This window comes from Streptomyces sp. GD-15H, from assembly GCF_045291515.1.
Taxonomy (GTDB): domain Bacteria; phylum Actinomycetota; class Actinomycetes; order Streptomycetales; family Streptomycetaceae; genus Streptomyces.
The window spans coordinates 687,741-744,073 of record NZ_CP149447.1; the positions used below are offsets into that span (position 1 = coordinate 687,741).

At 71.3% G+C, this 56,333-nt stretch carries 43 protein-coding genes and 17 pseudogenes (1 of these 60 only partly in view); 31 read left to right on the forward strand and 29 right to left on the reverse strand.

Translation table 11 applies throughout. The annotated features are described in order from the left end of the window. Positions 1–52: 52 nt before the first annotated feature. The 4 genes and pseudogenes from WJ438_RS03335 (at position 53) to WJ438_RS03350 (ending at position 4,231) form a co-directional block, all read left to right on the forward strand. Positions 53–514 carry an SHOCT domain-containing protein gene (locus WJ438_RS03335; RefSeq protein ID WP_406723884.1) on the forward strand — a complete coding sequence of 154 codons (462 nt, stop codon included), beginning with the start codon at positions 53–55 and terminating at the stop codon, positions 512–514. 30 nt (positions 515–544) lie between these two features. Then, positions 545–994: a hypothetical protein gene (locus WJ438_RS03340; RefSeq protein WP_406723885.1), complete on the forward strand. Its 450-nt coding sequence runs from the start codon at positions 545–547 to the stop codon at positions 992–994. Positions 995–1,129: 135 nt separating this feature from the next. Next, a pseudogene (locus tag WJ438_RS03345) lies at positions 1,130–2,413 on the forward strand (diacylglycerol/lipid kinase family protein); the annotation flags it as partial. After that, positions 2,387–4,231, forward strand: coding sequence for an alpha/beta hydrolase (locus WJ438_RS03350; protein ID WP_406729575.1), 1,845 nt, complete (start codon positions 2,387–2,389; stop codon positions 4,229–4,231). The pseudogene WJ438_RS03345 and the gene WJ438_RS03350, both read left to right, overlap by 27 nt. Positions 4,232–4,242: 11 nt before the next feature. Here the strand turns inward: WJ438_RS03350 and WJ438_RS03355 are convergent, their stop codons facing one another. After that, positions 4,243–4,902 (reverse strand): lysostaphin resistance A-like protein, encoded by a 660-nt coding sequence (locus tag WJ438_RS03355; protein ID WP_406723886.1) that lies wholly within the window; start codon positions 4,900–4,902, stop codon positions 4,243–4,245. Positions 4,903–5,444: 542 nt separating this feature from the next. Here WJ438_RS03355 and WJ438_RS03360 point away from each other — a divergent pair. Further along, a pseudogene (locus WJ438_RS03360) lies at positions 5,445–5,681 on the forward strand (ISAzo13 family transposase); the annotation flags it as partial. Between the two features lie 825 nt (positions 5,682–6,506). Here WJ438_RS03360 and WJ438_RS03365 read toward each other — a convergent pair. The 4 genes and pseudogenes from WJ438_RS03365 to WJ438_RS03380 form a co-directional block, all read right to left on the reverse strand. Further along, positions 6,507–6,671 (reverse strand): annotated as a pseudogene (locus tag WJ438_RS03365) (pirin family protein); the annotation flags it as partial. A gap of 524 nt (positions 6,672–7,195) precedes the next feature. Further along, positions 7,196–7,297, reverse strand: a pseudogene (locus WJ438_RS03370) (NADPH-dependent F420 reductase); the annotation flags it as partial. Between the two features lie 71 nt (positions 7,298–7,368). Next, positions 7,369–8,093, reverse strand: a pseudogene (locus tag WJ438_RS03375) (IS6 family transposase). A 311-nt stretch (positions 8,094–8,404) separates the two neighbouring features. Then, positions 8,405–8,977 carry a CGNR zinc finger domain-containing protein gene (locus WJ438_RS03380; protein WP_406723887.1) on the reverse strand — a complete coding sequence of 191 codons (573 nt, stop codon included), beginning with the start codon at positions 8,975–8,977 and terminating at the stop codon, positions 8,405–8,407. Positions 8,978–9,130: 153 nt separating this feature from the next. Here WJ438_RS03380 and WJ438_RS03385 point away from each other — a divergent pair, with 153 nt between their 5' ends. From WJ438_RS03385 to WJ438_RS03415, 7 genes and pseudogenes are all read left to right on the forward strand, one after another. Beyond that, positions 9,131–9,586 (forward strand): VOC family protein, encoded by a 456-nt coding sequence (locus tag WJ438_RS03385; RefSeq protein WP_406723888.1) that lies wholly within the window; start codon positions 9,131–9,133, stop codon positions 9,584–9,586. Between the two features lie 92 nt (positions 9,587–9,678). Then, the gene (locus tag WJ438_RS03390; RefSeq protein WP_406723889.1) at positions 9,679–10,590 is read left to right on the forward strand and encodes a pyridoxamine 5'-phosphate oxidase family protein; all 912 of its coding nucleotides are present in this window, start codon (positions 9,679–9,681) and stop codon (positions 10,588–10,590) included. A gap of 110 nt (positions 10,591–10,700) precedes the next feature. Beyond that, positions 10,701–10,898, forward strand: a complete 198-nt coding sequence (locus WJ438_RS03395) for a ferredoxin (RefSeq protein ID WP_406723890.1) — start codon at positions 10,701–10,703, stop codon at positions 10,896–10,898. Positions 10,899–10,927: 29 nt separating this feature from the next. Beyond that, complete coding sequence (locus WJ438_RS03400; protein ID WP_406723891.1) at positions 10,928–12,124, forward strand: NAD(P)/FAD-dependent oxidoreductase; 1,197 nt, start codon at positions 10,928–10,930, stop codon at positions 12,122–12,124. A gap of 239 nt (positions 12,125–12,363) precedes the next feature. Then, positions 12,364–12,703, forward strand: a pseudogene (locus WJ438_RS03405) (IS256 family transposase); the annotation flags it as partial. A gap of 453 nt (positions 12,704–13,156) precedes the next feature. After that, the gene (dacB, locus tag WJ438_RS03410) at positions 13,157–14,743 is read left to right on the forward strand and encodes a D-alanyl-D-alanine carboxypeptidase/D-alanyl-D-alanine-endopeptidase (RefSeq protein ID WP_406723892.1); all 1,587 of its coding nucleotides are present in this window, start codon (positions 13,157–13,159) and stop codon (positions 14,741–14,743) included. Between the two features lie 2,338 nt (positions 14,744–17,081). Beyond that, a complete protein-coding gene (locus WJ438_RS03415) occupies positions 17,082–18,368 on the forward strand; it encodes an ATP-binding protein (RefSeq protein ID WP_406723893.1) in 1,287 nt (428 codons plus the stop codon). 349 nt (positions 18,369–18,717) lie between these two features. Here the strand turns inward: WJ438_RS03415 and WJ438_RS03420 are convergent, their stop codons facing one another. Together WJ438_RS03420 and WJ438_RS03425 are read right to left on the reverse strand one after the other, a co-directional pair. Then, the gene (locus WJ438_RS03420; RefSeq protein WP_406723894.1) at positions 18,718–19,746 is read right to left on the reverse strand and encodes a zinc-binding alcohol dehydrogenase family protein; all 1,029 of its coding nucleotides are present in this window, start codon (positions 19,744–19,746) and stop codon (positions 18,718–18,720) included. Positions 19,747–19,999: 253 nt separating this feature from the next. Further along, positions 20,000–20,755 carry an IS6 family transposase gene (locus WJ438_RS03425; protein ID WP_406723895.1) on the reverse strand — a complete coding sequence of 252 codons (756 nt, stop codon included), beginning with the start codon at positions 20,753–20,755 and terminating at the stop codon, positions 20,000–20,002. 27 nt (positions 20,756–20,782) lie between these two features. Here WJ438_RS03425 and WJ438_RS03430 point away from each other — a divergent pair. Continuing rightward, positions 20,783–21,594: pseudogene (locus WJ438_RS03430) on the forward strand (transcriptional regulator); the annotation flags it as partial. A gap of 33 nt (positions 21,595–21,627) precedes the next feature. Here the strand turns inward: WJ438_RS03430 and WJ438_RS03435 are convergent. The 4 genes from WJ438_RS03435 to WJ438_RS03450 form a co-directional block, all read right to left on the reverse strand. Further along, complete coding sequence (locus WJ438_RS03435; RefSeq protein WP_406723896.1) at positions 21,628–22,407, reverse strand: hypothetical protein; 780 nt, start codon at positions 22,405–22,407, stop codon at positions 21,628–21,630. 122 nt (positions 22,408–22,529) lie between these two features. After that, positions 22,530–23,621, reverse strand: a complete 1,092-nt coding sequence (locus tag WJ438_RS03440) for an IS630 family transposase (protein WP_406723897.1) — start codon at positions 23,619–23,621, stop codon at positions 22,530–22,532. A gap of 665 nt (positions 23,622–24,286) precedes the next feature. Next, a complete protein-coding gene (ltrA, locus tag WJ438_RS03445) occupies positions 24,287–25,681 on the reverse strand; it encodes a group II intron reverse transcriptase/maturase (protein WP_406723898.1) in 1,395 nt (464 codons plus the stop codon). Between the two features lie 826 nt (positions 25,682–26,507). Next, positions 26,508–27,473: a pirin family protein gene (locus WJ438_RS03450; protein WP_406723899.1), complete on the reverse strand. Its 966-nt coding sequence runs from the start codon at positions 27,471–27,473 to the stop codon at positions 26,508–26,510. A gap of 123 nt (positions 27,474–27,596) precedes the next feature. Between WJ438_RS03450 and WJ438_RS03455 the strand changes: the two genes are divergently transcribed. From WJ438_RS03455 to WJ438_RS03465, 3 genes are read left to right on the forward strand one after another with little or no spacing between them, the layout of a single operon-like run. After that, on the forward strand, positions 27,597–28,103 hold the full coding sequence (locus tag WJ438_RS03455) for a MarR family winged helix-turn-helix transcriptional regulator (protein ID WP_406723900.1): 507 nt from the start codon (positions 27,597–27,599) through the stop codon (positions 28,101–28,103). Then, positions 28,100–28,567 (forward strand): MarR family transcriptional regulator, encoded by a 468-nt coding sequence (locus WJ438_RS03460; RefSeq protein ID WP_406723901.1) that lies wholly within the window; start codon positions 28,100–28,102, stop codon positions 28,565–28,567. The genes WJ438_RS03455 and WJ438_RS03460 overlap by 4 nt, the downstream gene beginning before the upstream one ends. A 50-nt stretch (positions 28,568–28,617) precedes the next feature. Beyond that, positions 28,618–28,980 (forward strand): tetratricopeptide repeat protein, encoded by a 363-nt coding sequence (locus WJ438_RS03465; RefSeq protein ID WP_406723902.1) that lies wholly within the window; start codon positions 28,618–28,620, stop codon positions 28,978–28,980. A 13-nt stretch (positions 28,981–28,993) separates the two neighbouring features. On the opposite strand, the pseudogene WJ438_RS03470 reads toward WJ438_RS03465, so the two are convergent. Then, positions 28,994–29,225, reverse strand: a pseudogene (locus tag WJ438_RS03470) (PepSY domain-containing protein); the annotation flags it as partial. On the opposite strand from WJ438_RS03470, the pseudogene WJ438_RS03475 reads away from it, so the two are divergent. Continuing rightward, positions 29,217–29,417, forward strand: a pseudogene (locus WJ438_RS03475) (peptide deformylase); the annotation flags it as partial. The pseudogenes WJ438_RS03470 and WJ438_RS03475 overlap by 9 nt on opposite strands. A 37-nt stretch (positions 29,418–29,454) precedes the next feature. Here WJ438_RS03475 and WJ438_RS03480 read toward each other — a convergent pair. Beyond that, positions 29,455–30,870 (reverse strand): dihydrolipoyl dehydrogenase family protein, encoded by a 1,416-nt coding sequence (locus WJ438_RS03480; protein ID WP_406723903.1) that lies wholly within the window; start codon positions 30,868–30,870, stop codon positions 29,455–29,457. 170 nt (positions 30,871–31,040) lie between these two features. Here WJ438_RS03480 and trxA point away from each other — a divergent pair, with 170 nt between their 5' ends. Further along, positions 31,041–31,445 (forward strand): thioredoxin, encoded by a 405-nt coding sequence (gene trxA, locus WJ438_RS03485; protein ID WP_406723904.1) that lies wholly within the window; start codon positions 31,041–31,043, stop codon positions 31,443–31,445. Between the two features lie 63 nt (positions 31,446–31,508). Here trxA and WJ438_RS03490 read toward each other — a convergent pair. The 5 genes and pseudogenes from WJ438_RS03490 to WJ438_RS03510 form a co-directional block, all read right to left on the reverse strand. Then, a pseudogene (locus WJ438_RS03490) lies at positions 31,509–32,511 on the reverse strand (IS5 family transposase). A 73-nt stretch (positions 32,512–32,584) separates the two neighbouring features. Further along, the gene (locus tag WJ438_RS03495; protein WP_406729576.1) at positions 32,585–33,292 is read right to left on the reverse strand and encodes an aldehyde dehydrogenase family protein; all 708 of its coding nucleotides are present in this window, start codon (positions 33,290–33,292) and stop codon (positions 32,585–32,587) included. Then, positions 33,265–34,088: pseudogene (locus WJ438_RS03500) on the reverse strand (aldehyde dehydrogenase family protein). The gene WJ438_RS03495 and the pseudogene WJ438_RS03500 overlap by 28 nt, the downstream one beginning before the upstream one ends. 118 nt (positions 34,089–34,206) lie before the next feature. Continuing rightward, the gene (locus tag WJ438_RS03505; RefSeq protein ID WP_406723905.1) at positions 34,207–35,244 is read right to left on the reverse strand and encodes a LacI family DNA-binding transcriptional regulator; all 1,038 of its coding nucleotides are present in this window, start codon (positions 35,242–35,244) and stop codon (positions 34,207–34,209) included. A gap of 138 nt (positions 35,245–35,382) precedes the next feature. Then, positions 35,383–36,048, reverse strand: a complete 666-nt coding sequence (locus WJ438_RS03510; protein WP_406723906.1) for a TetR/AcrR family transcriptional regulator — start codon at positions 36,046–36,048, stop codon at positions 35,383–35,385. A gap of 179 nt (positions 36,049–36,227) precedes the next feature. On the opposite strand from WJ438_RS03510, the gene WJ438_RS03515 reads away from it, so the two are divergent. Beyond that, positions 36,228–36,791, forward strand: a complete 564-nt coding sequence (locus tag WJ438_RS03515) for an NADPH-dependent FMN reductase (RefSeq protein WP_406723907.1) — start codon at positions 36,228–36,230, stop codon at positions 36,789–36,791. A 119-nt stretch (positions 36,792–36,910) separates the two neighbouring features. Next, positions 36,911–37,663, forward strand: a pseudogene (locus tag WJ438_RS03520) (catalase); the annotation flags it as partial. Positions 37,664–37,785: 122 nt separating this feature from the next. On the opposite strand, the gene WJ438_RS03525 reads toward WJ438_RS03520, so the two are convergent. Next, positions 37,786–38,691 (reverse strand): LysR family transcriptional regulator, encoded by a 906-nt coding sequence (locus WJ438_RS03525; protein WP_406729577.1) that lies wholly within the window; start codon positions 38,689–38,691, stop codon positions 37,786–37,788. Between the two features lie 165 nt (positions 38,692–38,856). Here WJ438_RS03525 and WJ438_RS03530 point away from each other — a divergent pair, with 165 nt between their 5' ends. Next, on the forward strand, positions 38,857–39,123 hold the full coding sequence (locus WJ438_RS03530) for a hypothetical protein (protein ID WP_406723908.1): 267 nt from the start codon (positions 38,857–38,859) through the stop codon (positions 39,121–39,123). Positions 39,124–39,254: 131 nt separating this feature from the next. Continuing rightward, positions 39,255–40,443, forward strand: a pseudogene (locus WJ438_RS03535) (CaiB/BaiF CoA transferase family protein). A gap of 25 nt (positions 40,444–40,468) precedes the next feature. Here WJ438_RS03535 and WJ438_RS03540 read toward each other — a convergent pair. Beyond that, positions 40,469–41,127: pseudogene (locus tag WJ438_RS03540) on the reverse strand (phosphoribosyltransferase). Positions 41,128–41,291: 164 nt separating this feature from the next. Here WJ438_RS03540 and WJ438_RS03545 point away from each other — a divergent pair. Further along, positions 41,292–41,744 carry a YbhB/YbcL family Raf kinase inhibitor-like protein gene (locus tag WJ438_RS03545; protein ID WP_406723909.1) on the forward strand — a complete coding sequence of 151 codons (453 nt, stop codon included), beginning with the start codon at positions 41,292–41,294 and terminating at the stop codon, positions 41,742–41,744. A gap of 82 nt (positions 41,745–41,826) precedes the next feature. Here the strand turns inward: WJ438_RS03545 and WJ438_RS03550 are convergent, their stop codons facing one another. After that, a complete protein-coding gene (locus WJ438_RS03550; protein WP_406723910.1) occupies positions 41,827–42,255 on the reverse strand; it encodes a VOC family protein in 429 nt (142 codons plus the stop codon). 133 nt (positions 42,256–42,388) lie between these two features. Next, a complete protein-coding gene (locus WJ438_RS03555; protein ID WP_406723911.1) occupies positions 42,389–43,201 on the reverse strand; it encodes an aminoglycoside adenylyltransferase domain-containing protein in 813 nt (270 codons plus the stop codon). Between the two features lie 172 nt (positions 43,202–43,373). Between WJ438_RS03555 and WJ438_RS03560 the strand changes: the two genes are divergently transcribed. Both WJ438_RS03560 and WJ438_RS03565 read left to right on the forward strand, forming a co-directional pair. Further along, the gene (locus WJ438_RS03560; protein ID WP_406723912.1) at positions 43,374–43,811 is read left to right on the forward strand and encodes a pyridoxamine 5'-phosphate oxidase family protein; all 438 of its coding nucleotides are present in this window, start codon (positions 43,374–43,376) and stop codon (positions 43,809–43,811) included. A gap of 72 nt (positions 43,812–43,883) precedes the next feature. Further along, a complete protein-coding gene (locus WJ438_RS03565) occupies positions 43,884–44,330 on the forward strand; it encodes a type II toxin-antitoxin system PemK/MazF family toxin (RefSeq protein WP_406723913.1) in 447 nt (148 codons plus the stop codon). On the opposite strand, the pseudogene WJ438_RS03570 reads toward WJ438_RS03565, so the two are convergent. After that, a pseudogene (locus WJ438_RS03570) lies at positions 44,284–45,257 on the reverse strand (TIGR02452 family protein). The gene WJ438_RS03565 and the pseudogene WJ438_RS03570 sit on opposite strands and share 47 nt — an antisense overlap. A gap of 334 nt (positions 45,258–45,591) precedes the next feature. On the opposite strand from WJ438_RS03570, the gene egtA reads away from it, so the two are divergent. The 4 genes from egtA to egtD are packed head-to-tail and all read left to right on the forward strand — an operon-like array spanning position 45,592 to position 50,055. Then, positions 45,592–46,959: an ergothioneine biosynthesis glutamate--cysteine ligase EgtA gene (gene egtA / locus WJ438_RS03575; RefSeq protein ID WP_406723914.1), complete on the forward strand. Its 1,368-nt coding sequence runs from the start codon at positions 45,592–45,594 to the stop codon at positions 46,957–46,959. Next, positions 46,956–48,284, forward strand: coding sequence for an ergothioneine biosynthesis protein EgtB (gene egtB / locus WJ438_RS03580; protein WP_406723915.1), 1,329 nt, complete (start codon positions 46,956–46,958; stop codon positions 48,282–48,284). The genes egtA and egtB overlap by 4 nt, the downstream gene beginning before the upstream one ends. Beyond that, positions 48,284–49,096 carry an ergothioneine biosynthesis protein EgtC gene (gene egtC, locus WJ438_RS03585; protein ID WP_406723916.1) on the forward strand — a complete coding sequence of 271 codons (813 nt, stop codon included), beginning with the start codon at positions 48,284–48,286 and terminating at the stop codon, positions 49,094–49,096. The genes egtB and egtC overlap by 1 nt, the downstream gene beginning before the upstream one ends. Continuing rightward, a complete protein-coding gene (gene egtD, locus WJ438_RS03590) occupies positions 49,093–50,055 on the forward strand; it encodes an L-histidine N(alpha)-methyltransferase (protein WP_406723917.1) in 963 nt (320 codons plus the stop codon). Before egtC ends, egtD begins: the two co-directional genes overlap by 4 nt. 9 nt (positions 50,056–50,064) lie before the next feature. Here the strand turns inward: egtD and WJ438_RS03595 are convergent. Continuing rightward, a pseudogene (locus tag WJ438_RS03595) lies at positions 50,065–50,332 on the reverse strand (sugar transporter); the annotation flags it as partial. A 424-nt stretch (positions 50,333–50,756) separates the two neighbouring features. Here WJ438_RS03595 and WJ438_RS03600 point away from each other — a divergent pair. After that, the gene (locus WJ438_RS03600; RefSeq protein WP_406723918.1) at positions 50,757–50,972 is read left to right on the forward strand and encodes a dodecin; all 216 of its coding nucleotides are present in this window, start codon (positions 50,757–50,759) and stop codon (positions 50,970–50,972) included. A 93-nt stretch (positions 50,973–51,065) separates the two neighbouring features. Here WJ438_RS03600 and WJ438_RS03605 read toward each other — a convergent pair whose 3' ends face one another. After that, a complete protein-coding gene (locus tag WJ438_RS03605) occupies positions 51,066–51,557 on the reverse strand; it encodes a hypothetical protein (RefSeq protein ID WP_406723919.1) in 492 nt (163 codons plus the stop codon). 54 nt (positions 51,558–51,611) lie between these two features. Here WJ438_RS03605 and WJ438_RS03610 point away from each other — a divergent pair, with 54 nt between their 5' ends. Further along, positions 51,612–52,640, forward strand: a complete 1,029-nt coding sequence (locus WJ438_RS03610; RefSeq protein WP_406723920.1) for an LLM class flavin-dependent oxidoreductase — start codon at positions 51,612–51,614, stop codon at positions 52,638–52,640. A gap of 34 nt (positions 52,641–52,674) precedes the next feature. On the opposite strand, the gene WJ438_RS03615 is transcribed toward WJ438_RS03610, so the two are convergent. From WJ438_RS03615 to WJ438_RS03630, 4 genes and pseudogenes are all read right to left on the reverse strand, one after another. Continuing rightward, entirely contained in the window at positions 52,675–53,721 is a 1,047-nt protein-coding gene (locus WJ438_RS03615) for a PRC and DUF2382 domain-containing protein (protein ID WP_406723921.1), read from the reverse strand. Between the two features lie 86 nt (positions 53,722–53,807). Continuing rightward, positions 53,808–54,653 (reverse strand): lysophospholipid acyltransferase family protein, encoded by an 846-nt coding sequence (locus tag WJ438_RS03620; RefSeq protein WP_406723922.1) that lies wholly within the window; start codon positions 54,651–54,653, stop codon positions 53,808–53,810. Then, positions 54,653–55,432 carry a GNAT family N-acetyltransferase gene (locus WJ438_RS03625; protein WP_406723923.1) on the reverse strand — a complete coding sequence of 260 codons (780 nt, stop codon included), beginning with the start codon at positions 55,430–55,432 and terminating at the stop codon, positions 54,653–54,655. Before WJ438_RS03625 ends, WJ438_RS03620 begins: the two co-directional genes overlap by 1 nt. Positions 55,433–55,664: 232 nt before the next feature. Next, positions 55,665–56,333: pseudogene (locus tag WJ438_RS03630) on the reverse strand (succinate dehydrogenase/fumarate reductase iron-sulfur subunit) (its annotated part continues 66 nt past the right edge of the window); the annotation flags it as partial.

Consider the following 56,333-nt stretch of genomic DNA (forward strand, 5'->3'; position numbering starts at 1 on the left):
TGAAGAGGGCACAGAACCGCTGCCGGGCGAGCGCCCGGGACGGAGGACGGACATGAGCGCACAGACCTACCTGGCGTACGACTTTCCGCTACTGAGCGCCTTCTGGACCATGTTCTGGTTCTTCCTGTGGATCATGTGGTTCGTCCTGCTCTTCCGGATCATCACCGACATCTTCCGCGACGACGACCTGAGCGGCTGGGCGAAGACCGGCTGGCTGGTGTTCTGCATCGTCCTGCCCTTCCTGGGCGTGTTCGTCTACGTGATCGCCCGCGGCAAGAACATGGGCCGCCGAGAGGTCTCCCAGGCACGCGCCCAGCAGGAGGAGTTCAACGCCTACATCAGGCAGACCGCGGCCGGCGGCCGGCCCAGCAGCGTCGACGAGCTCGCCAGGCTGTCCGAGATCCACGACCGCGGCACGCTCACGGACGAGGAGTTCCGCCGGGCGAAGGAACTGGTCCTGACCGGCCACGGCCCGGCGGAGCACTCGGGCCCCACCCGCACCTCCGGTCGCTGAGCACCCGCACCCCACGAAACGAGGCGCAAGATGACCGCGACGCACACCCGGCCGGCACCCACGGCGAGGCAGGAATGGGCCACCGGCCTGACTGTCTTCGCGGCCGTGATGCTCTTCCTCGTCGGCCTGCTCGACATCCTCCGGGGCATCATGGCCATCGCCGAGGACGACATCTTCGTCACGACACCCAACTACGTGTTCGCCTTCGACCTGACCAGTTGGGGCTGGATCCACCTCGTTCTGGGTGCGATCGCCATGATCGTCAGCGTCGGCCTGCTCCAGACCGTGACATGGGCGCGCGTCACCGGCGTGGCCATCGCCGGACTCGTCATCATCGCCAACTTCCTCTCCATGCCGTACTACCCGGTGTGGTCGGTCGTGATGATCATCATCTCGGGCTTCATCATCTGGGCCCTGTGCGTGGTCCCGCGCGGCAACCTCTCCGACCTGTCCGAGGAGCGCACACCGCGCGACGTGTGAAGCGGCCCCGGCACGGCGCGGACGGCGTGTGAGAGGGCGAGGCCGGCGCGTGCCCGGGAGCGCGAGGAGAAGGGCCGACAGGTGGGGCGACACAGAGGTAACACGAGGGGATCGGGAGAGACAGGGACCGCGACCGTGCGCGAGGGCGGTGCCGGACGGGCCCGCCTCGCCCTGCTCGCCCTGCTGGGAAGCATCCTGGTGCCGCTCGTCGTCGCCGGTCTGCGGAGCGTGCTGTGGGTGCTGGTCGGCATCGCCGGGCTCGCGCTCGCCGCCGTCGGCGTGTGGTGGGTCCTGGCACACACCGGTGTGCTCCGTGTCCTCGGGGCAGTCCTGTCGGTGGCCGCGCCGGTCACCGTGCTTGCCCTGTACGCCGCGTTCGGCATGCTGGGACCGGCCCTGTTGTCCCTGGCCCTGTGGGCGCTGGCCGTCACGGCGGCACGTACGGCCCCGGCACCCGGTCCCACCCTCTCCGGACAGGCTGTCGTCCAGGAACCCCACGCCCCCTGGATCCTCATGAACCCGCACTCCGGCGGCGGCAAGGTGGGCCGTTTCCAGCTGACGGAGAAGGCCCGGGCGGCGGGCTGCCGGGTGGTCCGGCTCGACGCGGGCCAGGACGTCGCCGAGCTGGCCCGGCAGGCCGTCGCCGAGGGAGCCGACCTGCTGGCGGTGGCGGGAGGCGACGGCACCCAGGCACTGGTGGCCGAGGTCGCGGCGCGCCACGACCTGCCGTTCGTGGTGATCCCCGCGGGCACCCGCAACCACTTCGCCCTCGACCTCGGCCTCGACCGCGACGATCCGGCTGCAGCCCTGCAAGCCCTGACCGACGGCGTCGAACTCCGCATCGACCTCGGATACGCCGCGGACCGGGTCTTCGTCAACAACGCCTCGTTCGGAACGTACGCGTCGGTCGTCACCGACCCTGCGTACCGGGACGCCAAGGCCCGCACGACCCTGCGCACCCTTCCCGGCCTCCTCACCGGCGAGGACGCGCTCGGGCTGCGGGTACGGGCCGGCCACACGCGCGTCGACGGGCTCCAGGCCCTGCTCGTCAGCAACAATCCCTACGGACGTGCCGTCGACGCGGCCCGTCCGGGGCGCAGGGAGCGGCTGGACTCGGGGCTCCTCGGCCTGGTGTGCGTGCGGGTCGGCAACACCGCTCAGGCGGCGCGAATCGTGCGCGGTCCGCGCTCCGGGGGGCTCGTCCGGCTGAACGCCGAAGAAGTCGTCGTCGAAGCCGGCACGGACACCCTCCCGGTCGGCATCGACGGAGAACACGTCGTCCTGCCGTCACCCGTCGTGTGCCGCAGCGCGCCTGGTGCACTCCGGGTCCGCGTGCCACGCCGCCGCCCTCACACGCTGCGAGGCAGCGGAGCGGCGGCCGACTGGCCGCGCGTGGCACGGTTGGCGCTGGGCCGCCTGTTCCCGGACCGAGGATCGGAAGGGCCGACCTCGCGCGAGGAGGACGGCCGGGTGGCCCCGCCTGGCGGCACGGACGCGGCGGGGGCCGGGGGCGACGTGTCGAGGGAGGCCGAGCACGGCGAGCTGTCTTCTCCGCCCCCCGCCGAGCCGTCCCCCGATTCCGGTAAGCGCCGCCGACTGCTCCACGTCACACTGCCCGGCTGCTGGGGCGCGCTCGTCCTGGCGTGCCTGTCCTTCACTCCGTCACTGCTTCCCCGCGGGGGGCTGCTCCAAGGACTGATCTGCGGCATCAGCGCGGCCATCGGGTACGGGCTCGGCGTGGTCGCGGCCTACGTCTGGCGCGCTTTCGCCGACCGGGACCCGCGGAGCGCCTCGCGCCGGTCATGGCTCGTCCTGCTCGTCAGCGCGATCGTGCTGTTCGGCCTCTCGTTCGGGCTCGGACAGTACTGGCAGCACGAGATCCGCGAACTCATGGGGGTCACCGACTACAACGTCCTCACCACCGTCGCCTGCCCGTTCGTCGCCGCTCTCGTCTTCTCCCTCCTGCTGCTGTGCGGGCGGGGGATCCGGAGCCTGTACCGCTGGGCCGCCCGCCTGCTCGGGCGCTGGATCGGCAGGCGAGCGGCGCGGGTGGTCGGCTGGCTCCTGGTGGCGGCTCTGGCGTGGTCCGCGTTCACCGGGCTGCTGCTCGGCGGCTTCGTGAACGCGGCCAACGAGGCGTTCTCGCTGCGTGACACGCAGACACCGGAAGGCGTGCATCAGCCCACGTCCGCCCTGCGCTCGGGCGGGCCCGGTTCTCTCGTGCCGTGGGACTCGCTGGGCAGGCAAGGCCGTGCCTTCACCGGCAGCGGACCATCGGCCCGGGACATCGGCGCGTTCACCCACCGCACGGCGCAGGAGCCGGTCCGGGCCTACGCCGGGCTGACGACCTCCGACGACGCGGAGAGCCGGGCGGCCCAAGCCGTCGCGGACCTCGAACGGGCAGGCGGCTTCGAGCGCGAGAACCTGCTCGTGATGACCACGACGGGTAGCGGCTGGGTCGATCCCGCTGCTGTGGACTCGTTCGAGTACCTCGGCAACGGCGACTCGGCCACCGTGGCGATGCAGTACTCGTACCTGCCGTCGTGGCTGTCGTATCTCGTCGATCAGTCCAAGGCACGCGAGGCTGGCCGCGAACTCTTCGACGCGGTCTACGACACCTGGTCCAAGCTGCCGCAGGACCAGCGTCCGCGGCTGTTCGTAGCAGGTGAGAGCCTGGGGTCGTTCGGCGGTGAGACTGCCTTCAGCGGGGAGTACGACCTGCGCAACCGCACCGCCGGCACCCTGTTCGCCGGCCCGCCCAATTTCAACACCCTGTTCCGCGAGTTCAGCGATCAGCGCGACGCGGAAAGTCTCGAGATCAAGCCCGTCTACAAGGAGGGGCGGACCGTCCGGTTCACCGACGACCCGGCCACCGAAATGCCTCCGACGGATCAGCCGTGGGACGGTACAAGGGTGCTCTACCTCATGCACCCTTCCGATCCGATCATCTGGTGGAGCCCCCGGCTGGCCCTCTCCGAACCCGATTGGATCCGCGAGACGCCCGGCGGAGATGTGCTCGAAGAGATGGTCTGGATGCCCTTCGTGACCTTCTGGCAGGTCACCGCCGACCTGCCGTTCGCCACGGATGTACCGGACGGCCACGGCCACACGTACAAGGCCGCGTACGTCGACGGCTGGAATACAGTCATGCGGCCCACCGGATTCACGGCGCAGGACCTGGACTTGCTGAAGGACATCATCCGGCCGGAAACTGAGCCCACAGCCACGGGGTCTTAGCTGTCGCGCGGTCAGCGCAGCAGGAACCCGACGAGGTAGCCGAGTGCGTTGAGCGCCCAGTGCAAGCCCATGGGAGCCAGCAGACTGCCGCTGCGGCGACGCAGTTCGCAGAACAGGACGCCCGCTGCCGCCGTGAACAGCACGGCCGACAGAACCGCCAGGGCGGCACCAAGCGCGGAATTGCCGAAGGCCGTGGTCAGAGCGGGTTTCGCGGTCGTCAAGTGCAGTGACGGCAGCACGTGCCACAGGCCGAACAGCAGGCTCGACACGACGGTCGCCCATACCGCCCCGCGGACGCGGCACACCAGACCGTAGAGCACGCCGCGGAAGGCGATCTCCTCCACCAGGACCGTGCCGACGGGTACCAGCACGAGAACACGTAGTACCAACTCGCTCCCGTTCATCTCGTCGTACCGACGGTCCTCGAACAGCGCGCGGGTGGCCGGCAACAAAGCCCCGGCCAGGTAGACGACGCCGACCACGCCGAACAGGGCCAGCGCCCAGCGGGCACCGCGAGCCAGTGTGCCGGGCGCCAGGCCCACGTCCGCCCGGGTACCGCCTGCCCAGCGGAGCACACCGAGCAGCAGGACGCAGACCACGACGGCCGTCACCAGGCCGAACAGGCCAGTCCAGCGGTGCATGACCAGGTTGGCAGCGACGAGAACAGCCACCGTGAGTCCCACGGCCGCCCAGGTGCCGATCGGTCTTCGGCACCGGCTCCGGGACGTGCCGCTTACGGTGCGGTGCCCTCGTACCTCGCACCGCTCGGCATCATGGGGGTCGCGGCAGGCCATGAGAGTCGGTCCTTCGGTTTCCCCGACGGTTCGTCCCATCCTCCCCTCGGCCCAACGCTACCGGGCACCGCCCCGGGGCGCTCGATCGCGATCACGCCATTTGCGGCGGCATCCTGGAGACTCGGCCACGGATACCCGGCCGCCCTCTGCGCATGTGCTCACCTGTGATCGGGACACTGCGGATGTCGACAGCGGCACCAAGATCCGGACCAGCCACGGGACCAAGTGGCCATCCGCTGGCTTCGCGGGCCACCCGGTATGCGCCTCCTCCGCATGCGCTGTGCTGACGTTCGGCGCACGCTATGAGCGTGGAGGCGCGTTACTGGATCGCGATGGTCGGGGCTTCCCCCAAGGCCAGGTAGTGAGGACTTGCCGGGAAATAAGCCGTCGCTTCCGTCGTCGAGCATCGTTGTTGTGGTATGGGGAGACCGGAGGGGGTCGAGACCGGACTGGCGGCGAAGTTCCAGGCGTTGTCCCCGCACCTGGACGAACGTCAACGTCGGCTGGCCATAGGAGTGGAGGCACGCTCGCTGGGCCATGGCGGGATCAGGCTCGTCGCCCGCGCGGTGGGGCTGCGTGGGGGCACAGTTTCGCGCGGGGTGACTGAACTGGAGTCCGGTGAAGTGCTGGTGGTGAAGTTCCCTGCCGGGTCCCGCCTTATCACCGGCGCTGTCACACGTCTGTCACCAACTACGCCGACTCCGCCGGACCGCGATGCCCTGACCTGCTATTACGCACCCATCATGGACTGACGTGGACACCGTAGACGGTCGCTACAACCTGTGCCATGTGGTACCGGCACGCGCCAAAGGCATATCTCATTGAGCGCCGTCCTTCCCTCCGCAGCACAGGGCTCCAAGCACGCGGAGGTGTCTCCCCGTCCCCCATCGGCTGTAGCTGGGCCCGGAGTTCTCGCCCTCACCGGCGGATGCGAGAAGCCAAGATCCGGACCATTGACGGGCCAACGAAGCCGCATCAGGAGCAACTTACGTCATCGACACAGGCCAGAGACATGCAAGCGCCGTGCTCCCAGCAGGCGAAGAACCTGCTGGGAGCACTCCGCCACGACACCCCCTTCAAGGAGCAGTGCCAAGAGCGCTCGCCCCTACGGCCGCTCACACCTTGTCGAATTCCCACAAACCGACAGGCCGAGTACTGAGTTCCCGCACCGGAGTGTGACTCAGCCACCCGCCAGGTCAGCATCCGTGCGGTGGCCACCCAAACTGCGATGACCACTACACCGCCGCGAGGTACGACACGAACCTCCGCCGACACCTCATAACCCGTCAGTAGGGTGAGCAAAGGGTGAGCAAGAGTCCTGCCACAGCTACCCACAGACGGACACACCGTGGAATTGCCCAGCCCCGCGCACGGGACCTGCAGCACGTCCAGCCGCCCTCCCGCACGCGATGGAGGAACGGGAGACAAGGCACGACGGCGAGTCGCCCACCCGTCACCAACCAATCAGCCGTTTCCGCAGGTCAACGCACTCTTCCCCGCGGCTTCAGCGGCACCGCCGGCAGCTCGGGCGCGGGCAGCGGAGCGCCGTCGTAGCCCTTCACCTCGCCGAAACGGGTGCCGGTCATCCAGTCCCGGCGGGCCTGTTCGATCTCCTCCTGGGTCCGGCCGATCCAGTTCCAGAACATAGCGAACCCTGCGCGCATCAACGCAGGTCAGCGGCGCTCCGGACTACCGACGGTGAGCAAACCGTCAGCATCGGTCCCGGAGGAGTCAGCAACCGTGAGTGCCACGGCCCTGGTTCGTGGGGTGGGGTCGTTTTTCAAGGAGTGTGAGCATCCGCGGTCGCGGTGGTCGAAGTGCCCTCACCCGTACAAGATCCGGTATCGGTCGGCGGCCGGGAAACAGGGGGAGGAGTCTGAGGTCGCGACCGCGGATGAGCACCTTCGACCACAAGGTCGTCGAAGCCTTCATCCTGAGCATGGAGCGCAACGGCGTTGGCCTGGCCGCGCAGGCGAACGCGTTCGACAAGCTGAAGGCGATTCTGTCCCGGGCCGGCGTGGTACGGAACCGGGCAGCATCACGGCGGCGATGCAGTGACCGGGGTCCGGCCGCCGCCCCGGTGGCTGGGGCGCTCCCGCGGCCTGGGCAGCCGGATCGCGGGGGCCTGGGCACGTCTTCCGGGCGGCCCGGTGCGGGGCCGCCCGGGATGTCATACGTCCGTGACGCGGAGCCCGGCGTGTGTCTTGTAGCGGCGGTTGACGGAGATCAGGTTGGCGACCAGCGCCTCCACCTGGTGGGCGTTACGCAGGCGTTGTCAGGTTGAGCGAATGCTCGAGGGTGTGAGTCGGTTCGGCGCGTTTCGGCTTCGGTGGTGACAGCGGCTCAGGCTACGGCGGGCAGGCCGGCGACGCCGGTGGTCTGGTCCCGGATCGCGAAGCGGATGGTCATCTCGGCGCGGTAGTTCGAGGCGGTGAGGAGGTGGCGGCGGGGCCGGAAGTGAGGTGAGATGCCGCTGAACGCGGACAGGAACCGCTGCGCTCCACCGGTGGAGCGGAAGCCCTTCATCGCCCGTTCGCGCTGCCGGGTGGGCTGGTGGGAGTTCTCCGCCCGGTTGTTGAGGTACTTCGACCTCCGGTGCTCGACCGACCGCATGAGCGCGCGGTGGGCGACGCCGTAGCTGCGGAGCTTGTCAGTGATCAGCACCCGCGGTACCCGGCCCTGCTTCTTCATCAGCTTGGCGAGGAATCGCTTGGCGGCCTTGGCGTCCCGAGTGCCCTGGACGAGGATGTCCAGGACGTTGCCGTCCCGGTCGACCGCCCGCCACAGGTACTGCCGCTCACCGTTGACCCTGCTGAAGACCTCGTCAGATGCCACGTGTCACCGGCCCGGGGCCGGCGCCGCTCGCGTGCATAGACCGGGCCGAACTTCACGCACCACTGCCGGGTCGTCCCGTACGAGACGGTCCCGCCCCGGGCGAGCATCAACTCTTCGATCTCGCGGTAGCTCAGCGGGAAGCGGTGGTAGAGCCACACGCAGTGGGCGATGACCTCCGCCGAGAACCGGTACCCCTTGTACGACGGCGACACGACGCCCCTCCCGACGGCCAAGGATTCGAGGATCGTCCCAGGCACTCGGCGTATCAGCCAAGTTGACAACGCCGAGCCGATAGCTGCGCGAGCACCCCGGTGTCGAGGTCGCCTGCCGCGATGGCTCGCCCACCCGGGCAAGGAGCCGGCCTGGCGGGGAGGCGGACGGCCGTACCACCCAGCCATGCGATGGGGCTCCACGGATGTCCGTGGAGCCCCATCGCGTACCTCGGAACAAGCTGTCGATGACCCGCCTGCCGCCCTCGGGCCCGTGCGCGGGTGATCACCGGGGTGCGGGCCCGTTGCCGTGCCGTCGTGCGGGGTGTCGGGTGTCAGCCCTGGTGGTGGCGGGCGTAGTGGCGCTGGGCCTTGGCCCGGTTGCCACAGCCGCTCATCGAGCACCAGCGCCGGGTGCCGTTCTTGGACACGTCGTAGAAGTGCAGCACGCACTGGGGGTTGCCGCAGGCGCGGATGCGTTCGGGGCGGTCGGCGAGCAACCGCAGGAAGTCGGCGACGGCGACCCAGGCCGGCAGCCAGGCCGGATCGTCCACCTCGACCAGGGTGCCCGGCCCGTCGGGGCGCAGCACCTGCCGCAGTCGGCCGTGGGCGAGGACGTCGTTGACGGCCGTGACGGCGGAGGGCGTCGGGTTCGCCAGGTTCGCGACGGCCTCGTCGAGGGCGGCGCGGGCCTGGTGGAGTCGCTCACGGGTGTCGTGGCCGGCCGGGGCGGGGTTGCCGCCGAGGGCCTCGCGGACCAGGGGCGTGTTCAGCCACACCGCCGTTCCCTTGAGGGAGTGCAGAAGGTCGTGCCGACCCGCGGCGTCGATCCAGCGTGTGTTGAGCAGGTCGATGGCGAGCGGCTCACCGGTCAGCGGCCTCGGGTCGGGCTCGGCAGAGGACGGCACGGTGCGGGTCCCTTCGTCACGACGGCATCACCCCACCCACAGTAACCGGTCATCCCGTGATCAGCGGTTGACGGCCCGCGACCTAACCATTAAATTCGGTTTCACCGGTTGCGAGATCGGTTCGCGACCCTGAGCAGAGGCAGTTGATCGACCATGAGCAAGGCGAAGAACCTGCAGACCGGTCACGTCGGGCTGAACGTCACGAATCTGGGCCGCTCGCTCGCCTTCTACCGCGAGGTCTTCGACTTCGCGGTGATGGCGGAGGGCAAGGAGGACGGCCGCCGCTGGGCCTTCCTCGGCCGTGACGACCGTCTGCTCGTGACGCTCTGGCAGCAGAGCGAGGGCACGTTCGCCGCCGCCCGTCCGGGGCTGCACCACCTCTCCTTCCAGGTCGACACCGTCGAGGAGGTCAAGGCCACCGAGGAGGTGCTGCGCAGGCTCGGCGCCGAGTTCACCTACGACGGCGTCGTCCCGCACGGCGAGAGCGCCTCCTCCGGCGGCATCTTCTTCACCGACCCCGACGGCACCCGCCTGGAGATCTACGCGCCGACCGGCGCCGACCCCGCCACCGCCCCGACCGCCGGCGCCCCCACCTGCGGCTTCTTCTAGGCCACGCGGACAGCCCGAGGCGCCCGCCCGGCCGCGAAGCCGCCGGGCGCGGCCGCCGCACCACACACCGGACGTTCGGAAAGGAGAACGCCGTGGCCACCTATCACAGCGGCGAACTCGCGATGCAGCAGCGAGCCGGACTCACCACCCAGGCCGAGTTCTCCCTCGGCGGCATCCACGGGACCGTCCCGCCCGTCGCCCGGGAGTTCCTGGCCGAGCAACCGATGATCGTGGTGGGCGCCGCCGACCCGGCCGGCCGCCTCTGGGCCACCCAGCTGACCGGGGAGCCCGGATTCCTCCGCGCCCCCGACCCCCGCACCCTCGCGATCGACGCCCTGCCCGTGCCGGAGGACCCACTCGCCGATGTCCTCGCCACGGCACACTCCGTACGGCTCGGGACGATCGCCATCGAGCCGGCCACCCGGCGCCGGATGCGGATCAACGGCTGCGCCCACCGCGACGGCGGCGGACTGCGCGTCGCTCTCGACCAGGTCATCGCCAACTGCCCCAAATATCTCCAGAAACGGCACCACCGCAGGGCGGTCATCGACGAGGCGGGGCCCCGCACCGTCACCACCGGCCGTGCGCTCGGCGCGGCGCAGCAGGAGGCGGTGCGCCGGGCCGACACGTTCTTCATCGCCACCGCCTCCGACGACGGCGACACCGACGCCTCGCACCGCGGCGGCAACCCCGGATTCGTCCAGGTCCTCTCCCCGACCCTGCTGCGCTGGCCGGACTACACCGGGAACGCCATGTTCCTGACGCTGGGCAACCTGCTGCTCAACCCCGCGGCGGGAATCCTCGTGCCCGACTGGGAGACGGGCACGGCCCTCCACCTGTCCGGCACCGCACGGACCGTCTGGGACGCCGAGGAGATCGCCCGCACGCCGGGTGCCCAGCGGCTCGTCGAGTTCTTTGTCGAGGCGGTGCACGAGGTCTCCTCGGCGTCCCCGCTGCGCTGGAGCGAGCCCGGCTACTCCCGCTTCAACCCGCCGGTCCGCTGACCCCCGACCGATAGCCCGCCCGCGCCCGGTGCGCCCCCACAGCACGGGGGACCGCCCGGCACGACACCGGGACACGGCCGGGCCTCACACCCGACACAACGGAGCCAGTCATGCGAATCACCGTGGACATGAATCTCTGCGAGAGCCACGGGCAGTGCGTCTTCGCGGCGCCGGAGATCTTCTCCTTCGACGACGAGGACTACTTGGTCTACGACGCAGGTCCCGCCGACGCGCTGCGCGACAAGGCCGAGAAGGCCGCTGCCGTCTGCCCGATGCGCGCCATCACCGTCTCCGCGGGCGCGTCATGAGGCGGGACGCACTTCGTGAGGTCGTGATCGTGGGCGCGTCGCTCGCCGGGCTGCGGGCGGCCGAGGCTCTGCGCGCCCAGGGCTTCACGGGAACCCTGACGATCGTCGGTGCTGAACCGCACCTCCCCTACGACCGGCCGCCGCTGTCCAAGCAGGTGCTGACCGCGCAGGCCGACCCGCCCGGCACCGCACTGCCGTTGCCCGGCGGACTGGACGCCCGCTGGCTGCTCGGCCGTCCGGCGGTGGGCCTCGACGCCACGGCCAGGGCCGTCACCCTCGCCGACGGCACCCTGCTGCACTACGACGGCCTAGTCCTCGCCACCGGCTCGGCAGCCTGCGCCGCACCGGCCGCCCTCTCCGCGCCCCCACGCGGCGTGCTCACGCTCCGGGGGCTGGACGACGCGCTGGCCCTGCGCGCCGAACTGGTCCCGGGCCGGCGACTGGTCGTCGTCGGTGCCGGGTTCCTCGGCGGCGAGGTCGCGGCCGCCGCGCGGTCCCGCGGACTCGACGTCACGCTGGTGGAAGCCGCCGCCCAGCCCCTGGAACGGGCCGTCGGCACGGTCGCCGGTGCCTATGCGGCGGCCCTGCACCGCGCGGCGGGCATCGACCTGCGCACGCGGACCACCGTCACCGGCTTCCGAGCGGGCACGGACGGCCGCGTCACCGGCGTCGGGCTGTCGACCGGTGGCGACGTCCCCGCCGACGTGGTCCTGCTGGCGCTCGGTTCCGTCCCGGCGACCGGCTGGCTGGCCGGCTCCGGGGCCGCCGTCGGCGGAGGCGTCCACTGCGACCCGTCATTGCGCGTGCTGTACCCCGACGGTTCGGCCGTCGAGGGGGTGGTCGCCGCGGGTGACGTCGCCCGGGTGCCGCAGCCACTCGCGGGCGGCGCGCGCCTCGCCCTCGGCCACTGGACGAACGCCGTGGAACAGGGCACCGCCGCCGCGGCGACCCTGCTCACGGCCGGGACGCCGGCCCCGTTCACGGCGGTGCCGTCCTTCTGGTCCGACCTGCACGGCGCGCGGATCCGCTCGGTCGGCCTGCCCGCGGTCGCGGACCAGGTAAGGGTCGTCGAGCACGACCTGGCGAACCGGCGTCTGGAGGTCGCTTACCACCGGGAGGGCCGGCTGGTCGGCGCCCTCACCATCGGCCGCACCGCCCGGCTGGCGGCGTACCGGACGGCGCTGCATGCACACCGGGAATCGGCAGGAGCAGCGCCGGTGGCCTGACCCCGAGCCGAGCGAGCCCGTACTGCCGCTGTATCCAACTGCTGAGCAGACTGCACCCCGAGGGGCACCAGGAGCAATGCTCAGTGTCTGTGGATCACTCCTGATGGAAGGAGGCGTACCTGCCCGATGGATCGATCGATAGGTCATCGAGCAAGGCTGACGTTGCCGCGTAGGTCGGGAAGGCACGCCCGTGCTTACGGTAGTCAACGAGGACGGCACCACGCCAAGCGGCAGTTTCGCTGCTGGATGAGATCGTCCGGGAAGGCGCACGGCGGATGCCGGTCGCCGTGCTGAAGGCTGAAGTCAAAGACTGCATAGCCGAGTTGGCCGATGAGCGCGACGACAAGGGGTGCCGCCTGGTAGTCCGCAACGGCTATCACCAGCCCCGGCAGGTCACCACCGCGGCCGGCGTGGTGGAGGTGAAGGCTCCATGGGTGAACGGCAAGCGCGTCGACGAGCGGACCGGCGAGCGCAAGCGGTTCTCGTCGAAGATCTCCCCAGCCTTCGGCCGGGAGGTACCCCCAGCCGTCTTGGTGCCGCAAGTCCCCGAAGATCAGCGAGGTGCTGTCCCTGCTCTGGCGCTGTCACGTTGTGGAGCGTGTGAGTGCCTGACGGCGTGTCGGGTGCGGTGAGGCCGGGTTCCGGCTCCGTGCCCAGGCCGCGGCGGCGGGCCGGCGACGCCGGTGATCCGGGATCAGATCACCGGCGTCGCCGGCCCGCCCGCCGTAGCCTGAGCCGTTGTCACCACCGAAGCCGAAACACGCCGAACCGGCTCACACCCTCGGGCACTCACCCAACCTGACAACGCCAGACCGACCGCTCCGAAGGTGGCCCGCCCTCCACCGCTATACAGCAACTGGGCATAACGCTGCCCCTGTGAGAACAAGCCGCCGAACACGCCACAGGCCGGAAGCGAGGTGCGTGGCGAGGTGGTGGTGATCGGTCGTGGCGGGCACCTGCGCAGCGGTGGCGGGGTGCGGATCGGCGAGGGGGTCTGTTGCCGTCGGTCGGGATCCGGGATGCTCCTGTGGCATGAGTAGACCCGTGAGACGCACCACCCGTATGCGCCACTGGATCTGGCCCGTCGTCGCCGCCGTGGTCGCGGCGACGTTCAGCTGGAGCTCGCCCGCGGGGGCGGACGGTGACCGGACTGGACTGCCGGAGGCCATCGACACAATCCTCGGCGACGCCCGCATGGACGGCGGCGCCGCGAGCGTCGTCGTCGCCGACGCGAAGACCGGCGCGGTCCTTTATCAGCATCTGCCGAGCGGGCGACTCATGCCCGCCTCCAACACCAAGTTGCTCACCTCGGCCGCGGCCATGGCGCTGCTCGGCCCCGACCACCGCTTCACCACCGACGTCCTGTCGACCGGTGCCCGGCAGGGCTCCGTACTCGACGGCGACCTGTATCTGCGCGGCACCGGCGATCCGACCCTGCTCGCCGAGGACTACGACCGGCTCGCCGCCGCGCTCGCCGACTCGGGGGTGCGGCGCGTCACCGGGCGCCTGGTCGCCGACGACACCCGCTTCGACGACCAACGGCTCGGCCGCTCCTGGGCCTCCGACGACGAATCCTCGTACTACTCGGCGCAGACCTCCGCGCTGAGCGTCGCCCCCGACACCGACTACGACACCGGCACGGTCATCGTGCATGCGGCGCCGGGGGACAAGCCCGGCGACCGGCCGCGCACCACCGTCACCCCGGCCAACCACTACGTCCACCTCGACGTGCGCGCGACCACCGTCGACCGAGGCGGCCCGAGCGACCTCACCGTCGAGCGGCAGCACGGCACCAACACCATCACCGTCAGCGGCACCCTGCCTGTGGGAGGCGCCACCGCCAAGGAGTGGGTCAGCGTCTGGGAGCCCACCGGCTACGCCGCGGACGTCTTCCGCGACGCGCTGGCCGCGCACGGCGTGCGCGTCACCGGGGCGACCCGGCTCGGCGAGGCGACCCCGAAGGGCGCGCACAGGCTCGCCACGCACGAGTCCATGCCCCTCAAGCAGCTACTGATCCCGTTCCTGAAGCTGTCCAACAACATGCACGCCGAGGCGCTGACCAAGGCGATCGGATACGAGACCTCCGGGCGCGGCACCTGGGATGCCGGCCTCGCCGGCATCAGCGGCTACCTGAAGCGCATCGGCGTCGACCCGGGCAAGCTGCGCCAGGTCGACGGTTCCGGGCTGTCCCGGATGGACAGCGTCCCCGCGGACCAGCTCGCCAAGCTGCTCCTGTCGGTGCGCACCGAGCCCTGGTACGCCGACTGGTACCGGGCCCTCCCGGTGGCCTGTGACCCGAACCGCTTCATCGGCGGTACGTTGCGCTCGCGTCTGTGCGGCACACCGGCCGCGCTCAACGCACGTGGCAAGACGGGGTCGTTGACGGGCGCGTCGGCCCTGTCGGGATACGTCACCGACGCGGGCGGACGCGAACTCGTCTACAGCGTCGTCCTCAACAACTATCTCGCCGGCTCGGTCAAGAGCACCGAGGACGCCATCGTGGCCACCCTCGCCTCGTCCGACGAGAACCGGGCGGTGACGGTGCGGCCGAAGGCCCTCCGGAGCACAAAGAGCAACGGAGACCTGGAGTGCTCGTGGCGCAAGCCGGCGCAGTGCTGAGGCACCCCTGGGCGCTCGCGCGGGCCGCCGGGCAGTCCGCGCCGAGCAGGGCCAGGGCTCAGCGCGCGCCGGGTCGCGTAGAGCGGCAGGGCGCAGGCGGCAGCGGTGACCGGGGCGAGGTACCCGGTAGCAGGAGCCGCGTGCCCCACCAGCCTGCCGCCGCCCGCCACGCCGCAGGCGATGCCCCCGAGGAGGCCGGTCACGGCGAGGGTCATGCCCCCGTTCAACCGCCCCTCGGGGGCGCGGCGCTGCACCAGCGTCACCCCGACGCGCGCATCCCCTGCAAAGCCCACAGAGGGCAGCGACTTCCCGCGTCGCTGTACGGCCCCGAGTCGGTAGCTGTTGGACATCCTTGCTGGACACCAGCGGTCGGCTCCGGCTCGGCGTGTCGATCTCCAGGCGCCGCTGTCCAAGAACCGATCGGTTCTTGGACACTGCCAGGGCATGGCCATGGTGGGCGGGTTACGTGGTCCGCGCGCTGCCGACTGTCCCGTCTCGCGAGACCTTGCCTCCGTCTCACCTGACGGGGTCCGGTTCACACGTCAAGGACAAGGTCAGGTGAGACAGTCCAGGTCAGCGTGCCGCCGCCCGCCGATCGTCGGCGGTGGAAACGCACCTCGCCGACAACATCAAGTGAGACGACGGCTCATCGGCGTCTCGCGCGACTTTGTCTCTCCGCAGGTCAGGACGCCACCCAACGGCAAGATCGAATGAGACGGGACACCGACTGCAGGGGGCTCGGTCGGGGCGGAGGACAGGCTGGTTACGGAGGGGGGAAGGTCCCGCGGCCAACTGCGATGGTGAGGGGGCGGCCCGATTCGGGCCGCCCCCTCACGTTCGGCGATCGTGTCAGCGGTGCCCATGGCCGTGCCCATGGCCGTGGCCATGGCCGTGCCCGTGCCCATGGCCGTGCCCGTGCCCATGCCCGTGCCCGTGCCCATGCCCGTGCCCATGGCCGTGCCCATGGCCATGGCCGTGACGGCGGTCCCTGTCCCTCCCGTGGCCGTGGTGGCGGTCCCTGTCCCTCCCGTGGCCGTGGTGGCGGTCCCTGTCCTTCCCGTGCCCGTGGTGGTACCGGGGCCCGTCCTCACCCCGGTCCCCACGATGGTGGTCATTCGAGGCGTACGCACCGGTCGCCCCCGGCGCGGCGCCGGCGGCGGCAGCAGCTCCAGCACCACCCAGCACCACGGCGACTGCCACGCCGAGCGCGGCAGCAAAGCGGGAAACACGCATAGCGATCTCCTGTCACAGCAGGCGCCCGGGCGCCTGGACCGATTGGACACGGCAACACTTGCCCCAAGCGGGCACCAGAAGCCGCAGGCGCGCCCACAAAGGCCCTCAATGAGGTGGTTTTTCCAGGTCCGCGGAACCAAGGCGTGTGGGCAATCCGGGGACACCCTTCTGCGCGACCACTACGACCAAGGACCGGTGTCAGGCCAGGATCGTGGCGGGCGCAACCGTGAAGACCCAGCCCGGCGTATGCCATCGACCCCGCCGGAGCTGGGCCACTCTCCGTACTGCCGCCGCCACGCACGAGCGAGCGTGAGCAGACCGCACCGTCCGCCGTGGTCGAGGGAGCGGCTGCTGCCGCGAGGTGGCCGGGCCCATCGTGGGCGCTCCGCTCAGCGCGGCGCCGTCGCGCCGACCGCGGCCGGGAGTGGGTCCGGAGCCTGCAGCAGAGCGCCAAGTAGTCGGGCGGCCTGCTGCCGCCGCCGTCGCGCCTGAGGGAAGGGCCGATCCGGACGGCAGGACAGCGGGGGAGGGCCCGCAGCGCGGCAAGCGACGACCCAACCAGAGGGTCACTTCTTCTGGGGTGAGGCCGTAGCCGGCGGTGGCTGCCGTGCCCCGCACAGCGTTCAACAATTGATGGTCTGCGATTCCGCTGTGCAGGGTGAACTCGCCTGGACCGCGTACCAGGCCGAACGGCGTCGGCGCGGAGAGACCCACGAGGACTCCTTCGAGGCGTACAACCCATTCCGCCAGGGCCGCTGACCGGGGCACCGAAGCGTTCAGGAAACTGAACGCCGTAGCGGTGATCCCTGCTCGGATACTCCCCGAACCCCGAGACCACCGCCCGCCGGACCTGGCATGGAGGAGGACGACCAGGAGCACGTGCTCACCGTCTGGGAAGAGGGACGGGCTCGTAGGGGCGGAGCCGAACGGCGGCGAGCCCACAGGACCAACATCACGCTGAGCTACATGTCGCTTGGTTCCCTGTTCGTTAACGGCGCCCTCGTTCGACGCGCGCCCGGGAGGCGCACCTGGGGAGAATGAAGCAAGGGTCCGTGGCGGGGCACTACCTGAGCCGGGGAGCGGCGGTGGCCCCCTCTCGAGGGTGATGACGATGCCGGCGTGGCGATTTCGGGACTTCCACGACGATGATCTGGACCGCGCCATCCAGATCTGGGACCAGAACCAGCAGGTGGACGAGGCTCCTGCCGTTTTCCCGGTATCGGAGGTCGTGGCCGCAGCCAGGGCCGCAGGACCGGCCGTGGTGGCGGTGGTCGGCGACGAGCTGGTGGGCGTCGGCGTGGCGCAGGTCTCCGGCGAGAGGGGCTGGATCATCCTGGTGGCCCTGGCCGGGACGTGGCGCAGCCGCGGCATCGAAAGCTCCTTGATCGCCGAGCTTGAGCGGCGCTTGCGGTCCCAGGGAGTCCGCCGGATCGGCGCGCTCCTGGCCCCGGGGGCGACGGGAGCCGTTGCCTTGGAAAATTCAGGCTACCGGTCCCGGACCGGGCTCGTCTTCCACGAGAAGGTCGAGCAGCTCGGCGCGAGCGATGCCGGCCTCCTGGCGGAGTTGGGGGGAAGGATGCTTCCCGGGGATCTGTGGGACGGCCTTGCGGGGATGGAAGAGGTGAAGGAGGCCATCGAGCGGCGGATCGTGCTGCCGCTGGCCCGGCCCGCGCTGGCCGAGCGGTATGGGGTGAGGCCGCCGAAGGGGGTCATCCTCTTCGGGCCGCCGGGCACCGGCAAGACCAGCTTCGCCCGAGCGGTTGCCTCGCGGCTGGGGTGGCCCTTCGTGGAACTCTTCCCGTCCCGGCTTGCGTCGTTTCGGGAGGGGGGACTGGCGGCCTCGCTGCGGGAGGCGTTCACCGAGCTGGCCGAGCTGGAGACGGTGGTTCTCTTCATCGACGAGGTCGAGGAGATCGCTTCTGCCCGGTCCGGTACGGCTGTCGACCCCAGTCATGGAGTCACCAACGAACTGCTCAAGCTGATCCCCGGCTTCCGCGACCACGACGACCGCCTCTTGATCTGCGCCACGAACTCCGTCCGCTTCCTCGACCCTGCGTTCCTTCGGCCCGGCCGCTTCGACTACGTCATCCCGGTCGGCCCGCCCGATCCGCAGGCCCGTTCGGCGGTCTGGCGGCGCTACCTCGGGGCCGCCGCCACCCATGTCGATCTCCGCCGTCTGGTGGAGGCAAGCGCAATGTTCACGCCGGCCGATATCGAGTTCGCCGCTCGCAAGGGCGCCCAGACCGCCTTCGAACGCGAAGTCGCCCAGGGGGAAGGCGCCCCGGCCGGCACGGAGGACTACCTGCAGGCCGTCGCACAGACCCGTCCCACACTCACCGACCAGGCACTGACGGACTTCGCCGAGGACACCGAGGAGTACGTACGCATGTGACACCACGGCACACACCGCGAGTTCGCCGTGGTCCTTGGTTCTTCGGCATGGGGCCTGACCAGGCACCTCGTCGCCTTCGGCCTGTGCGTCTGTGCGTCTGTGCGTCTGTGCGTCTGTGCGTCTGTGCAGGGCTCATGACGGTTCTTCAGGAATCCCGAGGTCCGTCATGATCTATGCGGATCCCTCGCTTCCGTCTGCCGGGCTGACCTGCAGCAATGGGAGATGAAAGCCAGGACGAACCCGCGGGATGTCGCATAACACACGCCGCTCGCGGCGGAACTTCTTCAACCACTCCGTCACCCGCTACCGCGACCTCTCGGGGCACGTCCAAGGAGTGCGTCGCGGCGGGTCATCCGGGCACGAGCACGGCGGCGCCGCTGACCCGGTCGGCGGCCAGGTCCCTCAGAGCCTGGTCGGCACGGCTCAACGGATACGGGCTGACGGTGACCCGCATACCGATCCGCGCGGCCGTGTCCAGGAAGTCGCGGCCGTCCTGCCGGGTGTTGGAGGTGACGCTGCGCAGATTCCGCTCTTCGAAGAGGTGACGGCGGTAATTGAGCACGGGGATGTCGGTGAGATGGATGCCCGCCACGGCGAGCGTTCCCGAACGGTCCAGTGCCTCCAGTGCCACGGGCACCAGATCCCCTACCGGTGCGAACAGGATCGCCGAATCCAGTGGTTCGGGCGGGCGGTCGTAGGCGCCGCCCACGGAGGAGGCGCCCAGGTCGAGGGCGAGTTCACGGGCCCGTGCCGAACGGGTCAGCACGTGCACGGTTGCTCCTTCGGCCAGGGCGACCTGCGCCGTCAGATGGGCCGAGGCCCCGAAGCCGTAGATCCCGAGCCGGCCGTTGGGTGGCAGGGCGCTGCGGCGCAGAGCCCGGTAGCCGATGATCCCGGCACACAGCAGCGGTGCCAGCAGCACGGCGTCCTGGTCGTCCGGGAGCGCGTGGGCGTAGTCCGCCGGAACGAGGGTGACATCGGCGAAACCGCCGTCCGCGTCCCAGCCGGTGTAGAGGGAGGCCGGGCAGAGGTTCTCGCGACCGGCCCGGCAGTAGCGGCATCGGCCGCAGGTGCTGCGCAGCCACGCCCCACCGGCTCGGTCGCCGACCCGGAACCCCGTGACGGACTCGCCGACGGCGGCCACGCGGCCGACGATCTCATGACCGGGAACGGTCGATGCCCGGTGCGGGCGCAGGTCGCCTTCGGCAAGGTGCAGGTCCGTGCGGCAGACGCCGCACGCCTCGACCCTCAGCAACAGCTCACCAGGCCCCGGCGAGGGCACGGTACGCCGCACGGACACCAGTGGGCCGTCCGCGATCGGACCAGGACTCTCGACAGCCCACCCGGTCAGCATGTTCGAAGCCGACGCGCGCACCATGCTCCCAGCCTGGCGCCGGCCGGCAGGTCCGGCAAACGCTCGCCGCAGAACGGCAGGCCGCAACCGCACGACGCTTGGTGCGGCAACGGCCCTCGGCCGTTCGGGCGGCACTGTCATGTTGGCTGGCCGGGTGGGATGATCTTCGGGTTGATCGCGCCGGAGAGGAGCCCGCTCGTGGGCACTGCCACGTTGTTGGGTGCGTGACTGTCTGATGGCGCGTCGGGGCGTGGTGGCCGGCGGCCCGGGCCTGTGCTCAGGCCGTGGTGGGCATGGCGGCAACCCCGGTGATCTGGTCCCAGGTCGCGAAGCGGATGGTCATCTCGGCGCGGTATCCGGGGGCGGTCATCCGGGGGCGGTGGGGCCGGAAGTGGGGTGAGATGCCGCTGAACGCGGCCAGGAACCGCTGGGCGGCACCTACGCTGCGAAAGCCCTTCATGGCACGTTCGCGCTGGCGAGTGGGCTGGTGGCTGTTCTCGGCCCAGTTGTTGAGGTACTTCGACTGCCGGTGCTCGACGGAGGGCATGACCTCGCGGTGGGCGGCGCCGTAGGAGCGCAGCTTGTCGGTGACGACCACCCGGGGCGCTGCGCGCGTCTTCTTCATCAGGTGGCGGAAGAAGCGCCGGGCCGCGGCTGTGTCCCGGCGGCTCTGCACGAGGATGTCGAGAACGGTGTCCTGGTCGACGGCCCGCCACAGGTACTTCAATTCTCCGCTGACCTTGACGAACACCTCGTCCAGATACCATTTATCCCCGGGCCGGGGCCGGCGGCGGCGCAGGCCGTTGGCGTACTGCTGACCGAACTTCGCGCACCAGTGGCGGACCGTCTCGTAGGAGATGAGCACGCCACGCCCGGGCATCAGCTCCTCCATCTCGCGGAAGCTGAGCGGGAAGCGGTGGTACCGCCACACGCAGTGCGCGATGATCTCCACCGGGTACCGGTGCCCCCTGTACGACGGCGACGCGGACGACACGAGCGAATCCCTCCCCGGCACGATCAACTCCAAGATCATCCCAGGCCGGTCAGACAACGTGACAACGCCCACCGGCAGCTCCTCGCCGACCTGCCCGGCCTCCTCGCCGACGCCCACGCGGCTGCCCGCTCCCGCACTAGCCTGGACCAGGCCCGCCTGTCCGCCGTCTACAGCCTGGCCACCGCGGGCCTCAGCAAGCTCGGCGCCTACGACCGCGCCCGCCTCACCGCGGACCGCGCCCGCACCTGGGCCGAAGTCTCCAGCAGCCCGCTCGCCGCTGCGGCCGCCGCCCGCGAACTCGCCATCGTGCTCCGCCACCAGGACCAGAACGACGCCGCGCAGCGCCTCATGAAGTCGGCGACCGCCGACCTCGAGAGCACCGGCTTGCGCACCGAACCCGCGGCCGCCGCCTACGCGCAGATGCTGTGCACCCTCGCCTACACCGCCGCACGCGGCGGGCAGCGCGCCGACGCCCTCGCCATGACCGAGGAAGTCCGCCGCGCCGCCCGCAGGCTCCCCGACGGGTGCCCTGTCGGCCGCCTCTTCCCGATCACCCGGCCGCCGTCGACCTGTACGCGGTCGGCGTCCACTGGGCGCTCGGCGACGCCGGGGCCGCCCTGGACGCGGGCAAGAACCTGCGCCCCGACCAGTTCCCGACCACCGAGCGCAAGGCCCGCCTGGGCACCGACATGGCGCGCGCCTGGTGGTCCTGGCAGCGGCCCGAGCAGACCGCCCGCGCCCTCCTCGACGCCTACCGGGCCAGCCCCGGCGAAGTCCGCGACCGGCCCGCCATCCGCGCCATCGTCGACGAGCTCGCCGAGCGGCACCCGCGCACCACCGGAGTACGCGAGCTCCACGCCGCCGTCACCGCCGGCTGACCTGCGGCGAAGACAAACTGTCTTCCGCGCAGGTCAGCCTCTCCAACTCGGGTCGCCCACCGCGTTGTCGGCGAAGTCGTTGATGGAGTCGTTCACGTCGCTCTGGTGGTGCTTGTCGAGCTTGGCGTACAGGGCGTCGAACACGTCGCTGTCCATGGCCCCGAGCTGCTCGCCCAGCCACCCGGCGAGCTGGTATTGCTCGCCGTCGTCCAGGTCCCCGCTCATCAGCGCCAGCTCGGGTGTCCACAGTCCGCAGCCCCGTGCCACCTGCACGACGTCCATGGCCAGCTGGAGCGGCGACGGCTTCCACCCGGACGCCTCCTGGATGAAGCCGCCCAGGTCCTCCGTGCCGTCCCTCCACGCGCGGTCCAGCACGGGCAGCCGCAGCCAGTTCACGCGCTCGCCGGTCTCGGCATGCTCCGGGTACGTGTACCAGGTCAGGAAGTCGTGCTGTGACTCGTCGACCTGGGACTGGCGCGGCAGATGGCGTTCGTCGCGCGTGTACGGCGCTCCCTCGAAGACCCCGTCGCCGGGCGGCGGTGCGACGACCTTCCAGGAGATGTGCACCTCACCGGGCCGGAACGCGTCCGGCCACCGCTCGTGATAGCGGTTCGCGTCCCGCGCCCAGTAGTGCCACAGATCGGCCGCTGGCTTCCCCTCTGCGGAGGGGTCCTCGCAGATCGGGGCGGTGCCCCCGACCAGCCAGGACAGCGCCAGTTCCTCGGTGTTCACGTACCCGCTCTCGCGGGAACGGAAGGTCCACATGGTGCCCGCCGGGTACGGCTGCACGCTCGCAGTAGTCGTCTCACCCATGGCGGAAAGTCTTCCAAAGCGCAACGCGTCCCCGCGGCCTTTCCCTCAACCTCGGCAGGCCACGTCGACCAGCCGTGCGCGATCTTGGTGGCTAATTCCAATTCTCCTGCTGTGAGAGGGCGCTAGTGTGCCGAGTCTTTGATTCGGTTCAGATATCCGGCGAGGCGTTCGAAGATCTCATCAGCGGTCTTCGTCCAGACGAAGGGCCCCGGGTTGTCGTTCCAGTCGGCGCTCCAGGCCCGGATGTCCTTCTCCAGGGCTTGGACGTTCTTATGGACGCCCCGCCGTATCCGCTGGTCCGTCAACAGGGCGAACCAGCGCTCGACCTGGTTCAGCCAGGACGAGCCGGTCGGGGTGAAGTGCAGGTGGAACCGGGGATGAGCCAGCAGCCACTGCCGGACCGCGGGCGTCTTGTGGGTGGCGTAGTTGTCACAGATCAGGTGCACGTCGAGATGGTCGGGGACCTCCTTGTCCAGCTTGGCCAGGAACTTCTTGAACTCCACCGCGCGGTGCCGGCGGTGGAGCGAGCTGATCACCTCGCCGGTGGCCGCGTTCAGCGCGGCGAACAGGGTCGTCACGCCGCCGCGCAGGTAGTCGTGGGTGCGGCGCTCGGGCATGCCCGGCATCATCGGCAGCACCAGCGCCGACCGGTCCAGCGCCTGGATCTGGGACTTCTCGTCCACGCACAGGACGATGGCCCGCTCGGGCGGATCCAGGTACAGGCCGACGACGTCGCGGACCTTCTCGATGAACTGCGGGTCCCTGGACAGCTTGAAGGTGTCCACCAGGTGCGGTTTGAGGCCGAAGGTCCGCCAGATCCGCGAGACGGTGGACTGGCTCAGGCCGCTGGCCTTGGCCATTTCCCGGGTCGACCAGTGAGTGGCGTTCTTCGGGGTGGTCTCCAGGGTCCGCACGACCACCTCCTCGACCTTCTCGTCGCTCACCGTGCGCGGCGGTCCGGGCCGCGGCTCGTCCGACAGGCCCTGGAGCCGATCGGCCGCGAACCGCTTACGCCACTTGGCCACCGTGACCGGATGGACCCCGAGTTCCGCCCCCACCGCGGTGTTCGAGCCGCCATCGGCGCACGCGAGCACGATCCGGCACCTCAACGCCAGAGCCTGCGAGGAGGTCGCCCGCCGCGACCAGCGCAACAGCGTCTCTCGCTCCTCGTCCGTCAGAACCACCTCGACCGTCGGCCGGCCCGTACGTGCCATGAACCCAGCCTACTTCTATGGCGCAATAAAGACTCATGAAACTAGGTGGACAACTTGAGGACGAAATTCACAGGGTCACACAACGCCGCCTTTCGACTCACCGCGACTTCGGTGGTCCGCACGGCGACTACCTCAACGATGTCGGCAGCACCACCGGCCGGCACCCGTACCACCAGCATCTCTCGACCAAGATTCGGACCATTCCCCGACCGGTGCACCGCTCTGGGGGCCGAGCCGCGCTCTCTGCACTGCTCAGCAACGTGCCACTGCTGTACCACCAGCAGACGACGAACCCACTGGCGGCGCTCGGACAGCACTTCTCTCACTGGATCAGTGAAAGCAGCGTTCACGGCCCCCGAATCTTGTCGACTCTCCACAGGACGACAGGGCAAGTGCCGACTTCACGCACCGGCACCCGGCCCAGCCGCCCGCCGGGTCAGCATTCGTCCGGCCGCCACCGAGTCCGCAAAGGCCACCGCGCGCGAGGGAGCTGCGAAAAGAGTGCCTCAATCGCAGCTGACGAGGCGTCAGGAAAGTCAGCATCAGGTCAGCGCTGAGTAGGCCCGGAGCGCGGTGCCGGGATTGCTCCCGGTCCGTTTCTCCGGACCTCTCGCCGAACCCGCCGTGCGCCTCTCAACGCAACGGGCTCTCCACGGTCTCTGCCGTCAGACGGGGTTCGCAGGCTGCCATGGGTTGGGGATCGCGCCGGCCCGGTATCGGTAACGGCTGACCGTAACCGACGCGATCCGGAACAGCTCGATCCCGTCCGCCGCGATGGGTCGCCACCGCCCGCTGGGGGTGGTGAACCGGCGGCGGACGTCGCCCCAACTCCACCGGTGACGCTCCCGCAGCATGCGGATCAAGCGCCACCACACGAAGGCGTCGAGCCTGTCGAAGACATGCTTGGCGACCGCGTGCTTGAAGTAGTTGGCCCAACCGCGCATGATCTGAGTGAGTCTGATCAGCACGGCGGCGAGATCCTGCTGCGATGTCCTGCCTGTCAGGGCACGAATCTTCGCCTTCAGCGACCGGATGGGCCGGTCGGCGATGAAGGTGTAGACGTGCCACTTGGTCGTGCCTCCCTTGCGTTTCCACTGGATGCGGAAGCCCAGGAAGTCGAAACCGTCGCTCATGTGCGTGATCCGGGTCTTGGCCTGCGACAGACGCAGGCCGAGGGGTTCGAGCACGTCGGCGACTTCTTCGCGCAGTGCCGCGGTGTCGGCCTCGGTGCCGTGCACCAGGACGACGAAGTCGTCCGCGTAGCGGACGACTCGCCACGTGGGTTGACCTTTGCGGCGCCGGTAGGCGCGTTTGCCCTCGGTGGCCATCGTCCCGCCTGACTCCCATGGCCCGTGCAGGTGCTCGTCGAGCGCCGACAGGGCGATGTTCGCCAGCAGCGGGGACAGGATGCCGCCCTGCGGGGTGCCGGTCAGTGTCTCCTTGTTCTCGCCGAGTTCCGTGAGGACTCCGGCCTTGAGGAAGGCTTTGACCAGCGCCAGGACACGCTTGTCCTTCACCCGGCGACGCACTCGGTCCATCAGGGCCGCGTGGTCGATCGAGTCGAAGCACGCCTCGATGTCCGCATCCAGCACCCAGCGATAACCCCGGGTGCCGAAATAGTGGATCTCGGCGATCGCGTCCTGGGCCCGCCGTCGGGGCCGAAACCCGTAGGAGACCGGCGTGAAGCCGGCCTCGAAGATCGGTTCCAGCACCAGCTTCAGCGCCGCCTGAACGACCCGGTCCCTGATCGTCGGAATCCCGAGCTTGCGGACCTTCCCCGAGCCCCCCGGCTTGGGAATGCTGCGTTCCCGCACCGGCAGCGGACGGAACGAACCGTCTTTGAGGGCGGCCCGCAGGTCGTTCAGGAACCCGGGAACACCGATCGACTCCTCGACATCGATGGCGGTCAGGCCGTCGACGCCGGGAGTCCGGGCTCCCCGGTTGCCCGCGACCCGGTCGAACGCCGCCAACAGCGTCGCCGGGTCGTGCACGAAGTTGAACAGGTCATCGAACCGGCGGCCGGGATCGGCCACCGTCCAACGGTGAAGCTTGGTCTGCATCCCCAGTACCCGGGCCCGAGGGCCCGGAGCTCCGCCATTCGGCGGGGCATCTTCCGGCATTGCAGCGTCCTTCCCTTCTCGATACCGCTGCCGCCCTTCCCCATGCGGCCGGCTCTCCCGGCCTCGGAGTACTACGGCGGCTCCGCCCCGTCCCCAACCGATCAGCGGTCGATGCGCTCAGCCCCGCCAGCCTGCTGGAGGCAGGTGGCAGGGCGAGGTTCGGGACGGTTCCCGTGTTCACTGTGGTTCGCTCGATGAAGGAGGAGCCCGGCTGTATCCCTGCGGCCTCGCCACGAGTACGCCGCAGGCTTTCCTCGTGGCCTCCCGGCCGGCTTTCGTAGACCGACCCAAGAGTTGTCAGACCACCCGAAAGAGTGACCTGCATACGCACCGCTACCGGCCCTTATCCGCCAGGTTTGAGCCGGAGGCACTTTAAGAGACGTAAACGCCGGTTCCTCGCGTACTCCTCTCCATCACGCTTGCCGGACCCGCCCCATCTGGCAGTACTGGTCACGTCCCGGCGTTGTCAGGGCCGCTCTCGCCCTCCCCGGCATCACCCGGATCAGGCTGCCCTCAGCTTCAACCCGACTGCTGCGACAGCGAGTTGGTGCAGGCCTTCCACCTCCACTCGAACCGACAGCGCCTCACGGCGCAAACAAGAGTCCTGCCACAGCTGCTCACAGACGGCCACACCGTGGAATCGCCTGTCATCCCGGCTCCGGTCCGCACCCCGCTCAGCCGTCCTCCCGCGAGCGGGCGGACAGCGGGAGGCAGCGCCCGACCGCCGCCCGCCCACCAGCCGCCAGGACTCGAGCATTTCCGCAGGTCAACGCACCCTTCCGCGCGGCTTCAGCGGCACCGGCGGCAGCTCGGGCGCGGGCAGCGGGGCGCCGTCGTAGCCCTTCACCTCGCCGAAGCGGGTGCCTTCCATCCAGTCCCGGCGGGCCTGTTCGATCTCCTCCTGGGTCCGGCCGATCCAGTTCCAGAACATGATCAGTTCCTCCTCGAACGGCTCGCCGCCCAGGAGCATCAGCGCCGCGTCGGACTCGGCACGCAGGGGGAGTTCGTCGCGGCCGCAGCCAAGGTAGAGCATCGATCCCGGGAGCACCGGTACGCCGTCCACATGGGCCTCGCCTGACATGGCGAGGACCGCGTACTCGAAGTCACGCTCCAGGGGCAGCCGGACGTCCGCGCCACTCGACAGGGCCAGGTCGGCGCCCACGATGGGGGTGTACGCCGTGCCCGGGGACGTGGCGCCGTCCAGGTCGCCGAGGATGAGCGTGGCCTCGACACCCTGTGCCGTGACGACCGGCAGGTCGGCGTGGTGCTCGAAGTGCGGGTCGGTGTAACGGTGGCCGTCCGGGAGGGCCACCCACAACTGGGCGCCGTGCAGGAAGCGTGCGTGCGAGCGAGGGCTCTCCTCGGAGTGGCTGATCGCCCTGCCGGACGTCATCAGGCCCAGTTCGCGCGGGCGGATCGTCTGGAGGCTGCCCGTGGAGTCACGGTGCAGGACCTCGCCCTCGTGCAGCCAACTCACCGTCTGCAGGCCCATGTGCGGGTGCGGCGGCACTTGCATGCCGGGCTCGTCGGCGATGTCGTCCGGGCCGTAGTGGTCGACGAAGCACCACGCACCGACCATGCGCCGCCCCAGGTTGGGCAGCAGCCGCCGAACCTCGGTGGACTCGCCGAGCTTGACCTGTCGGGGACTGAGGAGCTCACGCACCGGCTCCGCCACCACGAAGCCGCGGCCACCGCACAGGGACGGAGCGGCTTCCCGCTCAAGATTGCTCATGGGCACAACTTAGCCCCGAGGGGCGTGGTGAGTCACTCCGTCGCCACGCCGCGCGGACGGCACTGCGGAGAGCGAGAAACAAAGTAGTAGCCATGGATATAGTTGCCATGTACCGTATTGGCTATGGGTTCGGCACACGAGGGCGCTACGCCCGGGTTCCTGGTCTGGCGTCTGTCCATGAAGTGGCGCGTCGCGGTCGACCGTGCGGTGGCCCCGCTGGGGCTGACCCACGCGCAGTACTCGCTGGTGGCGTCGCTGTACGGGATGGGACGCGCCGGCGAGCGGCCCAGCCAGCGCCGGCTCGCCGACCACACGGGACTCGAACCGCTCTACGTGTCGAAGCTCGCCCGAGCGCTCGAAGCCTCCGGTCTGCTCGAACGCACCCGGGACCCGCGCGATCCGCGCGCCGTGCAACTGGCGCTCACCGAACGGGGTGTCGACGTCACCCGGCGGGCGATCGAGGTCGTCCACCTACTGCTGGGGCAACTGCTGGAGCCGCTCGGCGGTCTCGACGGCGCACGCACCCGCGCGTTCACGCACGATCTGACGACCCTCCTGGACACGTCCCTCGACGCATCTCTCGACACACCGGCCGATTCCTTCGGCGACAACGAGACGGAGCAGCCATGACCACCTCCACCGCACCCCCCGTCGACGGCCGCGCCATCGGCCTCGCCCACTACGCGAGCCGCGCCGTCCTCGAAAGCGTGCTGGTCCGCCACGGCATCACCTTCCAGCAGTCCGTGACCCTCCGCCTCGTCGCCGTGGCCGAGGGGCCGGTCGACCGCGTCCGCCTCGCCGGGGACGTCGTCGGCACCCTGAAGATCGGCCTTCCCGACGCCAACGGCGTGGTCGACGAGGTGATCACCGCGGGGCTACTGGCCCCGGACGACCCGTCCCGGGTCCGGATCACGGACGCCGGACGGGAGTTGCACGACAGGACGTCCGCCGAGACCAAGGTGATCGCCGCCAGGATCTACGCCGGCATACCGGCGGACGAACGGGCGGTCACCGGCCGGGTGCTGGCCCTGGTCACCGAGCGGGCCAACCGGGAACTGGCCGCCGTCTCCGGGGCCACCGCCTCACACCCATAGTGGAATATTCAGGCAACCAGGTCAGTTGTCGGCGTCGAAGGAGGTCACGAGTGGACACCATGTACTCCTACGACCACGGAACCCCGGCCGAGCGCTGGGAGCGCGCCGGGCTGTTCTTCGACGCCAAGGACTACGCCGCGGCGGCGCGCGTCCTGAGCGGGCTGGTCGAGGAGGTGCCGGAGCAGACCGGGCCGCGGCTGCTCCTGGCGCGCTCCTACTACCACTCGGCTCAGTTGCGCCGCGCCGAGGCCGAGTTGCGGATCATCGTGGAGCGCGATCCGGTGGAGCACTACGCCCGGCTGATGCTCGGCCGCACCCTCGAACGGCAGGGGCGGAACGAGGAGGCGGAGTCCCACCTGCGGATCGCCGCCGCGCTGGCGGGCGAGTTCGACGGCGGGCTCGACCGCGCGTAGCTGCCATCCTCCACGCGCCGGTGGAACCGTACTGCTCCAGCGCGCCGCGCACCTCCGCGGTGTACGGGTCGACGAACACGGGGAGGGTGTGGCTCGGGGCCACTCCCGGCACTCCGGACAGCATCACCCTGGCCGTCGCGTCCGCCTCCGGTGAGGGCCGTATCGCGGACACCGTGCCCTCGGGGCGCCTCGCGGGCGGCGGCCACCTGCTCGGAGACCGGCAGTGCGCGGTCGCCGACGAGCACGGGCGGGCGGTGGACGAGGTGTTCAGCGGCAGGCCCGCGCGGATCGTGCAGCACGAGACGGACCACCTCGACGGCACGCTCTCTCGACCGGGCCGAGCCCCGCTCGCTGTCGTCCCACCAGGCGGTGGCGGAGGCTGGTCGCAGCCCACACCGGAGGAGGCCGCACGGGCACTGGGCTTCGAACTCCCGTAGTGGCCGGCCCCCGGCGCCCCGCACCGCCCCCGGTGGCTCAGGCGGTGTCCCGATAGGCCTCCAGCAGTCGGAGCCACGCCTCGCTGATCGTCGGGTACGACGGGACCACGTGCCACAGGCGGGCGACCGGGACCTGGGCGGCGACCGCGACGGTCGCCGAGTGGATCAGTTCGCCCACGCCGGGGCCGACGAAGGTGACGCCGCGCAGGATTTCGCTCTCCAGGTCGACGATCATGCGGGCACGGCCCTTGTAGCCCTCCCCGTACAGACTGGCGCCGGCGACCGCGGACAGGTCGACGTCGACGGCGCGGACGCGGTGCCCCGCCTGTTCCGCCTCGGCCAGGGAGAGGCCGACCGAGCCCGCCTCCGGATCGGTGAACACCACCTGGGGTACGGCGTCGTGGTCGGCGGTGGCGGCGTGCGCACCCCACGCCTCCGCGGCCACGGGTCCCCCGGCGGCCCGTGCGGCGATGGCGGCGCCCGCGATACGGGCCTGGTACTTGCCCTGATGGGTGAGCAGGGCACGCCGGTTGACGTCGCCGACCGCGTAAAGCCAGTCCTGGCCTGTCACTTGGAGGCTGTCGTCCACGGTGAGCCAGGATCCCGGTTCCAGGCCGACGGTCTCCAGGCCGATGTCGTCGGTGCGCGGGGCACGGCCGGTGGCGAAGAGGATCTCGTCGGCCTCGATCCGCTCCCCCGTGTCGGTGACGACCACGACGGCACCGTTCTTCCTGGTCACCGAGGTGGCGGAGGTGCCGGTACGGATGTCCGCGCCGGCCTCGGTGAGCGCCTCGGCGACCAGCTCTCCGGCGAAGGGCTCCATCCGGGACAGCAGGCCCTTGCCGCGTACCAGGAGCGTGACCCGGGAGCCGAGGGCCTGCCAGGCCGTGGCCATCTCGGTGGCGACGACACCGCCACCGACCACGACCAGCCTGGCGGGCACGGCCTTGGCGCTGGTGGCCTCCCTGCTCGTCCACGGCGCGACGTCGGCGAGTCCGGGCAGCGGAGGCAGCAGCGCGCGGCTGCCGGTGCAGACGGCGACGGCGTGCCGGGCGGTGAGGACGCGCCGCGTTCCGTCACCGGCGGTGACGGTCACCGTGCGCGGGCCGGTGAACCGCCCGACGCCGCGGTGGAGCTCGACGCCGACGCTCTCCAGCCACTGCACCTGGCCGTCGTCCTCCCAGTGCGAGGTGTACTCGTCCCGGTGGGCGAGGACCGCGCTCGTGTCGAGCGGCCCCTGCGTCGACCGGCTCAGGCCGGGGACGCGGCGGGCGTCGGCCTGCGCGAGAACGGGACGCAGCAGGGCCTTGCTGGGCATGCACGCCCAGTAGGAGCATTCACCGCCGACCAGTTCGTTCTCCACGATCGCGGTGGACAGCCCTGCCGCACGCGTGCGGTCGGCGACGTTCTCCCCCACGGGCCCGGCACCGAGCACGACGACGTCGTAGTCCATGGCTGCCGGTCCTGTCGATTCCGCCGGTCCTGTCGGTTCCTTTTGCCTCATGGGGCCAGTCTGGTGGGTGGTGTGCGTGGTGGCCACATGGGTAGGGGCGCGGAATACGTGACCCGGCCGGCCGTGTTGTGCGGACGGCTCGCCCCGACGTCAGGAAGAGGAAACACACCATGAGCAGCACCGTGGAGCTCACCAAGGAGAACTTCGACCAGCTGGTCACGGAGAACGAGTTCGTTCTCATCGACTTCTGGGCGTCCTGGTGCGGGCCATGCCGTCAGTTCGCACCCGTGTACGAGAAGGCGGCGGAGGACAACCCGGACCTGGTGTTCGGCAAGGTGGACACCGAGGCGCAGCCGGAGCTGGCCGCGGCCTTCGACATCCGGTCCATCCCGACGCTGATGATCGTTCGCGACCAGGTGGCCGTGTTCGCCCAGCCGGGCGCCCTGCCCGAGGCCGCGCTGACGGACGTCATCGGACAGGCCCGGAAGCTGGACATGGACGAGGTCCGCAAGTCGATCGCCGAGCAGCAGGCGCAGGCCGGCGGCGAGGCGGGGAACCCGAGTCAGGGCGAGTGACCGACCGGCCCCGGCTCGGGGCCTTTTGGAACGGGGCCTTCTAGGGCCTGTGTGATGTTGTGATCAATCGGCCGCTTGCAGGAGATCTCCGATCCAGATCATCGAGGCGCGGAGTTCGAGGCCGGCGAGGTAGCTCTCGGGCGTCTTGTCGAAGCGTGTGGCGATGCCGCGCCAGTCCTTCAGCCGGTTGATCAGTCGCTCGACGGTGTTGCGGTCACGGTAACGATCGGCGTCGTACGTGACGGGACGGCCGCCCCTGCTGCCCTTCCTCTTGCGGTTGGCGGCCTGGTCCTTCTTCTCCGGGATGACCGCCCTGATGTGCCGTTTGCGCAGGTAGGCGCGGTTGGCGCGGGACGAGTAGGCCTTGTCCGCGGCGACCGCGCCGGGCCGGGTGCGGGCCGGCCGACCGGCCCGCGGACCCGGACCTTGTTCAGCACGGGGATGAACTGCGGGCTGTCCGCGGCCTGCCCGGCGGTCAGCACGAACGACAGCGGCCGGCGCTTTTGGTCGGCGGCGAGGTGAATCTTGCTGGTCAGTCCGCCGCGGGACCGGCCGAGCAGGGCTTCCTTCAGGCGGAGCCTGCGTCGGCGGCGGACGCGCCGGCGTTCTTCCCGCTCGGGCCCGTTTCCGCCGTCCCGCCCGTTCTGTTCCGCCTTGTCGCCCCCTTTTGCCGGGCCTGTTCCTGCTCGGCGGCGGCCTCCTCGAGCGCCTCCATGACCTCCTGGCCGACGAGCATCCCGGCGGCGTCGTGGTGGGCGCGGACGGTCGTGGAGTCCACGCTGACCAGGGACAGGTCCGTTTTGCCCCGGCGGGCGGCCTCGGCGATCAGGCCCTCCAGCAGGGCGGTGAAGACACCGGCGTTCCGCCAGAGCCGGAAGCGTCCGTAGACGGTCGGCCAGGGGCCGAACTCGCCCGGCATCTCCCGCCACTGCGCGCCCGTCCTGAACCGCCAGATCACCCCCTCGAACTGATCCCGCAGCCGCTCGGGGTACGGGCCGTACTCGCCTATCGGCAGGAACGGCTCGATCAACTTCCACTGTTCTTCGGTGAGTTGTCTGCGCGTCACGATTGTCTTCCTACCGGATCCGCCTTCCAGGCGGATCCGGACCGGCAAGACTGATCACAACATCACACAGGCCCTAGAACGGGTACTGCGCGACGTCCCCGCGCACGGTGGTCCAGCGCACGTCGGTGAACGCGTCCAGGTTGGCGTCGCCGCCGAAGCGGGACCCGGCGCCGGAGGCGGCGACACCGCCGAACGGGGCCACGGCCTCGTCGTTCACGGTCTGGTCGTTGATGTGCACGATCCCTGTCGGGATCCGCTCCGCCAGGTCCAGGCCGCGTGCCGTGTCACCGGTGACGACGCCCAGCGAGAGCCCGCGGGGGCTTGCGGCGGCCAGGGCGGCGGCCTCGTCGGCGCCGCTGAAGGACCGTACGGGCGCGACGGGGCCGAAGACCTCCTCCGTGTAAGCGGGGGTGTTGTCGCCGGTGTCCGCGAGGACGGTGGGCCGGTAGAACAGCCGGTCGTGGGTGCCGCCCGCGGCGAGTTTCGCGCCGCCGGCGGTGCTGGACTCGACCAGGGCGTGGACCTTGTCGAGTTGTCCGCGGTCGATGAGCGGGCCGAGGTGGACCTGGTCGCGGTGCGGGTCGCCGACGGCGAGTGAGTCCGCCTTGGCGGCCAGCCGTTCGACGTACTCGTCGTAGAGCGCGGCGTGCACCAGGTGGCGTCCGGTCGTCATGCAGATCTGGCCCTGGTGGAAGAACGATCCCCAGGCTGCCGTGGAGATCACCGCGTCGAGGTCGGCGTCCTCCAGCACGATCAGCGCGGAGTTGCCGCCGAGTTCCAGGTGGGCGCGCTTGAGGGGACGGCCGGCGGCCTCTCCGACGTGCCGCTGGCGCCGGTGGAGCCGGTGAAGGAGATGACGGGGATGCGCGGGTCGGCGACGAGCGCCTGGCCGGTCTCCGCGCCGCCCGGCAGGATGTGCAGCAGTCCCTCGGGCAGTCCCGCCTCGGCGAACACCGCGGCGAGCGCCAGTCCGCCGCAGACCGCGGTGCGCGGATCCAGCTTCAGGACGACCGCGTTGCCGAGCGCGAGGGCCGGGGCGACGGAGCGGATGGACAGGATCAGCGGCGCGTTGAACGGCGCGATGACACCCACCACGCCCACCGGCACCCGTCGGGTGTACGACAGCCAGGGCCCTTCGGTGGGCAGCACCTGACCCGGAGGCGGGAGGCCAGTGCAGCGGCCTCGTAGCACTCCTGGGCGGCGACGCGCAGTTCGAAGTCGGCCTTGCCGGGGATGTTGCCGGCCTCTCGGACCAGCCATTCCCGCAGTTCGTCGGCGTGCGCGGCGAACAGGTCACCGGCCTTGCGGAGCACCGCGGCACGGACGAAGTGCGGGGCCTTCGCCCACTCGGTCTGGACGGCACGGCCCGCTTCGGCGGCGGCCCCGGCGTCCTCACCGGTGGCGAGGGTGACGGTGGTCGGCTGTTCGCCGGTGGCGGGCTCCGTGACGGTGTGGTCGGCTCCCGCGAGGCGGCGGGGCTGCCAGGTCGTGGGGTCGAGCAACGGCATGTGACGGCTCTCCGATCGGTCGCCGGCGCACCGCGCGAGCGCGAGCCCGGCTGTCCTTCCGCGTACCATTTGGTTGAGCAGGCAACATCCTGGTCACCACCCGGACGGTCCAGCTCCCGCCAATCGTCCGAGGAAGCGACCGGGCATCGCATGCCGCGCGGGCGGGCGCCCGGCGCGCGGGCGGGCCTCAGCTGGACTCGCGTGGGACCACCGACGCCCCCAGCACCTTGTGGGCCTCGGGTGCGGCGGCCGGATCGCGCACCGCGCGGTCGACGAGTTCGGCGAGTTCCCGGCCGGACGGCAGATCGAGGTGGACGGTGGTCAGCCGGGGCCGCAGCAGCCGGCCCAGCATGAGGTTGTCGGCGCCGACCACGGCCGTCTCCTCCGGGACGCGGACGCCGACGTCGTCCAGGGCCCGCATCAGCAGCATCGCGTACTCGTCGTTGTAGGTGAACACGGCGTCGAGGCCGAGGTCGCGCCAGCCGGCGGCGAGCCGCGCGGCGGCGCCCTCGTCGTGGGCGAGGGGCAGTTCGGTGACCGTCGCGTCGGTGCCGCGCAGCGCCGCACGCACGCCGGCCAGGCGGGGCGCGGAGAACGCCTCCAGCCCGGGCTCGCGCGGGACGACGACGCCGATGCGGCGCCGACCGCGGTCGAACAGGTGGGCGCCCGCGCTGTGGCCGACGACGTCGTGGTCCATGAGCAGGGCGTGCGCGCCCTCGACGGATTCCGGGCCGAGGGTGATCACGGCACGCGCTCCGGAGCGTTTGAGCACGGCGACCCCCCGGGGGCCGAGCCCGGAGCCGGGGACCAGCACGGCCACGGGACGCAGTTCGGCCCAGGCACGGGCGGCCTCGTCGTCGTGCACGCCGACGGTGCCGTACTGCACGACCGTGTAGTCGAGGCGGCCGAGTGCCACCTGGAGGTCGCTGACGAACTGGCTGTAGACCGGGCCGACCGGGAAGGCCGGGGCCGGCATCAGCACCATACGGCTGTGGCCGGCTCGTAAGCTGCGGGCCGCCGCGTGCGGCACGTACCCGAGTTCCCTGGCCGCGTCGTGGACGCGGCGGCGGGTGGGCTCGCTGATCCGGACGGCCTCGGCGTTGTTCAGGACGTAGGAGACGGTCGCGCGCGAGACGTTGGCCAGTCGGGCCACGTCGGCGCTCGTGGGCACGGCGCGCGGCAGTGCGGCGGATGCGGGCGCGGGCGGGTTCGGTATCTGCACCATGACGCAACGCATCTTCGCAGAAGCGCGAACGGGCCCTTCGGCCGGGGGAGTTGAGAGCGCCACATGAAGATTCCGCCCCAGTTCAGGGCAGTCTCAGCCGTGCGGTCCGGGACGTGCGTCCGCGGCGAGCCGGCCCGGTCAGCTGGGGGGGGTCGCGGAATCCGTCACGCGGTCGACGAGGTCCACCCACGCGGCTTCCAGCCGTTCCATCGGCATCCCGCGCTGCTGGGTCAGATGGTGGACCAGGGCGGGGTCGAGCGGCGCCATCAGAGTGTGGGAGAGGAGTTCGCAGTCCGCCTCGGGGACGGCCTCGCGCAGCAGCAGCGTCACGTGGTGGTTCAGCACACGGCGGGGCGGGTTGGTGAAGCGGCGGTCGGCGCACGGTTCGGCGGCGAGCTGCAGTTCCAGTTCGTCGGCCGTGCGGCGCAGCAGGGCGAGGCCGAACGCCCGCAGGCGCTCCGCGGGCGGCGCTCCCGGTCCCAGCGGCGGGGGTCCGGTGAGGAAGGCGGCCTGGAACTTCTTCTCGGAGTGGTCGAGCAGTGCCGACAGCAGTCCGGTGCGGTCGCCGAAGCGCCGGAAGACCGTCCCCTTGCCCACGCGGGCCGCCACGGCCACCGCCTCCATGGTGAGACCGTCCGCGCCGCGCTCGGCGACGAGGAGAGCGGCGGCCTCCAGCAGTCGGGCACGGTTGCGCGCTGCGTCGGCTCGCAGGCAGGGCTCGTCGATCTCGCTGCCGAGCTGTGGCAACTCCTGCGGCTCGACGGGCTCCTGAGGTATCGGGGTGGGCGACGGCACGGCGGACATGCAGCCAGAGTAAAGCATGGGGAAGAAACTGGACCCGGGTCCGGTTAAGGTGCTAGAAAAGAAACGGACTTCGGTCCGGATTGTTGCGGCGATGTTTCGTCACGCCGTCGCGTCCTGCCGTCGCACCACTTGTTTCACCGCATGTTCCGCCCTGCACTTTTATACCCCCGGGAGTTCGCATGTCCGTCCGCATCCTCGCCCTCGTCGGCAGCCTTCGCGCCGGTTCGCACAACCGTCAGCTCGCCGAGGCCGCGGTGAAGCTCGCGCCCGAGGGCTCCGACGTGGTGCTCTACGAGGGTCTCGCGGAAATCCCCTTCTACAACGAGGACATCGACGTCGAGGGCAGCGTCCCCGCCGCCGCCACGCAGCTGCGCGAGGCCGTGGGCGGCGCCGACGCCCTGCTGCTCTTCACGCCCGAGTACAACGGCACGATCCCGGCCGTCCTGAAGAACGCCATCGACTGGCTGTCCCGCCCGTTCGGCGCCGCCGCCCTCGGTGACAAGCCGGTCGCCGTGGTCGGCACCGCCTTCGGCCAGTACGGCGGTGTCTGGGCGCAGGACGAGGCCCGCAAGGCCCTGGGTATCGCGGGCGGCAAGGTGATCGAGGACATCAAGCTCTCGATCCCGGGCTCCGTGACCCGTTTCGCCGAGGTCCGCCCCGCCGACGACGCCGAGGTCGTCGGGCAGCTGACCGAGGTCATCGTCCGCCTCAACGGCCACGCCACCGCGTCGGCCGCCGCCTGACCCCACCCCGCACGACCGGGGCCCGAAGGGGCCGGAGCCGTCTCGACGACGGCTCCGGTCCCCTTGGGCCGTCCGGATGCCCTCGGACCCCCGCCGTCGCGTGAAGGCCGCCCGGCAGGTGGACCCTGTACATGCAGGTCATGCCCTACGGGGCAGCCGCGGGCTACCGGTTCAACCCCTTCGGCCTGACCGAGGTGTGGCCGCCCGGCGACTACCCCCTCATCCCGGTCGGCCGTATGGCACTCGATCGCAACCCGACCGACGACCACGCCGAGATCGAGCAGGCGGCCTTCCAGCCCGACGACCTGGTCCCCGGCATCGGCCCGAGCCCGGACCGCATGCTGCTGGTCCGGCTCTTCTCCGACGCCGACGCCCACCGCCACCGGATCGGCGCGAACTACCAGCAGCTTCCTGTGAACGCCCCGGTCGTCGACGTCCACAGCTACTCCAGGGACGGCGCGATGGCCTACCGGAACACGACCGATCCGGTGTATGCGCCGAACTCCAAGGGCGGTCCCGCGGCCGACACCGAGCGCTACGGCACCCCGCCCAGCCGGGAGGCCGACGGGGCCCTCATGCGCACCGCCTACGTCTCCCATCCCGAGGACGACGACTGGGGGCAGCCCGGCACCCTGGTGCGCGAGGTCATCGCCGACGCCGCGCGCGACCGGCTGGTCGACAACGTCGTCGGACACCTCCTCGACGGCGTGACCGAACCCGTCCTCGAGCGAGCCTTCGAGTACGGGACGAACATCGACAAGAACATCGGCGCCCGCATCGCCCAGGGCGTGCGGGCGAAGGCGGACGAGAAGGACCCCAAGGCCGCCGAACAGGGCGATCCGGCCCGACGCGCCATGCAGGAGAAGGCCTGACGCCTTCGGCGAAGGGCGAGTGGGCGGCTTCGGGTTCTCGTCCCTGCGGGGCGTGCGTCACACGACGCACGCCCCGCGTCTGTTTCGGCACCTCTGGGCCTGTCCGGCTGTTCAACCGGCCTTCAGGCGACGGCCGTCGGCGCCAGTTCCCGTAGTTCCCGCAGGGCGGCCTCGACCGCCGGGCGGGCGTGGCCGCCTCCTCTCGTGCAGGTCAGCAGCTTGCGGTGCGGGTTGCCCGTGCAGCGCACCCGGGTGATCGGCAGGTGCGGGGTCAGCTGGGCCAGCCGCGGGATCAGGGCGAGGCCCAGCCCGTGCGCGACGAGGTGGGCGGTGACGTTCCAGTCGAGGGCGTGGTGGACGACGTCCGGGGTGAACCCGGCGGCGCCGCACGCCGACATCACATGCGGCCGGCAGGGACTCTCCGGCACCGGCGCGATCCATGGCTCACGCGCCGCCTCCTCGAGGTCGACCCGCTCCCGCCCGGCCAGCGGATGCCCCTCGGGGACCACCAGGTCGAACGGGTCGTCCAGCAGCGGCCGCTGGTCGAAGCGCGCGTCGCTGAGCGGGGGGTTCTTCGGGGTGGCCTCCACGATCGCCAGATCGGTGGCCCCCTCGAAGAGCAGGTCGAAGCTCTTCGGCACCTCCGTCTCCAGGATCCGCACCGCCAGCCGCGGATGGCGCGCGCCCAGCCGGGCCGCCATGGGCGCCAGCAGCACCGAGATCGCCACCGGGAATCCGGTCACCCGCAGCAGCCCGGAGGGCGCGCCGCGATCGGCCCGCAGGTCCAGTTCGGCCTGCTCCCAGCGGGCCTGGATGGCGTCGGCGTGCGCGAGCAGGCTCTCGGCGGCCGGGGAGAGCCGCACCCCGCGCCCCTGCGGTTCCAGCAGGTCGACGCCCAGGTCGCGGGCGAGCTGGCGGATCTGCTGGGAGGCGGCGGACGGGGTGAAGTGCAGGGCGCGGGCAGCCGCCGTGACCGTGCCGTAGTGGGCGACCGCCCTCAGGACGTGCAGTCGGCGCAGGTCAATCATGTAGTTCACGCTTCACGGTCGAGTCCACAAAGTCAACCTGGACGTATACGGATGTTCCGGCGCACCCTTGGTTGTGTGTCACGACGGCCGACCGGGCCATGTCGTAAGGGGAGTCGAGGGCTCGAGGACGCGCGGGCCCGGGACGCGAGGAGCTGAGGAGTCACCATGACCGGCACGCCCGGAACCACTGGCACGACCGGCGCCGTCTGCCCGTACTGCGGATGGCCGGACGACGGCGAGCCGTTCCAGTGGGTGTCGCGGCACACCACCGCGGCGGGCAGCACCGTGTGGACCCGCTGCGGCTGCGGCTCGCTCCAGGTCCGTGCCGTCGACGACCGCGGCAGCCGTGTCGTCACCCGCAGCAGGCCGCCCACCGACGTTCCGTCGAGCCGGGCGGGCGGGGCGTGCGGTGTGGGCGGGACGGGTCACTGAACGGGGCGGGGCGCCGAACGGGGGGCGCCGTTGACAGACCGTGCACCCCGGCCGTACTAATCGAGCCGGCCCAGGCCGGTGCTCGCGACCGGTGTTCGGTGCTCGGTGTTCCGGAAAGGTGAGCGGAAGGCGTGGACGTGCAGAGACATCCCCTGTCCGGGGTCACGGTGGTCAGTCTGGAACAGGCCGTGGCCGCGCCGTACGCCACCCGTCAGCTCGCCGACCTCGGCGCCCGTGTGATCAAGGTGGAGCGGCCGGGCGAGGGAGACTTCGCCCGCCGCTACGACACCACCGTCCACGGTCACTCCAGCTACTTCGTGTGGCTCAACCGCTCCAAGGACTCCCTCACGCTGAACCTCAAGGATCCGCGGGGCCAGGAGATCCTGCATCGACTCCTCGCCGGTGCCGACGTGTTCGTGCAGAACCTGGCACCGGGCGCGGCCTGGCCTCGGCCTGGGCACCGACGAACTCACCCGGCGCCACCCCCGGCTGATCCCCTGCACCATCTCCGGCTACGGCACCACCGGCCCCTGGGCCGACCGCAAGGCGTACGACCTGCTGGTGCAGTGCCAGACGGGCCTGGTGTCGCTGACCGGAACACCGGACGGCACCGCCCGGACCGGCATCTCGGTGGCCGACATCGCCGCCGGGATGTACGCGTACAGCGGTGTTCTCACCGCGCTGTACACCCGCGCGACCACCGGTACCGTCCACCCCGTTGAGGTGTCGCTGTTCGAAGCGCTCGCCGAGTGGATGGGCCAGCCCGCTTATTACACCCGTCACGGCGGCATCCAGCCCCCGCGGCTGGGCACCCAGCACGCCACGATCGCCCCGTACGGGACGTACCAGGCCGCCGACGGGCGCGAGGTGCTGTTCTCCATCCAGAACGAGCGCGAGTGGGCAGCCCTGTGCGCGGAGTTCCTGGACCGCCCCGAGCTGGCCGAGGATCCCCGCTTCGTCACCGGTTCCGCCCGGGTGGCGCACCGCGAGGAACTCAACGCCGTCATCGCCGAGCGTTGTGCCCGCTCCGATTCCGAGGAACTGCTGGGGGACCTGGAGGCCGCCGGCATCGCCTGCGCCGGGGTCAACGACGTCGCCGCCTTCCTCGGCCACCCGGTCCTCGCCGGCCGCGACCGCTGGCGCGAGGTGGCCGTGCCCGGAGGGACCGTGGAGGCCCTGCTCCCGCCGGCCAACCTCGCGGGCCTGTCGCCCCGCATGGACCCGGTACCGGCCGTCGGCGAACACACGGAGGCGATCCTCACCGAACTGGGCCACTCCCCCGCCGACATCGACACCCTCCGCGCGGACGCCGTCGTCTGAACGGACGCCGTCGTCCGCGCCGCTCCTACGAACCGGTCGCCCCCTGGCGCCGGTGCAGCGCCGTCAGCACGTCCTCATCCGTCAGCTGGTCGAAGTGCGCGTACCACTCGCCCACGGCCATGAACCCGGCGGGCCGGTGCGGACAGACCACCTCGTCGGCCTCGGCGCGCATCCGTTCGACACTCTCCGGGGAGCCGACCGGGACGGCCAGCACGACACGGGCGGGTGCCTGATGCCGTACGGCCCGAAGCGCGGCGCGGGCCGTGGCACCGGTCGCCAGACCGTCGTCTATGACGATCACGGTACGTCCCCGCAGCACGGGGGCGGGCCGACCCTGGCGGTAGAGCTGTTCACGGCGCCGCAGTTCGACGCGCTCCCGCTCGACCACGGAATCGAGGTCGGCCTCGCTCAGGCCCAGCGCCCGCAGGGACGAAGGGTCGAACAGGGGCACCCCGTCACCGGCCATCGCACCGACGCCGACCTCCTCGTGGAAGGGAGCGCCGATCTTCCGGACGATAAGTACGTCGAGCGGCGCCTCGAGCGCCTCGGCAACCTCGCGGGCCACGGGGACACCACCGCGCGGCAGGGCGAGGACGACGGCCTCGGGCAGCGCGCCGTCGCCCTGCATCCCGCGCAGCCTCTCGGCGAGTTCCCGGCCGGCTTCCGCCGATCACGGAACAGCATGACGGTCGCCCCTCTCCGCACCGGTCCGCGCACCGGGGACGGCTGCCCCGGTCCGGCACCCACGTACCCCGTCGCGGGCGATCCGAAGCGCGCTCCGCCCGACGAACCCCGCACGCCGGTGCGGAGGTCGCATGCCCGGAGGGCGAGGGGGTACCCCGGGGCGCATGACCGGTATCGACATCGGCAGTGACGCCTTCGACGACCACACGTTCATCGCGCGGCGGCACGCGTACGAGGCGGCGAACGTCTCGCCGCCGCTGGCCTGGAGCGGCGTACCGGACGACACGGCGGAGCTGGTCCTGCTGTGCGAGGACCCCGACGCGCCGTCGGGGACGTTCGTGCACTGGATCGTCGTGGGAATCGACCCGCACAGTGGCGGCGTCGGCGCGGGGCAGAGTCCGCCGCGGGGCACCGCACTCGTCAACGGCTACGGGGAGCGCGGCTGGGGCGGGCCGCATCCGCCGCCCGGGGACGACGCGCACCACTACGTCTTCCGGCTCTACGCCCTCGCCGAGCCGTGTGTGCTGCCCGACGCGCCCCGTGCGGAGCAGGTGCACGAAGCGGTGGACAAGGCCCGGATCGCCGACGGCACCCTGGTGGGGTTGTACCGGCGCTGAACCTCGCCGGGTCTCACCGGCGGGAACCGGCCGGGGCGGGTGAGACGGCTCGCGTGCCCGCCCACCCCGGCCGGCCCGGTGCTCAGAGCGCTCCGGGGACTTCCTCCGTGACGCCGTTCAGCGGTGACGCCGGGTCGCTGCCGTAGGGACGGGTGATCACTTCCAGGCCGTGTCCGGCCGGGTCGGTGAAGTACACGCCGCGTCCGCCGTCATTGCGGTTGATCCGGCGTGGGTGCCGACCGTGCGGATCAGCCTGGACGGGGACCCCGGCGTCCACGAGCCGGCCGAGGATCGGGCCGAACTCGTCCTCGGAGACGAGGAAGGCGTAGTGCTGCACGGGAATGTCGGCGTCGATGGTCGCGAAGTCCAGCGTGACACCGTTGGCCGTCGTCACGGGCAGGAACATTCCGGCCGGTTCGCCGACCTCCAGCCCCAGGATCCGGGCGAGGAAACGGGCGGACTTCTCCCGGTCACGGGTAAGGACGATGGTGTGATTGAACTCGACTGACACGGTTTCAATGCCTCCACGGGCATCCGCGGCGCCTCCATGCCTCACCCTGCCGGTGACCGACACGCGATGCCGCACGGAGGATCATAGGCAGCCCCGTCGGCCGTCGTCGAGGTGTCCTCGATGCCCCTGTCGCCTACGTGGCCTCCGTGGCCTCGTCGACGCGGGTGGCCACATGACGCAGGAAGCGACGCACGTCGGCGGCGGGCAGCGGGAGCGCGGCCCCGCGGGGACGTTCGAAGCTGTGCAGCGCGGCCTCGACGAGGGGCCGGAAAGCGGCCTCGGAGTCGGCGACCGCCTCCGCCGCCCGACGCTTGGGAAGCCACTGGTCGGTGCGGCAGAACACCAGGGAGCGGCAGCCGTTGAGCACCCTGTTGTCCGCCAAGTGGCCCTCACCGGCGGCGTGTTCGCGAACGGAGGCCCGCAGGGCGGTGAGCAGCGCAGCGCGTTGCGGCTCGGCGATCACCTCCCTTGCCGGCCTGCCGAACAGCGAACGTCCGGCCCGGGAGGCGAGGGAGAGGTCGATGACGTACCAGAAGTCCGCGGACTCCCCCGGGTCGAAACTCACCTTCTCCGGCAGCTCTGCCCCAGTGTTGAGGTCCAGCAGGTAGCCGGCCCCGCCGGACGGACTGGCGGCGGTGCCGGAGGCGTGGACGACCAGTTCCAGCCCGGCCGCGGGACACGGCAGCGCGGAGTGGCTGAGTGTCCCGGCCAGCTCGTGCAGCGCCCGGCCGGGCAGGGACGAGTCCACCACGACCATGACGTCGACGTCACTGCGCCCGTGCAGGTAGTCGCCGAGGGCGACCGAACCGACCGCGAGGACGCTCACCAGGTGGGGGCCGCAGACGGTGCGGATGCGGTGGACCTGCTCCTCCAGATAGGGACGGAGCTCGGCGGGCACGGGCTGCGGGGAGGCGGGGAAACCGGGAGGAGCGGGGGTACGGGCCACGCGTTCAGTGTCGCCCGGTGGAAAGTGCCCGTCGCCGCACGGCAGGGCCCGGCCGTCCCTGCCGGACCCCACCGGCCCCCGGAGTACCCCTCTGGACCGTTTTCAAGCACCGGTGGCTCATCAGGGCCGTCCGGCCCTAGCCCTGGTGGCTTCCACCGCCGACGATGGGCTGATGTTCCAGAGTGATGGCTTCCGCGCACTCGATCGCCAGGAGTGCCTGCGCCTGCTGGCCAAGGTGCCGGTGGGTCGCGTCGTATACACCCGGCAGGCGCTGCCCGCCGTCCTCCCGGTCAACTTCTCCCTGGACACGGACTCCTCCGTGCTGCTGTGCACCTCGCGGGACTCCGACCTGCTGCACGCGATCGACGGTGTCGTGGTGGCCTTCGAGGCCGACGACTTCCAGGCCGAGATCCGGGCCGGCTGGAGCGTGGTGATCACCGGCCGGGCCGCCGTGGTGACCGACCCCGCCGAGCACGAGCGGCTGCTGCGCACCGGTCCCGACTCCTGGATGCCGATGCGGGACGGGGTGTTCGTACGGATCGAGGCCGGAATGGTCTCGGGGCGGGAACTCACGGGCCTGGGCGTGCCCGGCACCGCGTCGACCGCCTGAAACCACCGGGCCCTCGGCTCGGGACGCACGGCAGTTGATCACGGTCCTGGTGGCATCCCGTACGGTACGCCCGTGACCGAGTACAGCACTGAGGAAGCCCCGGGGCGCTTCGGCCCCACCGCCACCACCGAGGCCGAGCCCGGCGACGTGGGCCGGGTGCGCACGGAATACTCGCCCGCGCACGACGGTGACCCCGATCCCGGGGAGATCGTCTGGACCTGGGTGCCCTATGAGGAGAACGACGGCCGGGGCAAGGACCGTCCGGTGCTCGTCGTCGCACGCGAGGCGGCCGGAACCGTCCTCGCCGTGCAGTTGTCGAGCAAGCCGCGCAACGGAGACCGGGACTGGGTACCGATCGGCAGTGGACCGTGGGACCGGTCGGGCCGGGATTCGTGGGTCGCCGTCGACCGGGTGCTGCGGCTGCATGAGGACGGCATGCGCCGCGAGGCCTGCGCCCTGGACCGGATGCGGTTCAACCTGGTGCGTCACCGGCTGCGGGAACGGTACGGCTGGAACTGACCCCCACCGCACCTGTCGCCAGATCCGCGAACGTCTGCTCGAAAGCTGTGCGGACCGCGCCCTCGCGCGTGCGGTCCAGGATCCCGAACACCATGTGTGCGAACGTCCCCGCGAACCGGCCGCCCGGCTCCAGCAGCGCCCGGAATGCGGCCGCCACCCGCGCCGGGTCGTTGCGGAAGACCCCGCAGCCTCAGGCGCCCAGCACCAGCCGCCGACAGCCGCCCGCCACGGCGGTCTCCGGCACCCGCTCCGCCCGGACGGCCAGGGCGCCGGGCACCTCGCCCGCGCGCTCCGGCGCCGTCCGGAGGAGGACACCCGCGTTCGGCGCGGGCGAGGTGAGAAAGCCCGCCTCGAACGGCTCCTCGAGGAGTCGGCCGCGGTCGTCACGGAAGACGGGCACGGCGGGTGAGTGGATCACTCGATCGGAGTAGAACGGGTCACGCTGGGTCCGGTGGTGGTCGTCGCACTCGGCGGCTCGCAGCAGGCAGGTGTAGAGCGCGGAGGCACGGCGCAGCGCCTCCTCCTGAGCCTGGGCGCCGTTGAGGTGGTCGCCGCCGGGGAGGGGGTACCTCCTGCTCGTGGGGGTCCCCCCTGTTCGAGCAAAGTCGAGAAATTGGGGGAGGAGCTGAGAGCTTGGGGGAGTGCGGAGGCGAAGTCCAGCACCGCGGGTTCCCGACGCGGGCCGTTCGGCTCCGCGTCTCCCGCGAGCCGGCGCGCGGCCTCCAGGCTGCTCTCCCCGGTGACCTCGATCCGGGTCCCGACCGGGGCCGACGCCCGCACCGGGCCCGGCCCGTACATCCGGGTCCCGTCCCGTGCGGCCTGGAGGGCCGCCGCGAGGCGCACCTCGCGGCCGCCCGGAGCGCGGTAGGTCCCCGCCGCCACGATCTGCTCGGTCTCGCGCGCGATGCCGCGCAGACGCGCGCTCACGGCGCGACCCCCGTACGCTCCGTGCCCGCGCGCCCCGCGGTCCCCCTCGCCAACCTCCCCGCCGGCTCCCCCGCGATCTTCCCCGTCGTGCCCATACGAGCATCGTGAGCGATGCTGGTGAGGCGACGCAACGGAGTTTTTCCGCACCCGGAAGGCCCGGGAAAGGGACGCACAAGCCCTCGGAAGCGGGCGGGACGGAGAGACGACAGATCCGGAACGCCCCGCCAGGCGCCCTTGTGCCGAGCGTCGCGAGAGTTTTGGGTGGACGGGTTGTTGCCGGGCCGGCCCAAAGGACCCGGCCGGCGACATGGTGGCATCTCAGGAGGATTCCCACATGTCCGATTCGGTAAGTGGCCATACCGAGCCACGTCCCGCCGTCACCGAAGCCGAGGTGGATGCGCTGGTCCGCGGCATCTGCTTCAAGACCGGACCGCCGCGCCGCCTCGGAGTCGAGGTGGAATGGCTCGTCCACGAGCTGCGTGCCCCGCAGCTCCCCGTGACATCCGAACGACTCGAAGCGGCCTACGCCGCACTGCGGACCGTGCCCCTGAGTTCGGCGCTCACCGCCGAACCCGGCGGCCAGCTGGAACTCAGCTCGCCGCCCGCCGCCTCCCTCATGGAGTGCGTCGACACCGTCCGCGCCGACCTCGACGCCGTCCGCGCGGTACTGCGCGAGGACGATCTCACTCTCGTCGGCCTCGGCCACGATCCCTGGCACACACCACGCCGGTTCCTGCGCGAACCGCGCTACGACGCCATGGAGGCCTGCCTCGACCGCACCGGCCCCGCCGGCCGGGCCATGATGTGCACCTCCGCGTCCGTACAGGTGTGTCTGGACGCCGGGTACGAGGAACCCGGCGTCCTCGGTCATGTGCGGCGCTGGTGGCTGGCACACCAGCTCGGCGCGGTCCTGGTCGCCGCGTTCGCCAACTCCCCGCTGGCCGGCCACCGGCCGACCGGCTGGCTGTCCACCCGGCAGCTGCGCTGGACGCAGATCGGCACCGGTCGCGCGGGCGGCCCCGTGCTGAACTCCGATCCGCGCGCGGCCTGGGTCCGCCACGTCCTGGACGCGCCGGTGATGTGCGTACGACGGGACGGCGGTCCGTGGGACGTACCGGAGGGGCTGACCTTCCGTGAGTGGACCAGGTCCAGGGCGCCCAGGGCGCCCACCCGGGACGATCTCGACTACCACGTCACGACGTTGTTTCCACCGGTCAGGCCGCGCGGTCACCTGGAGTTGCGGATGATCGACGCGCAGCCCGGTGACGACGGCTGGATCGTGCCGCTGGCCGTGACGACGGCGCTGTTCGACGATCCGGAGGCCGCCGAGACCGCCTATCGGGCGGTGAAGCCGCTGGCCGAACGGACCCACGGGGTGCCGGCGCCGCACAATCCGCTGTGGCGGAACGCGGCCCGTGGCGGCCTGGGTGATCCGGAGCTGCGCGAAGTGGCCGTCGCCTGCTTCGCCGCGGCGCTGCGGGCGCTGCCCCGACTGGGCGCCACGCCCGAGGTCGTGGACGCGGTGGCGGCGTACCGGGACCGCTATGTCGCCCGGGGCCGCTGCCCCGCCGACGAACTGCTCGACACCCTGCGCGCCCGTGGTGCCGTCGGCACCGACGGCACCGCCGCGGCCGGCACGCGCGCACACCCGCGCACGCACCCGCACGGAGCGCCTCCGCACGGGAAGGACACCCGCTCATGACCGACCCCGCCCTCGACGCCGAAAGCCTGCGCGAGCGCGCGGTCGCCGCCCTGATCACCGCGCGCGACCGGACCACCCTGCTGACCGGCTGCGTCGACGAACCCGATCTCACCGCTCAGCACTCGCCGCTGATGTCGCCCCTGGTGTGGGACCTCGCCCACATCGGCAACCAGGAGGAGCAGTGGCTGTTGCGGGCCGTTGCCGGGCAGGAGGCGATACGGCCCGAGATCGACAGCATCTACGACGCCTTCGAGCATCCGCGCGCCGCGCGGCCGAAGCTGCCGCTGCTGCCTCCCGAGGAGGCCCGCCGCTACGCCGCGGACGTGCGCGGCCGGGCGCTGGACGTGCTGGAGGGCACCGCGTTCCACGGCGAGCGGCTGACGGAGGCGGGCTTCGCCTTCGGGATGATCGCGCAGCACGAACAGCAGCACGACGAGACCATGCTGATCACTCATCAGCTCCGCGAGGGGCCGCGGGCCCTGACCGCCCCGGATCCGGAGCCGGTGCCGCTGTTCACCGGTCCGTCCGAAGTGCTCGTTCCCGGCGGCCCGTTCACCATGGGCACCTCCGACGAGCCGTGGGCCCTGGACAACGAACGCCCGGCACACCGGCGCGAGGTGGCGCCGTTCCACATCGACACCACCCCGGTGACGAACGCCGCCTACCGGGCGTTCATCGAGGACGGCGGCTACGACGACCCACGCTGGTGGACCGCGGAGGGCTGGGCCCACATCCGCCGGAACTCCGTCACCGCCCCGTTGTTCTGGCACCGGGACGGCACGTCCGGCGCGGGGCAGTGGCTGCGGCGCCGCTTCGGTGTCACCGAGGTCGTACCGCCCGCCGAGCCTGTGCTGCACGTGTGCTGGTACGAGGCCGACGCGTACGCGCGCTGGGCCGGACGCCGGCTGCCCACCGAGGCCGAGTGGGAGAAGGCCGCCCGCCACGACCCGGCCGGCGACCGCTCGGCGCGCTATCCCTGGGGCGACGCCGAGCCCGGTCCGGAACACGCCAACCTCGGCCAGCGGCACCTGCGTCCCGCGCCCGCGGGGAGCTATCCGGCCGGTGAGTCGCCGCTCGGGATACGCCAGTTGATCGGTGATGTGTGGGAGTGGACGTCGAGCGACTTCCTGCCGTACCCGGGGTTCAGGGCGTTCCCGTACAAGGAGTACTCGGAGGTGTTCTTCGGGCCCGAGTACAAGGTGTTGCGCGGCGGTTCGTTCGCGGTGGACGCGGTGGCCTGCCGGGGCACGTTCCGCAACTGGGACCACCCCGTCCGGCGGCAGATCTTCTCCGGCTTCCGCACGGCACGCTCGGAGAGCGCCTGATGTGCCGTCATATCGCTTATATGGGCCCCGAGGAACCGCTCGGCCGGCTCCTCGTGGACCCGCCGCACGGGTTGTACCGCCAGTCGTGGGAACCCCGGCGCCAGCGGTACGGAACGGTCAACGCCGATGGTTTCGGCGTGGGCTGGTACGCGCCGGGAGACCCGGTGCCGGCCCGGTACCGCAGGGCCGGACCGATCTGGGCGGACCTGTCGTTCACCGATCTCGCCCGGGTCGTCCGCACCCCGGCGCTGCTCGCCGCCGTACGGGACGCGACCCTGTCGGGCGCGGACAGTGAGGCCGCGGCGGCCCCGTTCGCCGCGGGGACCTGGCTGTTCAGCCACAACGGTGCCGTGCGGGGCTGGCCGGGCGCGCTCGCGCCGCTCGCCGAATCCCTGCCCGCCGAGGACGTGCTGTCGCTGGAGGCCCGCAGCGACTCCGCGTTCGTGTGGGCCCTCGTGCTCGCCCGGCTGCGAGCCGGGTACCCCGGGGAACCTGAGGGGCAGGCGCTGGCCGACACCGTGCTGGAGGTCGCCGCGGCGGCCCCCGGCTCCCGGCTCAACCTGCTGCTCACCCAGGGCGACACCATCACCGCGACCGCGTGGGGCGACACGTTGTGGTACCTCACCCGGCCGGGCGGCGGCACCGTCGTCGCCTCGGAGCCCTACGACGACGATCCGCACTGGCGCGAGGTCCCCGACCGCACGCTGCTGGCGGCGAGCCGCACCGACGTGCTGCTCACCCCGCTCAAGGAGCCGAGCGAGGTCCTGGCGCCCACCGACCCATCAGCACCCCCGAAGGAGCCCCGCACGTGAGTCCCTTCCTGCTCACCCGCACCCTGCCCGAGGACGCCACCGACGCAGCCCTGCGCGCCGACGTCCTCCAGGGCCTGAACGGCAGGCCCAGGACGCTGCCGCCGAAGTGGTTCTACGACGCGTACGGCAGTGAGCTGTTCGAAGAGATCACCGAGCTGCCCGAGTACTATCCGACGCGCGCCGAACGCGAGATCCTGCTCGCCCGCTCCGGTGAGATCGCCGCGGCGGCCGGTGCCCGCACCCTGATCGAACTGGGCTCCGGTTCCTCGGAGAAGACCCGCCACCTGATCGACGCCCTGACCGGGCTGCACACCTACGTCCCCGTCGACGTCAGTGAGAGCGCCCTGACCCGGGCGGGGCAGGCGCTCGTCGCCGAGCGGCCGGGCCTGGCCGTGCACGCGCTGATCGCCGACTTCACCGGCCGGATGACGCTGCCCGACACCCCGGGCCCGCGCCTCGTGGCGTTCCTCGGGGGCACGATCGGCAATCTGCTGCCCGCCGAGCGGGCCGCTTTCCTCGCCTCCGTCCGCGGGCTGCTCGCCCCGGGTGACGCGCTGCTGCTGGGCACGGACCTGGTCAAGGACGAGAAGGTACTGGTCCGGGCGTACGACGACGCGGCCGGGGTGACGGCCGCCTTCAACAAGAACGTCCTGACCGTGATCAACCGGGAGTTGGGCGCCGACTTCGATCCTGCCGCCTTCGACCATGTGGCCGTGTGGGACGCCGAGCGCGAGTGGGTCGAGATGCGGCTGCGCTCGCGCGGGGCGCAGACGGTGAAGGTGCCCGCGCTCGGCCTCGCCGTCGACTTCGGCGCGGGCGAGGAACTGCGCACCGAAATCTCGGCGAAGTTCCGCAAGGAGGGCGTACGGGAGGAACTTGGTGTCGCGGGGCTGGAGTTGGCCCGATGGTGGACGGACGAGGAGGAGCGGTTCGCGCTGTCGCTGAGCGTGGCGCGTTGACGTAGAGCTTCACTGCGGGTCGAGGTCCAGGGCTTCGGTGATGCGCCGTGAGGCGCGTTCGGCCTCCGTGGCGGGGTCGGCCCCGGTGAGCACCTTCGTCATGTACTCCTTGATCGGGTTGTCCGCCTCGACCGCGCCCCACTCGGGGGTACTGGGGGTCGCCCGGCCCTGTGCGGCTCCGGCCGCCATGGCCGCGGCCCCCCTCCTCCTCGGCCACGGCGTCGGCGAGGGTGGTCTTGTCGGGGACGTAGTCCCTCGTGCGGGCCAGGTCGGTGTGGGTGCGCTCGAAGTCCTCGGTGAAGCGGTCCAGGAACTCCTGTGACGCGCTGTGCCGCATCAACCACACGGTGAGGGTCTGCCGTTCGTGTCCCTTGCCCCCCGGCAAGAGGCCGCAGCCGCCGAGGAGGAGGACGGACACACAGACGAGGGCGAGCGGGCGACGTCTCACGAGGGGTCCTGTTTCTGTCTGACGGACAGGGCGAAGGGCCCGGCGTGGGGGCGAGCGTGGGGGCTCGCACGGGTGCCCCGCATATTGGTATGGACCAATTCGGGGGTCAAGGGGTCGGGTGACCGGCGGACATCGAGGACCGGAGCGGTCGACGTCTCGCGGTACGCCACGGCCTGAGGCACGGTGGAGTGACGTGTGACACCAAGAGGCGTCCCGCGTACCGGTGGGAGCCGCCGTCGAGAGGAGCACCCGCATGTCGGACCACATCTACCGGGTCACGGAGATCGTCGGCACCTCGCCCGACGGCGTGGACCAGGCCGTCCGCAACGGCGTCGAGCGCGCCTCGCAGACCCTGCGCAACCTGGACTGGTTCGAGGTGACCCAGGTGCGCGGTCAGATCGAGGAGGGCCGGATCGCGCACTGGCAGGTGGGCCTGAAGGTCGGCTTCCGCCTGGAGGAAACGGACTGAGCCTGCTCCGGAGGAGAACGGCCCCGTACCGGAGCGGAAGCGGTACGTGAGGAGGCACGGGGCCCCGGTACGCACCTGCGGGAGGGGGAGACGTCAGGTCCGCCCCTCCCGCTCCTGCGCCGCCTTCAGCTCCCCCGACGGGGCCGTCCAGCGGGCGTGCACGATGGTGAACCCGGCCCGTCGGGCGTCCGCGCAGACCAGTTCGTCGTCGTCCACGAGCATCCGGATCTCCCGGGTGCGGGCGAGGCGTCGCAGGATCGCGAGTTTGGTGTACCGGGCGGGCCGCCGGTCGGCGTCGCCGCGCATGTGGACCGGCCCTTCGGGCAGCCCGTGGGCGGTCAGCCAGTCCAGCGTGTGGCGCCGGCAGCGCTCCGGACGCCCGGTGAGGTAGACGATCTCGCACTCCCGCGCGCTCTCGCGCACCAGCGCGATGCCCTCGGCGAGGGGCGGATCGTGGGGCGCGGCGGCGAAGAAGGAGTCCCAGTCGCGCGGCCTGTGCTCCAGGAACCGCTGCCGGTGTGCGGTGTCCGCGAGGGTGTTGTCCAGGTCGAACACGGCGAGCGGGCGCTTTTCACTGTCGGTCACACCGCCCAGCCTAGACAGGGGGAATGCGGTGGCGGACCAGGCGTTGAACCGGGTGTGACTCCGCTGATCGCCCGCACCCGTTTCTCCGTCCTCGACCGTTCCCGTACCCGTGAGGGACACACCGGTGCCGAGGCGCTGCGTGACACCGTGCGGCTGGCGCGGGAGGTGGAGCGGCTCGGCTACCACCGGTTCTGGGTCTCCGAGCACCACGGCGTGCCCGGGGTCGCCGGCTCCGCGCCGGCGGTGCTGGCCGCCGCCGTCGCCGCGGCGACCGGGACGATCCGTGTCGGGACCGGCGGGGTCATGCTGCCCAACCATCAACCACTCGTCGTGGCAGAACAGTTCGGGGTGCTGGAGTCCCTCTTCCCGGGACGGGTGGACATGGGCCTGGGCCGCTCGGTCGGCTTCACCGACGGGGTGCGCAAGGCCCTGGGCCGCGGCAAGGACGACGCCGAGGACTTCGGCGCCCAGATCGACGAGCTGCTCGGCTGGTTCCGCGGCACCTCCCCCACCGGGGTGCACGCCCGCCCGGCCGAGGGACTGGCCGTGCCCCCGTTCGTGCTCGCCATGGGTGAGGGTGCGGCGATCGCCGCTCGCGCGGGTCTGCCGATGGTCATCGGCGACCTGCGCGGCCGCGACCGGATGCTCCGCGGCATCGACGACTACCGCGCCCGGTTCCGCCCGTCCGCATGGGCGAGCGAGCCGTACGTGGTGATCTCCGGCACGGTCGCCGTGGCCGGCACGCCCGAACAGGCCCACCGGCTGCTGGTTCCGGAGGCCTGGTCGATGGCGCACTCCCGGACCCGCGGCACCTTCCCGCCGCTGCCGCCCGCCGAGCGCGTCGAGTCGCTCCCCATGACGGCCAAGGAGCGCGGCCTGTACGAGTCCGGGCTCAGTGGCCACATCGCCGGCACCGAGGAGCAGGTGGCCGACGAACTGGAGACGGTGCTGAAGGAGACGGGCGCCCAGGAGGTCCTGGTCACCACCAGTACCCACGACCGTACGGCCCTGCTGGACTCCTACCGGCGGCTCGCCGGGCTCGCCGGTGTCCCGGGGACGGGCGGCGGCGCGGCGCGCCGGTGAGCTGCCTCGCAGGCGCGCACGCGGTTCCGCCCGGTCAGCCGCGGCCGCGCCGCGGAACGTCGCGGCCGCGCCGGGTCGCTTCGTCGCTCCGCATGATGTCGTCCGGCACTCCCTCGCTCTCGATGCGCTCCTTGCGGACCCGGCCGCGTACGGTCTCGTTCTCGATGCGCTCCTCCATGGTCAGCCGCACCCGTTCCACGGGTACCGCCCTGGTCTCCACGACGGGGCGCTCCTCGTGCAGCGTGACCTCGTAGTCGGCCTCGCCGATCTCCGCGCCGGAGAGCGCGGCCTCGCGGTCGGCCTCCGCGATCGGCTCGCGCACCACGTGCACCTCCTCGTGGCGCACCGGCACGGTCTGCTCGACCTCCTCCGTCACGACGTACTTGTGCAGCCTGGCCCGTCCGGTCTCGCGTCGCTCGACGCGGACGTGCATCTCCTCTTCCATGCGCGTCATGGAGTCGGCGCCGGGCCCACCACGCTCGGTGGTCCTGCCTGCCTTCCCGGTCGTCGCCGACGTTCCCGCGGCGCCGGCTGCCGCCGTGGTCGTCGTCCGGTCCCTGCCCGTCGTGCGGGCTGTTCCAGCGGCGCCCGCTGTCCCCGTCGTGCCCGGCGTCCCGGCCTTTCCGGTCGTGCCCGACATGCCGGCCGCACCCGCCGCGCCGGCGGCGCCCGCCGCGCCGGCCGTTCCTGCCTTGCCCATGCCGGGGCGACGGTCACCGAGGCCCTCGCCGGAACGCCCGGTGTCGTCGCGCAGCACACCGCTCCAGTCGATGCCGTAGTACTCGTACAGCCGGTGCTCCTCCGACTCCGACAGGTGGCCCTGCGAGTCGACGTCGACCTCGGGCGCGCCCTTGACCTTGTCCCTGAGGTACGGGACTTCGAGGTGGTCCTCCACCAGTTCGGCGTCACGGATGGGAATGAACGACTCGCTGGAGCCGAACATGCCCGTCTTGACACTCACCCACTCGGGGCGGCCACTCATGTCGTCGAAGAAGACATGCTTGGCCTCACCGATCTTGTTGCCCTCGCCGTCGTAGACGGGGTGATCCAGGAGGATCTTGACCTCATCGCGGGTGATCATCTGGCCTCACCCTCCTTTCAGGTGTCGCTCCCGTCCGGATGTCCTCGTCAGCACCGTGGAAACTTCACGTAAGGGACAAAGTGCACTTAACTTTCGACAGCGCTCACTTCTGGTGGCCGCCCCCGCACGTCTTCGACCGGATGTTCCCGCCCGAAGTCGCCGGCCGCCGGCGGCTGCGCGGCGGCGGCCAGGGCGCGGCGGTCGGGGTGGCTACCCGACGCGATCGCGGCCCGTATCTCGACCTCGGCGACCAGACCGCGGGCCGAGACCACCCGCCACAGGGACGCGAACAGGGTGTCGTCGCCGACGAAGGCCGCGGCGGTGGCCGGTGTTCCGTGCGCGCTCCGGTAGTGGATGCGGACCGGCTGGACCGGGACCCCGGCGTCCAGCGCCGCCTGGAAGACGGCCCGGCGGAAGGAGCCCTGCCGGCGGCCGCACCAGGTGCTGCCCTCGGGGAAGGCGGCGACCGCCGCGCCCTCGCGCAGCGCCCCGGCGATCCGGGTGACCGTGTCCGGCAGGGCGCGCAAGCGGTCACGGTCGATGAACAGAACGCCACTGCGTCCCACCAGCGGCCCGGCCACCGGCCATCGCCGTATCTCGGACTTGGCCAGCATGCGGGCCGGGCGGACCGCGCTCAGCAGCGGTATGTCGAGCCAGGAGATGTGGTTGGCGACGAGGAGCAGCCCGCCGGTGGGGGTGGCGGCGCCGATGACACGCACCTGGACTCCGGCGGCCCGCACGATCCACCGGCACCAGCGGCCCACCAGCCCCGCCGGGACCCGCCGCCCGATCGGCAGCAGCGCCACCCCGGCGAGGACCAGGACGGCGACCGCCGTCAGCCGCAGCACCGCCTTCGGTACGCCCGTCGCGGCCCTCGTCGGCTCCACACAGCCGCTCGGGGTGCAGGGCGCGGCGGGCAGCCAGGCGCTCATCAGGCCGGTACGAGGGAGAGGAAGTGCCGCAGGTAGCGCGGGTTCACCCGGTCCATCGGCAGCAGTACGTACAGGTCGGCGACGCCGAAGTCCACGTCGTGCGCGGGCTCGCCGCAGACCCAGGCGCCGAGCCGGAGGTAGCCGCGCAGCAGGGCGGGCAGCTCGGTGCGGGCCGCGGGCACCGCAGGTGCCCCGGGGTTCGTCCGCCACGGGAGCAGGGGGCGGACGCGGTACTCCTCGGGAGCGAGGTGCTTGCCCCGCACCCGGTCCCAGGTGGCGGAGGCGAGCGCGCCCCCGTCGGCGAGCGGGATGGAGCAGCAGCCCGCCAGCCACGCGTGGCCCTGGTCGACCATGTAGCGGGCGATGCCGGCCCAGATGAGGCCGATGACCGCGCCGTCGCGGTGGTCGGGGTGCACGCAGGAGCGGCCGACCTCGACGAGGCCCGGCCGGATCGGGGCGAGCGCGCCGAGGTCGAACTCGTTCTCGGCGTACAGGCGTCCGGCGACCGCGGCGCGCTCCGGCGGCAGCAGCCGGTAGGTGCCGACGACCTGGCCGCTCACCTCCTCGCGGACGAGCAGGTGGTCGCAGTAGGCGTCGAAGGGGTCGACGTCCAGGCCCGGCTGGGGGGTGGACAGCAGGGCGCCCAGCTCGTCGGCGAAGACGTCGTGCCGCAGTCGCTGGGCGGCGCGCACGTCCTCCTCGTCGCGGGCGAGGGTGACGGTGTAGCGGGTGGGTGCCGCGGGCTTCGCGGGGTGGGCTGCGGTCAGCACGCCGGTCATGGCTCTCTCCTGGTCACGCGCCGGAGCGGGGAAGGTGGGGACTCCCCCTTGTTTCTGCCTGTGCCGGTTGGCGTGTACGTGACGTGAGCCGGGAGTGCGGATGTGGGGATGCTGAATGCCAGGCATCACCCGGACGGCAAACGGGACCGGGGATGAGCACCACTCCCGGTCCCGCCGTCCGCCCCCTGGCGAACGCTTTCCCGCTGCCCGCCCGGTGGTTACCGGCCGGCCCCTTGCGCGTGGCCCGCAGCCACTCCTTGTTCATCCCGGCGATGGAGGTCAGCGGGATGCCCTTCGGGCAGGCGGTGGCGCACTCGCCGGCGAGGGTGCAGCCGCCGAAGCCCTCCTCGTCCATCTGCGCCACCATGTCGAGCACCCGGGTCTCACGCTCGGGCGCGCCCTGCGGCAGCACGTTGAGGTGGTTGATCTTCGCCGCGGTGAAGAGCATCGCCGCCCCGTTCGGGCAGGCCGCGACGCAGGCGCCGCAGCCGATGCACTCGGCGTGCTCGAAGGCGAGGTCCGCGTCCGGCTTCGGCACCGGCGTGGCGTGCGCCTCGGGCGCGGAGCCGGTGGGGACGCTGACGTAGCCGCCGGCCTGGATGATCCGGTCGAACGCCGACCGGTCCACGACGAGGTCCTTCACCACCGGGAAGGCCGACGCCCGCCACGGCTCGACGTCGATGGTGTCGCCGTCCTTGAAGGACCGCATGTGCAGCTGGCAGGTGGTGGTGCGCTCGGGACCGTGGGCGTCGCCGTTGATGACCAGCGAGCAGGCGCCGCAGATGCCCTCGCGGCAGTCGTGGTCGAAGGCGACGGGGTCCTCACCCTTGAGGGTGAGTTCCTCGTTGAGGGTGTCGAGCATCTCCAGGAAGGACATGTCGGGCGAGATGCCGTCCACCTC

What these genes read in the sequence shown, in the direction of transcription:
- WJ438_RS03335 (WP_406723884.1), top strand. Translation starts at nt 53, where the DNA reads ATGAGCGCACAGACCTACCTGGCGTACGACTTTCCGCTACTGAGCGCC.
- WJ438_RS03340 (WP_406723885.1), top strand. Translation starts at nt 545, where the DNA reads ATGACCGCGACGCACACCCGGCCGGCACCCACGGCGAGGCAGGAATGG.
- WJ438_RS03385 (WP_406723888.1), top strand. Translation starts at nt 9,131, where the DNA reads ATGAGCAAGGCGAAGAACCTGCAGACCGGTCACGTCGGGCTGAACGTC.
- WJ438_RS03395 (WP_406723890.1), top strand. Translation starts at nt 10,701, where the DNA reads ATGCGAATCACCGTGGACATGAATCTCTGCGAGAGCCACGGGCAGTGC.
- dacB (WP_406723892.1), top strand. Translation starts at nt 13,157, where the DNA reads ATGAGTAGACCCGTGAGACGCACCACCCGTATGCGCCACTGGATCTGG.
- WJ438_RS03415 (WP_406723893.1), top strand. Translation starts at nt 17,082, where the DNA reads ATGACGATGCCGGCGTGGCGATTTCGGGACTTCCACGACGATGATCTG.
- WJ438_RS03420 (WP_406723894.1), bottom strand. Translation starts at nt 19,746, where the DNA reads ATGGTGCGCGCGTCGGCTTCGAACATGCTGACCGGGTGGGCTGTCGAG.
- WJ438_RS03425 (WP_406723895.1), bottom strand. Translation starts at nt 20,755, where the DNA reads ATGATCTTGGAGTTGATCGTGCCGGGGAGGGATTCGCTCGTGTCGTCC.
- WJ438_RS03435 (WP_406723896.1), bottom strand. Translation starts at nt 22,407, where the DNA reads ATGGGTGAGACGACTACTGCGAGCGTGCAGCCGTACCCGGCGGGCACC.
- WJ438_RS03440 (WP_406723897.1), bottom strand. Translation starts at nt 23,621, where the DNA reads ATGGCACGTACGGGCCGGCCGACGGTCGAGGTGGTTCTGACGGACGAG.
- ltrA (WP_406723898.1), bottom strand. Translation starts at nt 25,681, where the DNA reads ATGCAGACCAAGCTTCACCGTTGGACGGTGGCCGATCCCGGCCGCCGG.
- WJ438_RS03450 (WP_406723899.1), bottom strand. Translation starts at nt 27,473, where the DNA reads ATGAGCAATCTTGAGCGGGAAGCCGCTCCGTCCCTGTGCGGTGGCCGC.
- WJ438_RS03455 (WP_406723900.1), top strand. Translation starts at nt 27,597, where the DNA reads ATGGGTTCGGCACACGAGGGCGCTACGCCCGGGTTCCTGGTCTGGCGT.
- WJ438_RS03460 (WP_406723901.1), top strand. Translation starts at nt 28,100, where the DNA reads ATGACCACCTCCACCGCACCCCCCGTCGACGGCCGCGCCATCGGCCTC.
- WJ438_RS03480 (WP_406723903.1), bottom strand. Translation starts at nt 30,870, where the DNA reads ATGGACTACGACGTCGTCGTGCTCGGTGCCGGGCCCGTGGGGGAGAAC.
- trxA (WP_406723904.1), top strand. Translation starts at nt 31,041, where the DNA reads ATGAGCAGCACCGTGGAGCTCACCAAGGAGAACTTCGACCAGCTGGTC.
- WJ438_RS03505 (WP_406723905.1), bottom strand. Translation starts at nt 35,244, where the DNA reads ATGGTGCAGATACCGAACCCGCCCGCGCCCGCATCCGCCGCACTGCCG.
- WJ438_RS03510 (WP_406723906.1), bottom strand. Translation starts at nt 36,048, where the DNA reads ATGTCCGCCGTGCCGTCGCCCACCCCGATACCTCAGGAGCCCGTCGAG.
- WJ438_RS03515 (WP_406723907.1), top strand. Translation starts at nt 36,228, where the DNA reads ATGTCCGTCCGCATCCTCGCCCTCGTCGGCAGCCTTCGCGCCGGTTCG.
- WJ438_RS03525 (WP_406729577.1), bottom strand. Translation starts at nt 38,691, where the DNA reads ATGATTGACCTGCGCCGACTGCACGTCCTGAGGGCGGTCGCCCACTAC.
- WJ438_RS03530 (WP_406723908.1), top strand. Translation starts at nt 38,857, where the DNA reads ATGACCGGCACGCCCGGAACCACTGGCACGACCGGCGCCGTCTGCCCG.
- WJ438_RS03545 (WP_406723909.1), top strand. Translation starts at nt 41,292, where the DNA reads ATGACCGGTATCGACATCGGCAGTGACGCCTTCGACGACCACACGTTC.
- WJ438_RS03560 (WP_406723912.1), top strand. Translation starts at nt 43,374, where the DNA reads ATGTTCCAGAGTGATGGCTTCCGCGCACTCGATCGCCAGGAGTGCCTG.
- egtA (WP_406723914.1), top strand. Translation starts at nt 45,592, where the DNA reads ATGTCCGATTCGGTAAGTGGCCATACCGAGCCACGTCCCGCCGTCACC.
- egtB (WP_406723915.1), top strand. Translation starts at nt 46,956, where the DNA reads ATGACCGACCCCGCCCTCGACGCCGAAAGCCTGCGCGAGCGCGCGGTC.
- egtC (WP_406723916.1), top strand. Translation starts at nt 48,284, where the DNA reads ATGTGCCGTCATATCGCTTATATGGGCCCCGAGGAACCGCTCGGCCGG.
- WJ438_RS03600 (WP_406723918.1), top strand. Translation starts at nt 50,757, where the DNA reads ATGTCGGACCACATCTACCGGGTCACGGAGATCGTCGGCACCTCGCCC.
- WJ438_RS03615 (WP_406723921.1), bottom strand. Translation starts at nt 53,721, where the DNA reads ATGATCACCCGCGATGAGGTCAAGATCCTCCTGGATCACCCCGTCTAC.
- WJ438_RS03620 (WP_406723922.1), bottom strand. Translation starts at nt 54,653, where the DNA reads ATGAGCGCCTGGCTGCCCGCCGCGCCCTGCACCCCGAGCGGCTGTGTG.
- WJ438_RS03625 (WP_406723923.1), bottom strand. Translation starts at nt 55,432, where the DNA reads ATGACCGGCGTGCTGACCGCAGCCCACCCCGCGAAGCCCGCGGCACCC.